The sequence below is a fragment of the Rhodopseudomonas rhenobacensis genome (assembly GCF_014203125.1).
GTDB lineage: Bacteria > Pseudomonadota > Alphaproteobacteria > Rhizobiales > Xanthobacteraceae > Rhodopseudomonas_A > Rhodopseudomonas_A rhenobacensis.
Genome location: NZ_JACHIH010000003.1, coordinates 113,484 through 169,942, shown reverse-complemented (window position 1 = coordinate 169,942; position 56,459 = coordinate 113,484). Strand labels below are relative to the sequence as shown.

Sequence of the window (56,459 nt, the reverse complement as noted above, 5' to 3'; positions counted from 1 at the left end):
CGGATGCGCTGCGCCCTCGTCGAGATGGTCGAGTGCAGATAGGTCAGCGTGTCGCCGTCATCGAGCCAGGCGACCTCGGGCATGAAGCCCTCGACCAGTTGGATAACGCGGTTGGTCCGATCGACGAAGCCGCGCAGCAACTCCCAAGGATCGACGCCGGTCTGGGCGCGGCCCTCGTAGAGCCAGCCCTCGACGCGCGAGGCGTCCTCGGCGGGCGGCAGCCAGACGAAGGTGAGGTAGTAGCGGCTCTCGAAATGCGCGCCGGCTTCCTCGAAGGCGTCCTGCCGCTCGAGATCAACGAGCGCTGACGCCGGATCGGGAAAGATGCTGTGCGGGTAGGTCTGGGCGGCGATCCGCTGCGCCTCGACGAAGATCGCCCAGCCGGAGCCGAGGCGGCGCAGCGCGTTGTTGAGGCGAGCGGTGACGCCGACCAGCTCGGCGGGCGTGGCGCTGTCGAGGTCCGGTCCGCGAAAGCGCGCCGTGCGCTGGAACGAGCCGTCCTTGTTGAGAACGACGCCCTCTTCGACCAGCGCTGCCCAGGGTAGGAAGTCCGCGAGGGTCGCGGGGCGGCTGCGGTATTCAGCGAGGTTGAGCATAGGAGCCTCAGACGCCGAGATGGGCGGGATAACGAAGGTGCCGGCGCACCACGTCGACGAATTGCGGATCGCGCTTCGCCGCCCAGACCGCGGCGGCGTGACCCACCGCCCAGATCAGGGCGCCGGGGATCCAGAGCCGAAGGCCGAGGGCGATCGCCGCCGCGAGCGTGCCGTTGGCGATCGCGACGGTCCGCGGCGCGCCGCCCATCAGGATCGGGTCGGTGAGCGCGCGATGAACCGGCGCGAAGAAGCCGGGCACGTCGGGATCGACGATCGCGGCCATCAGACCAGCGCCCCGCCGGAGAAGGAGAAGAAGGACAGGAAGAAGCTCGACGCGGCGAAGGCGATCGAGAGGCCGAAGACGATCTGGATCAGCCGGCGGAAGCCGCCCGAGGTGTCGCCAAAGGCCAGCGTCAGCCCGGTCACCGTGATGATGATCACCGAGATGATCTTCGCGACGGGCCCCTGCACCGACTCCAGGATGGAGTTGAGCGGGGTCTCCCACGGCATGGAGGAGCCGGAGGCGTAAGCCGCCGGGGCGAAGGCGAGCGTCAGGGTGGCGAGTGTGACCAGTTCGGCCAGGCGGCGGCGCGAAGAATGAGCGACAGCGAGAACGCGGATCATGATGGGTCTCCGAGGGGCAAGGGGTCGCCGCCCGCCCCGGCGGACTGGACGCGGTAATCGCCGGTGGCGGGATCTAGACCGGCGACGAGAGCGAGTTCGGAAAGGCGGCGTTCGCTGCCGCGGCCGCGCAGCACCGCGACGAGATCGATCGTCTCAGCGATCAGCGCCCTGGGGACGGTGACGACGGCTTCCTGGATGAGCTGTTCGAGGCGCCGCAGCGCTCCGAGCGCGGTGCCGGCGTGGATCGTGCCGATGCCGCCGGGATGTCCGGTGCCCCACGCCTTCAAGAGGTCCAGCGCCTCAGCGCCACGCACCTCGCCGATCGGGATGCGGTCGGGCCGCAAGCGCAGCGAGGAGCGGACGAGGTCGGAGAGCGAGGCGACCCCATCCTTGGTGCGTAGTGCGACGAGGTTGAGGGCACGGCACTGCAGCTCCCGGGTATCTTCGATCAGCACCACCCGGTCGGTGGTGCCGGCGATCTCGGCCAGGAGGGCGTTGGTGAGCGTGGTCTTGCCGGTCGAGGTGCCGCCGGCGACGAGGATGTTCTTGCGATCTGCCACAGCGGTGCGGAGCGCCGCGGCCTGGCCGGCCAGCATGATGCCGGCGGCGACATAGTCGTCGAGGGTGAAGACGGCGACGGCGGGCTTGCGGATCGCAAAGGCCGGCGCAGCCACCACTGGGGGCAACAACCCCTCGAACCGCTCTCCCGTCTCGGGCAGCTCGGCCGAGACACGCGGTTTGTCGGCATGGACCTCCGCGCCGACATGGTGCGCCACCAGGCGCACGATCCGCTCGCCGTCGGCGGCGGACATCGTGCGGCCGCTATCCTCCAGGCCTCCCGACAGCCGGTCGATCCAGAGCCGGCCGTCGGGGTTGAGCATCACCTCGACGATCGACGGGTCTTCGAGGAAGGTCGCGATGGCGGGACCGAGCGCGGTGCGCAGCATGCGCGCACCGCGGGAGAAGGCCTCGGAATGGAGTGGTGTGACCGCCACGATCGTCCCCGTCATTGGCCAATCGCGAGACGCGACTAGCAACGGGGACGATTAGAAGAGGTAAGAAATGGGGCGCTTCAACAAGTATTCATTCGGCGTAGTGGCCGAGCGTAAAGCAGAGAAAAAATACTTGCCGGGTGCGAAGCGGCCTCACTGTCGCCGGCGAGCGGCTACGCGGCAAATCGCTCAAGGTGGTTGAGCGCCATGTCCAACGCCAACTCCAGTGGCTGCGAGTCGCGAGCCGTCTTTGACAGGAGAATGCCGCCCTGGATCGCAGCTAATATAGCCACGGACATCGCTTTTGGATTGGCGCTGGCCTTAATTTGTCCTCGTTCCCTCATCCGGCATAAGCCTTTCTCAATGACCGTGCCCCAGGCTGCAAAGCTCTGGTCCAGCTGGTGTCGAGCCTCTTCGGAATGTGCCGCGAGTTCATTGGCGAGCGAGCCTAGCGGACATCCTCGGACACCACCCGCCCGGTTCGCGGCAATCAGCGCGTCGCGCCAGACCCGCAAAGCCTCAAAAGAATCGAGATGCTCCAGATGTCCGGAATTTGCCTCCAGTATGCGGGTGGTCTGAATTTCGATCACCTCGCGCACAAGGGCGTCTTTGTTCGCGAAGTAGTGATAGAGCTGAGACCGACTTGCGCCAGTTGCTTCCATTACCTCGTCGAGACTGACGCGCTCCGCCCCCTTCGCGTAGATCAATTCGGCGGCTGCTTCGACAATCCGCCGCTTGGTCGCCGCCCCCCTCGGGGTCAGCGTGCGTTTCATCGGTCTTGTGTTCGTAGCCATCGGCCCTTGTATCCAAAAATGGACTGGACAGTCCATTTTTGGTATTGCACGTCTGGACTGGTTGGTCCAGACACAAGGAGCCACACATGAGTCAGCATCTGAAGAACGGGCAAATCTTCCCCGACCTCAAAATTCCCGCCCTGGGCGGCGGGGCCCTGAGCCTGCCGGGTGACCTCGCCGGGTCATACGGCGTAATCCTGATCTATCGCGGTCATTGGTGTCCGTTCTGCAACGAGCAGATGGCGGCCTTTGCGAATGCGTCCGACGCCCTTTCGCAAGCGGGCATCAAAGTGGTGGCCTTCTCGGTCGATGATGAAGCGGCGACGGCGGAATTCGTTCGGAAGCATCGTATTCCGTTCAAGATGGGGCATTCCGCCAACGTCGAGACGGTTATCGGTGCGACCGGGGCCTACGACATGCAGGTTCCGACGAGAGGGCATTTTCTGGAGACGACAGGGTTTGTGCTCGCCCCGGATGGAACGATCGTCAATGCGGTTTACTCGAGCCGCGCGATCGGCCGCCTTGTTCCGAGCGATGTGATCCGCCTTGTCGCGTTCATGAAGTCTTCAGTGAAATAACGAAGCCTTTGCGGTAATCTGCTTTCAGGCGTCACCGGGGAGATGATCGCGATCTTGCTGGCGATTATCTCCCGATGATCCTGTTTCTACTTCCTCCGGAATCTCCTGCCTTAGCTTCGGCCCCTGATTGAGCCGGCGTCCGAGGGCGGCGACGAAATTGTCGTAGCGTGTCCCGGCCTGCGCCCGCGCCGCCTTGGCTGCCGGTTCGGGCAAAGGTGGCGTAGTCGTAAGCCAGAAGCGCACAAACACGGCAAGCATCTCGACGGCGATGCCGACATCGCGTTCCAGGCGCGCAAGCCTCCTATCCTGCTGATCTAGTCGTTTGCCGATGGCAGCTTCGCGCCGCTCGTCGCCATCGGGCGACAGGAACGACGCGATAGCGGCTTCGGCGATCAGCGACATCGGTTGCTCCCGGCGCGCGGCATAGACCGACAGTGACCGCATCACGTCCGGATCGAGGTAGACGGAGATCTGAGCTTTCTTCTTGGGCGCCGGCATACCCGCCTCACAGTCCCAGGTCGTCGCCGGGATCGAGGGACGCCTGGCGCGCCAGACCCTGCATGAGGTCGTTCATCCGGCCGATGCGGGGCGCGTCTTCTTCCGCTTCGTCGGTCGGGTCGAGGGCGAATTCGTTGTCGATCGGCTGTTTCTTATCGACCGTCTCCTGGTTCAGTTCAGGCTGGCGACGGCGGTCCGCGTTCTTCGGATCGTCATCGTCGGCTTCCTCGCCGTCACGGACAGCGGGCGCCGGTGGCCGCGGCGGCAGTGGCCGTGAACTCCAGTCGTCAGAACGGCCTTCTTTCGGCCGCGCCGGCGCAGGCGGCGGCAGGATGCGCTCCTGCAAGCGCGCGTCCTCGTAATAGCGCGCCTTCTTTGCGCGGATCGGATGGACGCCGGAGACCATGACGATCTCGTCGGTCGATGGGAGCTGCATGACTTCGCCCGGCGTCAGCAGCGGCCGCGCCGTCTCCGATCGAGAGACCATCAAATGCCCGAGCCACGGCGAAAGGCGGCTGCCGGCATAGTTCTTCATCGCCTTCATCTCGGTCGCCGTGCCCAGCGCATCGCTGACGCGCTTGGCGGTCCGCTCGTCATTGGTCGCGAAGCTGACGCGCACATGGCAGTTGTCGAGGATCGAGTTGTTCGGCCCATAGGCCTTCTCGATCTGGTTCAGCGACTGGGCGATCAGGAAGCTCTTGATGCCGTAGCCGGCCATGAAGGCGAGCGCCGACTCGAAGAAGTCGAGCCGCCCCAGGGCCGGGAACTCGTCGAGCATCAGGAGAAGGCGGCGGCGTCCGGCCTTGGCCTGCAGGTCCTCGGTCAACCGCCGCCCGATCTGATTGAGGATCAGGCGGATCAGCGGCTTGGTGCGGTTGATGTCCGAGGGCGGGACCACAAGGTAGAGCGTTGTCGGATGTTCGCCGGCGACGATGTCACCGATCCGCCAGTCGCAACGCCGCGTCACTTCGGCGACCACCGGATCACGATAGAGGCCGAGGAACGACATCGCCGTGCTCAAGACGCCGGACCGTTCGTTGCCCGACTTGTTCAACAACTCCCTCGCGGCGCTGGCGACGACGGGATGAACGCCTGCCTCGCCGAGATGGGGCGTCCGCATCATGGCCGAGAGCGTGGATTCGATGGGCCGCTTCGGATCGGACAGGAACGACGCGACGCCGGCGAGCGTCTTGTCCTCCTCGGCATAGAGGACGTGCAGGATGGCGCCGACCAGCAGCGCATGGCTGGTTTTCTCCCAGTGATTGCGCTTCTCCAGGCTGCCTTCCGGGTCGACCAGAATGTCGGCGATATTCTGCACATCGCGCACCTCCCACTCGCCGCGCCGGACCTCCAGCAGCGGATTGTAGGCCGACGACTTCGCATTGGTCGGATCGAACAGCAGCACACGGCCGTGCTGCGCACGAAAGCCGGCGGTGAGCTGCCAGTTCTCACCCTTGATGTCGTGGACGATCGCCGAGCCCGGCCAGGTGAGCAGCGAGGGTATGACAAGACCGACGCCCTTGCCGGATCGTGTCGGCGCGAAACACAGCACATGCTCCGGCCCGTCATGGCGCAGATAGCTGCGCTGGTGCCGGCCGAGCACGACACCGTCCGGGCCGAGCAAGCCGGCCTGCTCGATCTCCTTCGGTTGCGCCCATCGCGCCGAGCCGTAGGTCTCGGCATTCTTCGCTTCGCGGGCCCGCCAGACCGACATGCCGATCGCGACGGCAGCGGCGATCAGGCCGCCCGACGCCGCGATGTATGCGCCCTCGACGAAGATGGACGGCGCATAGGCGTCGTAGGCGTACCACCACCAAAAGAAGGCCGGCGGAAGGTAGAACGGGAAATGGAAGAGCTCGAACCATGGCCGCCCCAGCTCCGGCTGGAAGCCGAGGCGCCAGGCCGTCCACTCCGTCGCACTCCAGATCGCCAGCAGGACGATCGCAAAGACGGTGATGACCTGGCCCCAGAGAATCTTGGTCGCGGACATAGAAGACGTCCTTTCCTGAGGTCGATGATTGGAAGGCTCGTTCACAGCCCGAGCCCCCGGTTGCGGCCGAAGCCCCAGTCGATCCCGCCATCTGCGCGCGTGACGCCGGAAACGTGGCGGCCGAGCTGCTTTTCGAGGGAGGGCGTCCAGGGCACGAGCTGGAAGCCAAGGCCGTCGTCGATCATGGCGAAGCGGCCGGAGGCGAGCGCGAAGCGTTGCCGATAGGTCCCGGCGACATACTCGCCGGTCGCCGCGCCGTTGAACGGCTGGCCGGTTTCGGCGGCGAGCCGCTCGCCCAACGCCTCCACCTCCCGCCGTCGAAGCGTTCCGACCAGGCCGGAGGCGAACACGATTCCCCGCGCCTGTCGCTCGGCGAGACCCTGCTCGACAAGCTGGTCTGCTCGCCGGTCCATCGCTTCGCGAACCTCGGCGCCGAAGCCAGCTTGGCCGAGCGCCACCGGATCACGCGCGACCGCCTGCCGGTCGAGCCAGGTGGCCCCGCTGGCCGTCACCTGGTCTTCGATGGCGAGGTCGGAGCGCACCGCAATGGCGGCGCGCCGGCGGCCTTGCGCGTCGTCGAACTTGCGCAGCTCGACGAGCGAGCCTGGTGCGCTGTCGCCGGCGGCGTCGAGATCGGGAAGCTTGATGTGGTGGGTCCGCCCGTCGACACCGTCGACGACAGCGTAGGCCGTGCCCTTCAGCTCATCGTCGAGGCCGCGATCGACCAGGCGGCCGATGATCGGGACATCCAGACTCTCGCCAGCGAGCACATAGCTCGCCGCGGCCCGCTCAATGCCGCGCTCGGTCAGGCCGCGGTGGATGCGCTTGATGATGTCGCCGCGCTCGCCGAGTTCGCGCAGCGTCGTCTCTGCGGCCGCGTCCATGGTCCACTGGCCGGGGCCGATCTGATGCGTGAGGCCGAGGCTCTCCAGATGCCGCAGCCGTCCGACCTTCAGACTATGGAATTCGTCGGGCTGCTGAGCGCCGCCGGGAGCCAGGTCGATGACGCCATGACGATCGGCATCGCGAACCAGTTGCCGATCGAGCTGGGTCCAGCGCTCGGCGTCGACCTGGCGCTCAAGTGCGCGGCGGATGTGGAGATCGCTGCGCAGTCCCAGCTCTTGCGTGACCAGATCCTGGGCGCGGGCGCGCATCCCTTCCTTGATGTAGTCCCGCGAGATGACGAGGTCCTGGCCGTCGTCGGCGACGCCGCGCACGATGATGTGGACGTGCGGGTGCTGCGTATTCCAGTGATCGACGGCGACCCAGTCGAGCTTGGTCCCCAGATCCTTCTCCATCTCGCCGACCAGCTCGCGGGCGAAGCCCTTGAGGTCGGCCATCTCCGGCGCGTCCCCAGGCGAGACGATGAAACGGAAGTGATGCCGGTCCTTCTCGCACCGCTCCGCGAACGCCTTGGGGTCAGCGTCCTCGGTCTCCGGTCCGAACAGCCTGGCCTTCTCCCCGTCCCGGGTGACGCCCTCGCGCCGGAGGTAGCTGAGATGGGCGCCGAGCGGCGCGGACCGCGCGGTGTGACGGACCACGCGCGTCTTGACCGTCACCAGTCGCGAGCGGCCGGTCAGCAGGCGGTTCGCCCGCACGCTGGCGACGCGGCCGCGGCCGAAGGTCGAGCGGCTGCCGCTCCTCAGGAGACCTTGGCGCGAGACGCCGCCACCGGCGCGCTGGGCCGCCGCGAGCGCTTGGGCGATGAAGGGCTTCGCGCGCTGGCTACGGGTCGAGCGGATGCGGCCCGGGCGAGGCTGGAATTCGCGCTCGTCAGCCATCGCCGGCTCCGGCAATGTGCGGAAAAGTTAGCTCCGGCAAAGCATTGTGGGTCCAGCGCACCTTGCGCCCGAGGAGCGCACATTGCCGGAACGTCGAAATATCCCAATAAAAACAACCGACCGACCGAGCCGCACCTTGCGGCCTTTTATCTCGCCCTCGGTCGGTTGGTTTCTGCGTTCCTCCCCTGCCTGCCCTTCCTTCTTCCCGGAAGAACGCTGTGCCGCGCCTGCCTACGAAATCGTACCCGAGAGCTTCGATGAAGCACCTGGAGGCGTCGAAGACCGTCGGGTCGCCAGGGAAAGCGCGAGCTGACCGAGGCGATGTAGCGGCACGTCGACGGGAGAGCGGCGCGATCACGGCTTCGGCCCCGCTGCGGAAACGTGGACGAACAGCCCATCGGATTGCGGTGCGATGGCCGACAGGTCGCGCACCGCGACGGCAGGCGGCGAGTCGCTCGACGGCGGTTTGGCTGTCGCGCGATCGACAGGTTCAGCGCTTGCCGATCGCACGATGAAAAGCGGCGCCTGGGTCCAGGACGACGGATCGGAGGCCGCCACGAGGACAGGCCCATCGGTCGCGCCGTCCCCGACAAAAGGGACAAGCGCCGCGACGTAAGCGACGGTTTCAGGTGGCAGCGGACGATGCCGATCGCGATAATCTTCGTATCGCCCAGGCCCGGCATTATACGCCGCGAGGAATCCTGGCGATCCGTAGCGGTCGTGCATCTCGCGCAGGAAAGCCGCGCCCGCCAGGATGTTGTCGTGCGGGTCGAACGCGTCGCGCCCGAGGCCGTAGCGAGCGCGTAGCGCTGCCCATGTCTCGGGCATGAGCTGCATCAGCCCCATCGCGCCCTTGGGTGAGATGGCGCGCCGATCGCCACGGCTCTCGATCCGCATGATCGCCCGAATCCATGCCGCCGGGATGCCGAAGCGTTGCGCGGCTTCGGCAACGAGAGCGGCGTAGGAATCGCTCGAAGCCTGCACCGCGATGGGCGTCGCCTGAGCGTGAACGGCGACGACGGGCATGCCGAACGCCGTCAAGCTGGCGAGCAGAAGAAGCTCGCGCCGCATGTGATCAGCCCCGATCGCCGCGCTTCGGCGGACGGTTCCAGTTCAGCACCCAGGCCGACTTGTCATCGCCCGACTGGAAGAGGTTCGCGCGAATCGGCTGCGACAACGCCGGATCGTCAATGACGAGCGAGACGTACTCGCCCGCCTTCTCGCCGGTGCGCTTCCAGCCCGCGCCGATCTCCGGGCCGTCGCCATCGCCAAGGTGGATGCGGTAGTCCGGCGCGTTCTCGGCATCGGAGGATTCGGCCGGAACGAGGGAAAGGTCACGGTAGAAGAAGAGCGTCTGGATGCGCCCGGTGAAGCCGGACTTGTCTCGGGTGAACTGACCAATCTGCGCCATGGGAAACCTCCGTTGTTGGCGGGTTGAGAAGCGGGTCAATCGGTGGTGGCACGCCATACGAAGCGGCCGTCACCGGCCTCGTCGGTCCACAAGGGGACCGCGCGGGCGACGATCGCGGTGGTGGGAAGCGGGCCGAAATAGCGTCCGTCCAAGCTGTCCGGGACGGTCGGGTTCATGAGGAAGACTTCGGTGGGGCCGAGCGTGTGGCAGCCGTTCCAGCGCGGCAGCGGGCGGCCAAGGTGATCGCGCTCACGCGCCGCGCCGACATCCACGTGATCGACCGTGATGGAGTCGCCTGCGCGGCACACGGTCTGCCCAGGCAGCGCCATCACATGCTTCAGCAGCGGCACGCCCTTGGGCAGGAAGCCGCCATCGGCGAGGTAGCTGGCGATCGGTTCGGGCGGCCGCACGGCGACCAGTTCGAGCACGTGGAGCTGTCCGGCTGGGCGGAGCGCATAAAACCCGGTCGGCGTGCTCGCCGTGGCGTTCCAGATCAGACGCGGCGCCGGATGGACGAAAGCCAAGCCGATGAAGACGAGCATGGCGAAATACGTCGTCATGACGTAGCCGAAGCGGGTCATAGCGTGACGCTCCTGCGCTTGAGCCAGGCGGCGTGCTGATCGCGCGTGTAGGAGCGCGGCTCATGGCCGGCGGCGAGACGGTTGTGGAGGTGGCGCCAGTATTCCGGCGCGGCGTCGGCGGGATCGATGTCGAGCGCCTCGACGGCGTCGATCGCCTGCAGCACGCGCTCGACCTTCGGCCAGCTATCGACCCGCAGCAGGATCTCGCCGCCGGGACGCACGTAGGGCAGCGTCTGGAAGCGTGCGCCAGGCTCGACCGCGCGCACGATGTCCATGCGCGAGATGACCGTGCCGAAGTCGTTCGACGCCCAGCGCACGAACGCGAAGATGCTGCCTGGCTTGAAGCTCGAGATGCTGCGGCGGCGATCAAGGATCTTCTCCTCGGCGCGGCGGCCGAAGCGCAGCCATTGCTCGATCTTCTTCTCGATCCAGGTCAGCTCGACATGGGTGAGTGCGACGGTGCGCCGATGCGACGGCGGCACGACGCGGGGCGACGGCTCATTGTCGTTCATGAGCTCTCTCCGGGATCGGCGGGGAATTCGCGCGCGAAGAGGTCGCGCAGCATGTCGGCGACGGTGATCCCGCGCTGGAACGCGGCGACCTTGATGCGGCCGCGCAGCGCCGGCGTGACGTCGATCGTCAACCGCGCGGTGAAGGCAGGCGCCTCCTCGCCGTGCCGGCTTGGCGCTTCCGGGGTCTTGATCCAGCTCTCGGCGTCGCCGGGCCGGGCGGCGAAGCCGCGTCGGGTGGCGCGCTCGCTCATAGCGCGATCCTCGCGACTTCGGCGGCGAGCGCGGCGATCTCGCGCGCCGCGGCGCTCTGCTCGGCCAGCTCGAACACGAGGCGGCCGGACTGTGCGGCGTCGGCAAAGATAACGCGCTGGCCGATGGTGCTGGAGAGCACCGGCGGATCGTGATCGGCGAGCGTTTCGGCCGTCTCGCGAGCGATGATCGTGCGGGCCGCGCAGCGGTTCAGCACGAAGCGCGCCGCGATCTGCGGGCGATAGATTCGCGCTTCGCGCAGCAGCTCCAGCATCTCGGCCGAGGCCCAGCCGTCGAAGGGCGACGGCTGTACCGGGATCAGCACGAGGTCGGCGGCTAAGAGCGCCGAGCGCATCAGCCCCGCGACGCGCGGCGGTCCGTCGATGACGACATGATCGGCGGTGAGCGCGATCTCGGGCGCCTCGCGATGGAGCGTGTCTCGCGCGAGGCCGACGACGCCGAATAGCCGCGAGACGTTCTCCCGCGCCCGCTGCTGCGACCAATCGAGCGCCGAGCCTTGGGGGTCGGCATCGATCAGGGTGACGCGCTTGCCGTGCAGCGCCAGCTCGCCGGCGAGATGAAGCGCAAGCGTTGTCTTGCCGACTCCGCCCTTCTGGTTGAGCAGAGCGACGATCATCTCTTCCCTCCCGGCTTGCGGCCGAAGGGCAGCGACGGCTGTCGTGCCGGTGGTTCGGAGGTCTGCGCAGCGGGGGTGGCGCGCTTATCCGCAGATGGAACGGGCCAACTACAAGAGTTAGATTCTGAGTTAGACTCTAAGTTAAGGCCCGGAATCGCAGTTTCCGGCCAAAGCGTTAGCTGCGGTTCGTGCGTGCGAAGTCCCGATAGGACTGCGTGCGGAGTCCCGATACCGTTTGCGTGCGAAGTCCCGAGCGTTTCCACAGCGCCATCCACAGGGACTGTGGACAAGTGGGCCGGCAGGACGCGCAGCAGCTCGCGGCGGCCCTGCCACTCGATGCGTAGGCGATAGCCGGGCAGCGGCTGGCGCGCGGCGATGCGCCGGATCTGGAGCGCGAAATCGGAGACGCGCACCAGGCTTCCGGACTTCTCGTGGAGATGGGGGATCTCGAATAGCCAACCCTTTGGCTGGCGGCCGGCGTGCTTGCGAGCGACGCGATACAGCCAGCGCTCGATGCCGCCGGTCAGCCGGAAGTAGGCGGGATCGATAGCGAGAACGAGCGAGCGGTCGATGACGCCGCGGTAGAACCAATCGGGGAGGACGAACTCCATGCCCTCGACGCGGCCGTCGCGCGTCGTGCATTCCTCCCACTCGTTGATCCAGGAGAACTGATGACGCCGCCAATGTTCGCCGTTGCGGATCGTTGTCCGGATGACGGTCGACTGCAGGCGGGCAAGCGCGCCCTTCAGGAGCTTGTAATCGCGGGAGCCGGTTTGCCGGCCGATCGCGGTCAGGAGCTGGTAGGGTGTGAAGCGGAGGAAACGCGAGGTCTTGAACCCAAGGTTCTCGGCCTCGACGATCTGGCTTGCGGCCCAGATCAGCACGTCGGCGTCCCAAATGGTCGCCATGCCGTGCTCGGGCACGGCGTAGACTTCCACGCGAACATCGCCGGCTTCGTAGTGGATCGGCGCGGTGCGCCTGGCCTTGGCGAGGGAGAAGAACGGCCGCTCCATCAAGTCGCGCTGGTCGCGCGGACTTGCGTCGCCGGTGGCGACGATGAACGGATCGAGCTTGCTCCGTTCGCTGGCTGTGATGAGGCGGCGCGATGACATCGACGAGCGCCGCTTCAACGATGCGCGTGGCCGGCGGCGCGGGCCTCGACGTATCGGGGATCGGATGTCGAGTTGCACGCGGCCTGGTCGGCCCAAGCTTCGAGGTCGTCGATCGCGTAGACGACACGCCCGCCGAGCTTGCGGAAGGTCGGGCCGCTACCGTGGCAGCGGTATTTCTCCAGCGTCCGCGGCGAGATGCCGAGGATGCGCGCCGCTTCATGTGTGCGGACGTAACGCGTGGCGAGTTGCGCGGCCCTGTCGGGCATGATGTGCCTCCGTCTTGCCTCGAAGCGCCGCGGCCAAGTCGCGGCATGTCGGGGTCACGGTGGCGGAGAGTTCAGGCGTTGGGGGTGGACGAAGATTTTCGAGGGGGTGTGTCCCCCCTATCGCGATATTGAGCGTAAGGGGGCGCGCCTTGCGCCTAATCCTGCGCAAGCGGGCGTAGCGTGTGGGAGGGATCGGCGGACGTATCAGCCGCCGCGCAGGAGCTTGAGATAGCCGCGCTCGACGAGAGCGATCGAGTCGTGAATGAGACGGTTGGCGGTGCGCCGGGCGTGTGAATCCTTCCACTCCACTGATGGAAATCGTGCGTGCTCGGAGCGGAGGATGATTTCGGCGACATCGCGTGGGCCGCCCCCAAGTTCATGGATGTCGAAGGCGTGCAGAAGTTGGACGAGCCGGCGCTTCTGCTGGGGCGTTAGGCGAAGCGCGGCGGGGAGAAGTTTGATGCGCTGGCCACGAAGACGGCGCACGAAGCGCAGTGCGACATCAAGCCGGAGTTCAAATGAGATGTCGGGCGGCAGTAGAATGGCTGGGCGCGTGCTGATCTGTTCGCCGGGCAAACGAACGTGGAGTTCGCCGGAGCCGTCGACGACAACAAGTTCACGGCCCTCGTCGTCTACGTCATCGGCGACAACTGATCCTAGCTGCGCGGGATCAAGCGACGTGAGTTGGTCGAACCCGCCCGGCGCTGTTTCGAGGATCAGCGTGCCGGGCGATAGTTCGGGCAGCCAGGTGACTGGGGCGGGCCCAACGGGAAGGCTCGGGTCATGGGCGAAAGCGCAACCCCCATCGTCGAGCGAGACTGACGCGGGCGGTCTCGGCATCGACGGAAGCGTGTGCGATCTGGCGTTGTGTACGGGCGAAGTCGCGGCGGTAGTGGGTGTTGCGGCGCAGGAATTCGACGGCGAAGCCGGGGCGCTCAAGGCGGTTCAGGCGATCAATCGTCTCCGGCGAGCGCCAATACTCCGTGGGCATGGCGTTTCCTCTCGTTTTGTCCCTCCAGGGGGCTTCGACGATCCGGAAAACTCGTCGGCAAAAGTAGTCCTTAAGGTTGCATCGCGTGTGGCTGCGAGCCGTGGGAGTGCGGGGTGCCGGTTCACTGCATCCGGGGTTCAAGCAAGTGCCGATAGCCCGTCTCAGTCATCCAGCGGGCCCGCGCCAGATGGCTGTCATGCACCGTTTTGGCACGGGCGGGGTCCTGGGCCGGATTGAGGCCGAAGATCACCTGGACGACTTCGCGCCAGTCAGCGCCCTCTTCGTCGGCCATCAGCAATCGAAGATAGATCGCCAGATGTTGCTCGTCATAGGCGTTTAAGCGGTCGGTGTGCGGCGGCCGGTCCTGAAAGGGCACCTGAGTCATTGCGATCTACCCCCGTGAGATCAAAGCAATGCGTTAGCCATTCATTTACCGCGAATTTTTGCAAGATTTGCGCCGCGAATACTTACGCCGCGATGCTTGGCGCGCATCACGTTGCTCGCGGAAATGGCAAACTGAGGCCTCCGCAGCGTCGATGAAAAGCAAAGGCATGTACGAATCGGAACGATCATTCCTGGAACGATAGTTCCTATATCGGCTCCTTCATCGCCATGGATCTTAAGGAGGTCATGGCGATCAATCTGCGTCGGTTGCGTCATGCGAAAGGGATGACGCAAGAGGAATTGGCCGAAAGGGCCGGGTTGAGCGCCCGGTACGTCGGAGGGATCGAACGCGCCGACGTCTCGGCGAGCGTGACGGTGCTCGGCCGGATCGCGGAGGCGCTCGAGGTGGAAGCAACCGAACTGGTGCGCGTCGTGCCCGTGAAGGCTCGAAAAAAGGCGGCGGTCGAGCCTTAGTTTCTGTGAAGACTGCGGTTCACGTCTCGCGCCGGAAGAATTCGACGGGGTCCGCTTCAAGGACCTCGGCGAGCTTTTCCAGCATGTCGACGGTCGCGGAGTGCTGTTCGCGCTCCAGCATACCAACATAGTTGCGATTGATGCCCGCACGGTCGGCAAGCTCCTCCTGCGACATGCTTTTGGCATGTCTCAGTCTTCGCAGATTCGTGGCGACGATCTCCCGCAAGCTCATGCGGTGAGATCGCCGTGCCACCTAATATACTGCCACCTAGTAAACTAGGTATTCCGCCCGTTCAAGGTTGGCGGTCGCTCTTGGAGCATAAGGCGATGCCCCGCCCGGACCAGCCGGACGGGGCATTGTAGGCGGGGTCAGTCGCTCCGGCGGCCGTTGGGGCGGGACCAGATCAGGCTGTAGCCTTCGCCCTCTTCGTCGTCGACGAGATTGGCGAAGATCGGGGCGGTGAAGCTCGGATCGTCGAGCTTGAGGGCCAGATAGTCGCGGCCCTCGTTAGAGCGCTTGGCCCAGGCGGCGCCGATCTCGACTCGGCCGACATAGACGCGGTGGCTGGGGCTGTTGTCGCCGGAGCGGGTGGTTTCGGGGACGATCCGGACGTTCTTGGCCTGGACCGAGAGGGTGACGATTTCGCCGGTGAATTCGTTCGAGCCGGTCTTCTTGAAGGTGCCGATGGTCGCCATGGTAGTTCTCCTTGATCTCTGTTTCCGAGCCCGCACCATTGCGGCCTCGATGGTGATCGAAGGGCCGGAGGCGATCGACGGCGCACCCCGAAGGGGCTCGACAGCAAAGGAGGGACTTTCTTGTTTCGCGAGGAATGACGGCGCAGCCGGCAGGGGAAGAAAGTTTTGACGCCGCTGTTGCGCCATAGGCGGTCGAGGCTTTAGCCGGCCTTCGGCCAGATCAGTCCATCGAAGAGGCCGTTCGGTGCGCTCGGCCTGACAGAGCTGACATCAAGGGGAACTTGGCGACTTTCGAGTCACCGCGGAGGCTGGCCAGTGAATTCGGCGGCCATGCGGGACCTGTCCTGGCCACCAAGGGTCTGCTGCTTCCGACACCAAGCTCCGGTTGCACGCCCCGTCACGCGCTTCGTTGGCCGTATGCGTGAGACCTCGCCACCTGGGCCAAGTCCTTCAGCGACCCGCCACGACTCCCGGTACTCGGCGATGATCCGGTGAGCCTCGACGCCAAGCCGCTCTCACTTCGTGTTCGACGACGGGGAAAGCGCGCGCATACGGAAGCCTGATCCAGCCCCGTCCTGTCGACGTGACGGTGTCAGCCCCGCGCCAAGCCCTGTCCGGCTGGTCCGGGCGCGGCCATTCCTGTGAAGCGAACGAACGCCGTGACGCTGACGGCGATTGCGCCGACAACGGCGAAGATGGTCTGCCATGTTGGCGAAGGCATCGCCATCTGCGCGATTCCGTGCGTCGCGCTGTAACCGGCGACGGTCGCGGGCGCGACGTAGAGCAGGATTATCAGGAGTCGAAGCCACGCCCACGGCACGAAGGCGAGCGCGAGCTGGCCAATGCCAAAGGTCACGCCGCCCGCCACGAGGCCCATGGCGATTCCACCGAGCGCACCGGCCCCGGTGTGGAGGGCCCATAGGCCGATCGTCAGACCGACGAAGAACGGCAGCGCGAAGACAGCAAGGGTGAACAGCAGCCAGCAGAAGAAGCCGATGCCGACGATGACAAGCAGAGGTCCAAAGGTGATCATGGCGCTGTACTCCGTGAGATAAAGGTCTGACGGTCGCGCCTTCCACCACCACCACGGCGCGGGTATGAGTATAGCCGCAAACAGGCGCCAGCGGGAGCAGAAATCCCGCCACGGTCGACCGCCTTCATGGTTAAAAGGGGTCGAATTCGTGAACAATGGCGGCCGGATCGCTGTCATACTCACTGGACGGAGTGATAAGATCTACTCATGCGCGAAGAACCTGACATCATCGGAGCTTTTTATGAGCGTGTGAGGCGGCACGTCGCCGATGCGTTGCGCCAATACCAGGACGAACAAAAGGCCGTGTCGCACGAGATGGCGGCGAAGGGGCTCGGGAACAGCGGGCCGCATTTGCGGCGACGCGTAGGGGTCCTACGGAAGTGGATGGTGGCGCTCACGGATCAATGCTTTGAGGACGTGATGCGGTTGCCCGGGACACAGTCAATGCACCGCATGGTGCACGCGGACTTTCTTGCGGATCAGCTGGGCGCGTTCCTCACACAGGCGGAGGGCGATGTCCTGATCTTCGATCCTGGTCCTGCCGCGTCCAATGCGATCAAACAGGAAATCCGACCGATCCGCGAAGGGCTAGAGCATGACCTTCGCGACTTCCAAGCCCAGCTATGGCGTCCGCGTTCTCAAGGAAAGGCTGCGTCAGAGACGAACAACACGGTCAACCTTCACGGCTCAAACGTGGGCTCAATTCAACAAGCCGGTGAAGGTGCGACACAGACGGCTACGGTGCACTTGAACGTGGGCGCGGTGCAGACGGCGCTCGATGAATTCGCGGCCGCGCTGGACGCCTCTAGTGTCTCAGACGAAGTCCGAAGCGCCGCCATGATCGAAGTCGAAACGATCCGGCCTCAACTCAAGAAGCCCGCGCCCAACGTCTCTATCGTCCGCGAAGGACTCCATACGCTTCGCAACATCGTTGAGGGCGTGGCGGCCGGCTTGCTGACAACGAAGCTCGCGGCGCTCTTACTGGCGGCTGGGATTGCGATCTCTTGACGATGTCGAGCGAACCAGACTTTAGCAGGCGATTTCTACATGGCTCGGTTGAGCCTCACGCCGCGATGCTGAACGCACCGGAGCCGAGCCAGCTTCTCTACAAGATCATGCGGCCCGAAGACCTGATCAGGTCCATGGCATTCGGCTATCTCCACTTCAACCGCGTTGATTGCTATCGCGACTTCAAAGACGCGGACTTGCACGACGGCGAGCAATTGCCGGGCGACGTGCGAGGCAACACAGCGACTAAGTTTGAGAAGGCCGAGCACTTCTCCGCAGCCGATTATTACGTCCGGTCGAGATCGCGGACCTATGCGTGCTGCTTCTCGCTCGACAATTCCGAACACATCTGGCGCGAATACGCAGACGGAAGCGCCAACGGCAAAATCGGGCTCGAATTCGAGTTCGGTAAGCTCCGCGCGCGGCTGAACGAGACGCTGCACCCGGACAAGTGCATGCTCCAGGCTGACGGGAAGCCGTGCATTCAAATCTTCTCTGTCAATTACGGCATGGTCGATTACGTCGATTGGGAAACATATCGCGCAAACACGGAGCATCTTCCAAATCCCATCCGCTACACCTACCTCAAAGACGCCTGCTATGCGCCAGAGCGCGAGTTGCGGGTGTCTCTGTCCGCGCTCGGCATGGGCGAGTTTGCTTTTGCGGATGGCTCGACAATGGCGTTCAGCGACAGCCTTCAAGCGCAGTTCGATTTCCGCTCGGCGTTTGCGGATGGCACGATCAAGCAAATTCTCATAGCGCCAGGTTCTAATCTCGATTTCTTGCGCGTGGAGTTTGGGAAGCTCGGGATCGCAGCGATTGAAGGACCGTGCGTCAGAGACGGGGATCCCGCGCCATGCGCGCTAAGACGCACTACCTGACCGAGGGCGGCGAGATTAAGCGGCATGCCAACACAGCGCGATTCATCGGGGTCTATGCCTCGCGTCCCGGCGTTGATGATGTGGCGGCGCAATTGCACGGGGACGGGCGCGAGCGAGCCGTGATCGGCGTAGTGTTCAACTCGGACGCGGCCATCGAGGTGCTACAGAGCGATACGCGAGGTCCACGCTACGGCGAGATACCCGAGACGAAGAATGACGGCTAGACCTTCCGCACTGGCATTTCTGAAAGCGTTCTGGGCCGATTGGGGCGAACGCATGAGCGGACCCGCTAGTGTGCCGCTTATGATAGCCGCGCTATTCATCCCCGATCGTTATGTCGCCATAGGCACCGGCGTTCTTGGTATCGCGTGCGGTATCTTCGCGGCTTATCGCGTATGGTCGAATGAGCGGAACCGCGTCTTGGACCTCGAAAAGATCAGCCGCGTTGATCTCCAGCGCATGCTCAACGGCATGTTTATGGGCAATACGTTCATGCTGGGCGGAGAAATCAATCTCTGTAAGCAATACAAGGGCAAGTTCGCGCTCGACCAGCTTTGTGTGAACTATGACCGTGTTGAAGCGCGAGCGCCGGGCGGCGCGGTCGCGCGCATCCGGTTCAAGCTCAACGCACGTCGCGAATGGTCGGCCAAGGCCCATGTGATCGTGCGCGACGGACTCGGACAGGTCGAGCGCGTCGAGAATATCTATGAGCCTATGTCTATCTTGCTTGGCGACAACGGCGAGTTCTTCGTGAAGCTCGAGCGGGATGAAAGCGTCGTATTCGAGGACGGCACCGAGCTTTGGGTTGATCTTGAGACGTGGACGAAGTGACGGAGGGCCGCAAGGCGCTGCTCACTTATTGCAATGGCATCTGGCGGCGCTCACGCGCCGCCGAACTTCCAGACCGGGATGCCGAGCTTCTTCGCCTTGTCGGCGAGGTTGTCCTGGATGCCGGTGCCGGGGAAGTGCATCACCCCGATCGGCAGGGTCTCCACCATGGCGTCGTTACGCCTAAACGGCGCGGCCTTGGCGTGTTTCGTCCAGTCCGGCTTGAAGGCGATCTGTGGAACGTTGCGGTTGTCTGCCCATTTGGCAGCGATCAGCTCGGCGCCCTTCGGCGAGCCGCCGTGCAACAGCACCATGTCGGGGTGCTTGCCGTGGACCTGGTCGAGCTTGGCCCAGATCAGCCGATGGTCGTTGAAGTCGAGACCGCCGGTCAGCGCCACCTTCGGCCCCGCCGGCAGGAGCACCTGGTTGTCGGCGCGCTTCTTCGCCGCCAGGAAGTCGCGGCTGTCGATCATCGCGGAGGTCAGGTTGCGATGGTTGACCTTCGACCCGTTGCGCGGCCGCCAGGCTGAATGGGTGTGGTGCTCGAAGTGGTCGGCGGCCTGGTCGCGCATCAACTCGAAGGCGTTGCGGCGTTCGATTAGCGTCTGACCTTCCGCCGTCAGTCGTTCCAGCTCGACGGATTTGACCTCGCTGCCGTCCTGTTCCCGTTGCAAGCGCTGCTGGGCCAACTCGTTGTCGTCGAGTTCGCGTTCGATCCGTTCGATGGCCCGATGGAAGACGTTCACCGTCGACCAGAGCAGGTCCTCGAGGTCGGGTTCGAGGCGTGTGTCTGAAAACGCCACCACGAGGGCGTCGAAGATGTCGGAGATGCTGCCCGCGAGGATGTTCGCTTCTGGAAGCGGCCTAGGATCGGGCTCGTCGTTGAAGGGGCGGTAGCCATAGAGCTGGAGTTCGTGGAGGACCTCGTCGGTCGGGGATGAGCTGTGGTGCGGCTCGAATTCGTCGTCATGGTCGGTGGTCATCGCAGCTTTCCTCGTCGGATCGGCCGCGCCCATCGCGGCCTTCATGGCGACGAAGGCGGCGGGCGGAACGGACCTGCACCCGCAGCGCAGCGAAGGGCCGGAGCCTCGGCGGAGGGCCGAAGGGGGCCGACTATTTTGGCTCGCGATGTAAAGGCGGCCTCGGCCGCCGACGGAAAATAGTCGGCCCACAAGGTTGCCGGTCCGGGCCGCTTGCTGCCCGATCGCCCTCTCAGAAGGCCGTGGGAGCGGCCCTCTCCGACGCTGAGGGAAAGCATGGCCGCCGACCCTGTGGCGACGATGCCGGCGAACCGCCCTTCATCCCGTTCCGGCTATGCCGCCAGTTCCATGAAGCGGGCGACGTCCTGCGTCGCGATCTGCACCCGGCTCGCGGCCCGAAGCGCGTCGATTCCGAGCAGGCGGAGATCCTCATTGAAGTCGGCAAGCCGTGGCGAGATCACGATCGGCTCGATCCCGGCCTCCTGCGCTCGCTCGATCAACGTCGCCATCGCGCCGTCGCCGGCGGGATCGTCGTCGCGGGCGATGTAGAGTCGCCGCAGCGTGTCCGGGAACAGGATGGCGGAGAGGTGCGCCGCCGATAGGGCTGCCACCATCGGCAAGGTCGGCAAGGCGCATCGGAGCGACAGCATGGTCTCGATGCCCTCGCCGGCCGCCATGACCTCGCCGCACACGCCAAATCGAACGGCATGACCGAGAAGGTCGCCCATCGCCCGTCGCGGCGTGTCGATCGGCGCCTTGCCGAGCGTCGCCTCGCTGAAACCGCCTGGATCGAGCCAGGTGCGGTGCGCCCCGGTCAGATGTCCTGTGAGATCGGTGACGGCGGCGATCATCGCTGGCCAGGTCTCGGTCGGGCTGTGATCGTCCGGCCGATAGTAGCAGTGCGGGTGGAAGCGCAGGCTTCCGGTTCCGTGCAAAGGCGTAATGTCGCGATTGCGGAGATACGTTTCTACGAGAGTGCGGTCGATCGGCTGCGACATGGCGAAGAGTCGCCGTGCCGCCTCTGGCGATCCGGTTGGAGCGCTGGGCGTTCGCGATCGGGGACGATCAGGCTGAGGCTCGGGGTGCGGCAGGCTGAGGAATGAACGCGCCTCATCGGCGACGTCCTTGAAGTCGATCAGGCCACAGCTTTCCCGGATCACGTCGAGCAGATCGCCATGCTCGCCGGTGGCGGCGTCGGTCCATTTCCCGGCAGGTCCCTTCGTCGACTCCTTGAGACGCACGAACATCGAGCGGCCCGGCGTGTTGCGGACGTCGCCCACGAGCCAGTAGCCGCCTTCGCGGCGGCCTGATGAGAGGTAATGGCGGCACACGACCTCGGCTTGCTGCCCGAGGCGTTGTGCGAGATCACGCACGGTATCGGCCATGATGGTCCTCGAAAAGAAAAGGCCCGCCGTCTCCGGCGGGCCTCGTTGCGCTGGACAGCTACTCGGCTGCAATCATTGGCTCGCCGGTGTCATCATTCTGAGCGGCGGGCTGGTCTTCGTCTTCCGGCAGTTTTTCGCTAGACTGCTCTGGAGTTTGCTCGATCGCAGATTCCGATGTCTGCTGGTCGCCAGAGGCACGACCCGGCGTGCGAAGCGGCTCGGGCAGCCAACCGGTGTCGGCCAGCAGCGTTTCCGCCTCGGCGGCCATGTCGCCCTTCTTCAGATGCTCGATCCGGTCGGCGGCGCGCTGATCTTTCGCCTGAGTCACCGCCTGCAGGATGCGGGCTTTCGTCACCCGGCCGAGGAAGTTATCCACGGTCGGCTTCCACCCAGCGGCCGCCATGTCGAGGTCGACCGCCTGCGCGAGACGATCGGCATGGGCGAACGCCCGCGGGCGCCGGTTCCAGGGCTCGTACATCGCGTTGACCGAGAGGCTGACGATGTGGGCGAAGAGGCCCGCCTGGCTGTCGCCGTCCCACTCCTGGAGCGCGTCCCAGAGGTCGGCAGACTCCTTAGGAAGCGCCTTTGCCCAGCTCTCGTGCCGAGCCCGGATCGCCTCGGCCGATGCGCTGTCGTTTAATCCCGGCGCCTGCGCGCCGAAGCTGACACTCTTCACCTCCAGTTCGAGGCAGCTATCCGAGCCGTAGTGATAGAAGGTCTTCAGCGTGAGGACATGTAGGGCCGCGAGGAAGGCAACGTCCGGCCGCTCGCCGAGCGCATGGCGCAGGCCGAGCGTGCGGTGCGAGGTCAGCTCCGTCATCAGCCGGTCAGAAATGGGCGACAGGCCCTCATCCTCCTCCGGTTCGGCCTCGGGCGCGGCCGCCATGATGGCTTCGTCGCCCTCGTAGCTGGCCACCATCGCGCGGTCCGCCTCTCCGTCCTCAGCCGAAACGAGCTCCGGCTCGATCGGCAGTTCGTCCTCGGGGCGGACGTAGCCGCGTTCGACACGAAGATGCCCGTCGGCGCCGATACTGACGAAGGCGCCGGCGCGGGCGATCTCAGCAGGGTCGAACACGACAGGCCGGGTTTCGAACCCCTCCAGCGCGGTTTCCAGCTCCGACAGGCGCTCGTCCACCTCGTCCGGCAGCTCGTCTGCGTCCTGATACTCGTCGGACAGCCGGTCGAACTCGGCCTGCAGCGCGTCCCGGGTCGCTTCCTCCTCGGCCGTCAGTGCGACGGTCTCGCCGCGAAGCTGGCGCAGGCCGAAGGTGTGGCCGTAGGCGAAGTCGGGCGCGACCTCGATCCACTTCCAGCCTTCGGCGGCGACCGTCTCGGATTCCGCCCTGAGCTTGTCGGCCACCATCTGGTCGACGAGCGGGACATCCTGCAGCCAGCCGCCATCGTCGCCCTGGAACAGGTCGCGCAGCACCGTACCACCCGCCGCCACATAGGCGTCGATGCCGACGAATTGCGCCCGCTTGTCGGAGGCGCGGACAGCGCCCTCGGTGAGCATGCGGCGGATGACGTAGGGCTGCTTGTCGTAGGAGGCCTTCAGGCGCTCGAAGACCTGCTCCTGGCGTTCGTGATCGCCGGACACGGTGAAGGCCATGAGCTGGTCGAGCGTCATGCCGTCCTCGGCATAGACGTCGAGCAGCGCCGGCGAGACCGATGCCAGCTTCAGGCGCTGCTTCACCACGTTGACCGAGACGAAGAACGCTGCAGCGATCTCCTCCTCGGATTGCCCCTTCTCACGCAGCGCCAGGAAGGCCCGGAACTGGTCGAGAGGGTGCAACGGCGCGCGCTGGACGTTCTCGGCGAGCGAGTCCTCCTCGGCGATGCCGCTCTCGCGGACGATGCACGGCACCGGCGCGGTCTTGGCGAGACGCTTCTGCTTCACGAGCAGCTCCAGCGCCCGGTAGCGCCGGCCGCCGGCCGGGATTTCGAACATGCCGGTCTCAACGCCGGCCTGATCGACGACCGCGCGCACGCTCAGGCCCTGCAGCAGGCCACGGCGAGCGATGTCGTCGGCCAGCTCCTCGACCGAGACACCGGCCTTCACGCGCCGGACGTTCGACTGAGAGAGCAAAAGCTTGTTGAAGGGAATGTCGCGCGAGGGCGAGAGGGTGATCTTCTGAACAGTGGAAGCCATCGGGATATACTCCGCGACGAGCGCCGAAAGCCTCTCTCTCGGCATCAACTCGTCACGAAGCGCAGCGCCGCCCTCTTCCTCTGAAGGGCAGCGCCGCGAAACCAACGATCAGGAAGGACGTAAAGGCACGAAGCCGGAGACACGCATTTCCGCATCTCCGGCTTTCCGGGAGTCAGGCTGCCCGATCGAGCAACTTCTTGGCCCGCGCCTCCAAGTCGAGCCGGGCGTCCTGGTGGGTCTTGTCGCGCGCGATCGCCGTGATGCCCTGCACGAAGTCGAACACGCTCTCGGGTTTGCGCCCTTCCTCGGCCAATACGGTCTCGATGATCTTCGCCGTCTCGGTCTTCGAGAAGCCGCGCTTGCGCAGGAACTCGCTGCGGTCATCGTCGGTGCGGGCGACGATCTTTTCCCGGGCCGCCTTTATGCCGTTGACGAAGGGCCTCGGCGAGGAATTGGCGAAGCGGGTCAACGCCGGGGCAGCCTCATGCGCGAAACGTGAGGCGGCGTATTTCGAGTGGCGGATGGTGATCTCCTCAAAATCCTCGACGCCCCAGAGATTCCGATTCTGGCAGACCGCGCGGAGATAGAAGCTCGCCATGCCGAGCGTCTTCGCCCCGACCTCGGAATTCCAGCAATAGAAGCCACGGAAGTAGAGGTCGGGCGACCCATCGGGGAGCCGACCGGCCTCGATCGGATTGAGATCGTCGACCAGGAAGAGGAAGACGTCCCGATCGGAGGCGTAGAGCGTTGTCGTGTCCCGTGTGATGTCGACGCGCGGGTTGTAGATGCCCGTTGACCAGTCGAGCACGCCCGGGACTTTCCATCGCGTATCGCCGGTGCCGTTGCCGGCGATACGCTGCACGGCCGAGACCAGTTCGTGGTCGAAGATACGGCCATAGTCGGGCCCGGTGACGGCGCGCAGTTCAACGCGACCGTCTTCGATCTCGAGCGTCTTCACCTGCTCGGCGCGATGTGACGCCAAGCCGTATTGCAGGTTGATACCGGCCAGCGGCGCCGGAAGCTGCCGCAGATAGGCCGCCGGCGCTCCGACCAGGCCGGCGAGCTGACCGAAGCTCCAATGGGTCGGCGCGATCGGCGCATCCGAGCCGGGCAACATCAGCGCCAGGCGCTCTGCATCGTCGCGGCTCGCCTCCACCCGGATCGCCGCGCTCTCGACGGTTCGGGTGCGGCTACGCTCGGTCCGTCTATGCACAGCGGCATAGATGTCGGACAGGGAAAGGTAGCGCTCGTCAGCGGACCTCGAAAACCATTCGGAGGACACGCGGCCGATCCGCTCGCCGCGGCTCACATCCACCTTGTAGCCGCCGACTTGGTCGCGAGCGGCATCCAGAATCTCCACATGGGTCATGGCTAGTCTCCATGACGGGTGCCGGAGGCCTCTCCTCCAGCCCTTAACCCGTCACGGCGAAGCCGAGCCGCCCTTTCACTCTAAAAGGGGCGCTGCGGGGGATATCCCCGCAGAAGGGGCTGCCTCGGCGACCGCGGCGCCGACCAGGGGGAAGGCTTTCCCCTCCAGGCCTTCCAGATCGCGGCCCAGGCACTTCCAATTAGCGGGCCATTGACTCCCAATCAGCCGGCATCGATAGTTCCAATCTTCCGGATTCGGAGATGGCATGTTCGAGCGGTTTGTGGAGCGACGGGCGGAGGAAGCCCTTTCTGATACGCCGGTGGTCCTGATCGTAGGCCCGCGCCGCGCCGGCAAGACCACGCTCGTCCGAAAAATGGGAGAAGCCGGGCGAACCTATATCACGCTCGATGATCAGACGGTCCTTGAGGCCGCTCAATCCGATCCCGCCGGTTTCATCCGCGGCCTCGACCGGGCCATCATCGACGAAATCCAGCGCGCCCCTGACCTGCTGCTGGCCATCAAGAAGACGGTCGACGAAGACTATCGGCCGGGTCGCTTCCTGCTTACCGGCTCGGCGAACGTCCTGACCTTGCCGCGAGTCGCCGACAGCCTGGCCGGTCGGATGGAGACCATCCAGATGCTGCCGCTCGCAAGGGCTGAGGTCGAAGGCCGGCCGCCGACTTTCTTGGAGCATCTCTTCGCGGGAAAGCTTCGGAGCCAGCGGGAGGCGATCCTGGGCGACGACCTCACCCAGCTTGTCCTGCTCGGCGGTTTCCCCGAAGCGATCAGTCGCGACAGCGAGCGCCGGCGGCAGGACTGGTCGAGATCCTATCTCACATCGGTGCTGACGCGCGATCTGCGGGATATCGCTGACGTCGAGAAGCTGACGGAACTTCCGAAATTCGTAAGGCTGTTGGCCGAGCACTCCGGCCAGTTGGTCAACTATTCTCAGTTCGGCGCCGGCATCAACGTCAGCCACAAGACGGGCCAGCGCTATGTCGGGCTGCTTGAGCAGGTGTTCCTGCTCGCGACGGTGCAACCATGGTTCACCAATGCCCTGAAGCGCATCGTCAAGACGCCGAAGCTGCACTTCCTCGATTCCGGCCTGCTAGCGACTGTGCGCGGTCTTTCCTTCGACAGGGTCAAGGCGGATCGCGGGACGTTCGGCGCGCTGCTCGAAAGCTTCGTGTTCGCAGAGGTTCTGAAGCTGATGACGGCCTCGGACCTGCGGCTAACGCCCTACCACTTTCGGGATCGGGACGGGCGCGAGGTGGACATCGTGCTGGAACGCGACGACGGGATGATCGCAGGCATCGAAGTCAAGGCGAGCGCGACGGTTAAAGCCGGTGATTTCGCGGGGCTACGGGCGTTGGCCGAAGCCTGCGGGGATCGCTTCGCCTTCGGCATCGTCCTCTACGATAGCGCGGACGTTGTCCCGTTTGGCGACAAGCTGGCCGCCGCGCCGCTATCCTGCTTGTGGGGCTAAAGCGTTATGGATTTCATTCAAATTGCAATCTCCGCGCGGCTCGCACATGGCGATCTCGTTGCTGCGGATAAGGCGCTTGAAGCCGGGCCGGAAGATCACGCCATCCGATTGGTCCTATTAAAGCATTTGCTTGTTTCGTGCGCGAATGTCACCGACCTGGAAGGGATAAGCCGGGGACTCTACAAGGATCATCCGGAGCTCAATGAGATCATCTCGACACATCGGCGGGCGTTCGAATTCGCGAAGTACATGCGAAACATTGCGGTCGGCCACGTCAATCCGGCGCTCTGCCGGAAAGCGATCGAATGGCGCCCTGAGCTGAACGCGGTGCTCGCTGCGCACGACGCGGGCGCGGACGCGTTTCTGAGCTACGCTATTCTTGAAACCGCGATTAATACCTTCGTCGATGGCGAGCGACACAAGGTTTTCGAGAGCGACACAGATCTTGCATACCCACCTGATCTAACGCGCTTTCTTAATTATCTCGGCGAAACGGTGCATGCCGGGATCGCCTATTGTTCGGCGCTCTCCGCCATTGCCGTAAGTCGAGCGGAGCTGCCGGACTACCGTGAGAAATGGTTCGAATTGGCGGCCAAAGCTGGGCAAACAGAATTTAGATTCATCACGCGAAAGGGCGAACAGGCTTAGGTCGCGACGGAGTTTGCGCCCCGAACGCTGCGCTTCGCAGCGTTTCTCGCGCGCCTATCCTTCTGCCGCGGGGTGATAGCCTTTTGGCGCTCGAAGCTGGGTGACCGATGAAATCACCGAGTTCGCCCAAATCGTGCTGCATTCCACTTCACCGCCGCGCTCGAACCAATGCGTCGCGCCAGGGATCAGGTCGAACGGAATGGGATGGGAGGCGAGCGGGTTGTGAAAGACCTCCAGTTCCTGGCACCAGCCTTCGCCCCATGGCCATAGTGCGTCGTACTCTTGGCTTCCCACTTCTAGCTCGAAGTCGATCGGTTCCAACGCGCCCGGCGTCCGATCGAACAAGATGCCCCGACGGATCATCGACAGGCCGGGCGGACGCCATCCGGCCAAAAAGCCCATGCGGTTGAATTTCGCCAAGGTGCCGGCGTTGCTGAAGAGAACGGCGGACAAATGCGCGAAGTCCGGGTCTCGAAACAGTCCGGCCGGGATCGCGTTCTTGCCAGTGAGATTGGATATCGCCGTCCCGACAGCGCGTCGCTTCGTGCCGTCGTCTTCGACATCGGCGCGAACGCCGTAGAGATAGGTTGGCAGCGCCTCACGGCTCCACACCATGGAGCCCGAGCTGTGGAAATCGGCGATCGCGATGGCGAACGGATGCCCCCGCACGTGCGACAGGTCGTGATATTCCCGCTGCAACTTTCCTCGCAGCGTCTTGGCGAAGCGTTCAGCCGGGGCGCCGGTGAGCCGCTCCGTTCGATCGGTAGGCGCATGAACCCAATCTCCGATGCCGCCAGCGCGTGGGGTTTCGGAGTTCGCGGTCACCGCCTCCACCCAACATGTCATGCCGTCCTTCTCGATTTGAAAATCGGGCGAGACGTGATCTTGGCGGACCTGCAGGCCTTGCTCACGAAAGCAGGCAAGCAGGTAAAGCTCGAAGAGCCGCGACGCGAAGTTGTTGGTCTGCAAATCGGGGATGAAGTTCCGATCTGGCCGCGGCAGGGCGAGATAGCATTCTCCCACCGCCATCAGCGCCGGCAGATGACTCATGGACTTGATGAGCAAGTCAAACTCCGGGGAGCTTCCACGCGGCCCGACCTCGATCAATAAGGGCCTTCGGCGGACGCCAGGCGCGAGCGGTTCAGGCGGATCACCGCCGCGCATATCGATGCTGAGCGCGTCGAGGGCCTGTTCGGGCGCCGCGAACGGACCGCTTTTTGCGACGCAGGTCCAACAATGATCGACCCGGCGTCGCATAGCGATCGTGCTGAAGGTCCCGGTCTCCTGGTCGAGGAGAATCCCGCCACAGGCGCCGCCGCGGCCGACTTGATATGCGGCGAAAGTGCTTGCGGGGTCGAAGTTCGGGCCACGGTCGAGCGACAGGGCGTACAGCTCGAACTGCCGCACGCTGATGGGCTTGATCAGGAGAGACTCTGTTTCGGCAGGCATTCGCGATCGGACCATTCCGCCCTGAGGGCCTACAAGTAGGGTGCGCCACGCGTAAGAAGGTCGCTCAGCACGTCTGCACGCGGCCGCGGCCCCTTGAGCGCCAGGTCGACCAGGCCGCGGGCTACTCCGCGCGCCAGGCTGCGCGCCATGACGCGCCGCTTGGTCGACACCTTCTGGAGCCCAGCGCGGCCGTGAACGAAGGTGCTGCGCAGGTCGAAGAGATCCTTGTAGTCCTGCACGCTTGTGGCGTCGTTCAAGACAGCCGCGACGCGTGCCGCAACGCGATCCGTGGCTGACGAAACCGCCTTGTGCGGGTCAGGCTTCGGCCGGAGCCATTTCTTGTGGTCCATCTCGAGGCTGACGGCAGCTTCGATGGCCGTCATGTGCGCCATGACCTCGTCCATGCCATCGGCGAGGAAGGCCCGGACGAGAAAATGCGCGATAGGCGTCTCGAACAGGTCCGTTGCCCGTGCCCCCTCGAGCTCTTTCCAAGCATCATCGGTGAAGAGCGCCAGACCCGACGCCGCGTCGTCATCAAGTCGTAAGACGGTCGGACGTTCGAGTTCGATGTCGTCTCCCCACTGATCCTGGACGATCCATGGCTCAAGGGTGAGGCTATCCGCGCTCGGGGGTGGAGACGGGCGAATGAAGAGGTCGTCGTCGACCGTGTAAATCCAAGGCAAGCGAAAGCCTCGCCAATCGACCTCCTGCATCGTGGACCACCGTTCCCACGGCGCCAGCAGGAGAAAGAACAGCACTCGTTCGACCGCCGGCGGAAAGCGACCGAGATGGGGATCGATCTCGCCGAAATCTCGATCGAGCGTCATGTACATGAACGGAGCGGCGCGTGCTTCTGGGCGCGGGTCGAGCGCGATTTCTTCCTCCACAACCAGCCATCGGAACTGCGCCAAGCGCTTAGGATCGAGCGACTCATTATGAAAATTGCGGGCGAGCCGCGGGGCGTTGAACAGCCGCGCCAGATCATCCGCGATGAAGTCCGCGACGCGGGCATTGCCGAAGCTCAACATAGGCATCTCGTCCGCCAGGTCGAGCGGGCATAGATGGCGGCGCAGCGTCGTCCTGCGCCGATATGCGTCGTCTAGCGCGTTCGCGGCGCTTTCGGGATCGAGACTCAATGAGGCCTTGTTGGCAGGGAGATGACACGGCAGCCCCAGTGACCGGAGGGCAGTGCTCAAAGCGAATACCGGTTTGCCACCGCCGTACTCCGCGAGGCACAGCTCGCTCAGCGCGACGAAGGGCGGTGAGGCCAGAAGGTTGTCCGGGCCCGGCCGGGGAAGTCGCCAGACCGCGTCAACGGCGGCGATGAGCGACGCACTCGCCGTCATTAGGCTCGTCCTGTCGTGGTTGGATGGAGGCCGAGGCCCGCGGCCTCCGCGATGTAGTGGCGGTAGGCGAAATTGATGAGGTCGCGGGCCAGTTCAAGGAGACCGCCCGTTGGCAGTCCATCGAACGGATCGCCGTGGGCTAGAGCGTTTCGACGCTCAGCAAGGGTCGGACGTGTGTCGCCGGTCAACTGACCTAATGCCGTTCCTCCACAGCGCACGACCATGGGAATCTGCGCGTCGGTGAGACCGTCGACCTCGACCAGGTATTTGAGGAGCGCCGCAAAGTTTCGCTTGCTCTTCGAGAGGCGGCCGCCATAGCGATCCATCAGCGCCAGCTCCAATGCGATCAGAGCGGCGAGTTCGCCAGCCTTGATGACGCTGAAATCCGCCCAGCCCAGCAGATAGAGCGTCTGCGCACGGGCAAACTTGGCGCGCACGATCTCGGGGATACGCGGATCGATGCCGAGGCTCTCAACGAAGGCGCGCCAGTCCGCCGCCTTCTCGAACTGAATGAAGCCGCCCGCATTGCCTTGCGTCGGCCAGGCGAGCAGCACGGGCTCTTCGCGGTCGCTGAGCGCGATGTGCTGGTGATCGGGCATCGGCATCAGGCACGTCGCAACATCCGCTCGATGCGCATGCGCTGATAGCCGTGCGCATGCACATGCTGACGAAGCTGCCGAATGTCGCGCACGCCAAACGCCACTGACGCCTTCAACGGGCTCGCGAAGGTCGCGTAGTAGGCCCACCGCGCGTCGGTGGGCAGCGGCGCGTTCTGGCGGCGATCCGTGATGACGACGTCGCGCGGGTCGCTGGTATTGCGAAACGCGTGAAACGTAATCCAGTCGGCCCGCCGGTAGCGGGCCGCCTTGCTGAACGGCACGGACTGGACCTTCACATCGGTCTGGTCGAGAACCCAATCGCGCTGTTCTAGAATCTGGCGAACCATATGGCCGACCATCTGCTTGACGCGATCGGCCAGCACGTCCTCGCGAAACGCCTCCAGAAGGTGCTCTTCAATCCCCTCAACGGCCGGCTTGCCGAGCTGCGAGGCCGTTTCCAGTCGGGCGATATTAGCCTCTTCGGTCAGAAACCCCCAGAGGCGTTGGCCCAGGTCGGTCTCATAGAGGGACCCGAATTTATCTGGATTATAGGCAATCATGACTGGGCCTCCTTTACCGGGCAAATATGGCCGGTTATAAGGGAGTGTCAATGGCGATGACGACGGCTCGCGCGTCGTCGCGACGGGGAGGCCAACGTGGACTTCGACGACCTTGTGACGGCGCTTGCGCCGCCGCCGAACCGCGTCGGGAAGCCGGAAGGCGGACATGAGCATCACCTCTACGAGGGTGCCGCTTGTCGTAGGTGCCGCGCACCAGCGATTCAGTCGCAGATGGGCTTGAGAATTTTTCGGTCGGCGTGGTTCCGGGTCTGGGCTCCTCCCGGAATTAGGGGGGTGTTGAGGCGGGCCAGACGTGGACGCCGGAACACCACTGTTGCGCGCGCGAGGCGGTAAATGGCGAGACCCCTGAACAAAAAAATGGACGAAGGCGGGTTCTACACCCGCCGGCCCGAGATCGAGGTCTGCATCGACGAGGCCTTGGCCCAAAGTCCCGAGAGGGTCTTGCGACGGGCGGCGATCCGCAACGTCCGCGACACTGACTACATGCCGATGGAATGCCTGCTCCATCTGATGCGAGAGGCCAGGCTAAAAAAGGACAAGTCGACGGAAAGCAAGCTTTACGTCCACTTCATGTCGCGCTGTGAGGCGCGGCTTAAGCGGGCAATCCCTGATGGCAGCCGGACAGACGCCGGCAGCCTTCGCGACGAGGTGATGTTCAAATTCAACGTGCTGTTCGCGCGCGTCGGCACTAACGGGGACAGCACCGCCCTCGACTATTATGAGGTTAATTTCAATCAGGCGTTCCAGTTTCTTTGGTGGAAGCAGGTCCGCAAGGACAATGCGCGGAAGAAGATCTTCGTCGATATTGGTCAGGAAAAGGATGAGGATGGCCGACCGCTCGACCACGAGAACACGCTCGCAAAACTGTCGGAGGCTGCACGCAGCCCGGCGCAGCAGGACAATTACGTCTACCTGACGCAGGTCGGCAAATTCCTCGCGACCTTATCCCCGGAGGACCGGGAGACCGTCAGACTGGTGCTGATCGAAGGCTACACGATCGAATCGGATGACCCGGACGAAGTAACCGCTGCTAGGATTCTTGGCGTGGGCCGCCGGGCCATCAACAAGCGGCTCGCCAAGGTGGCGGCCAAACTCAAAACATTCCAGCAGGAGAGCTGACCATGATGACCACCGGTACGAAGGACGAGAGTGATGTGCTCTATGCGCTCGCACTCGCCATGCCGACACCCGATCCAAAGACGCTCGACGCGTTCGTTCGCAGACATCCGCAGCACGCCGCAGCTCTGACCGAATTTGCCGTGCAACTCGCGCTGAACTCGGAAACCCTTGGCGACGAGGAAGGCGACGAGGCCGTCGACGAGGTGGTCAGCCCGGCGGTCTCACGCGCGATCAGTCACTTCCAGAACGTCTCGTTCGAACTGGAGAAGAAAGGATTGTCTGAAGCGCCAATCGCATTTGCCAACCCCTTCAGGACTCTCAGCACGGAAGGGTTTCGAGCGTATGCGACGACGCTTGGCGCCAACTCGATATTCGTCATGAAACTTCGAGACGGCAGGATTGATCCCGAAAGCTTATATGCGCGTCCCGGCTTTTGTAGGATCGCGGCCGCCGGCCTCGATATCCCTGTCGAAGCGCTGATGGCGCATGTGCGCTCCGGGCCGACGGTCAACGCCCAGCAACTCCATAAATCCGACAGCAAGCCTGTCGCTCAAAAACGCGAGACGTTCGAGGAAGCAGTCCGAAGCTCGGGCCTAACGCCCGAACAGCAACGGCATCTTTTGGACATGTGAGACGCACGTGGATGCCTTCGAAACCATACGGGTCGTTGCCGCACGGCTGCACGACCAATTCGTGGCCCGCGGCGCCGATGCGCTGAAGCCGCTGACGCTCGTCGATGCCGCGATCAGGCATTACGGCATAGAGTTGGCGTTCCTAGAGCCAGGCAATACGGCGCTCAACGGTGGCCGTGCGGTTTTCGACCAGCAGAGCCGTACGATCTGTGCGGAAAACAAGGGCTCGGACGCGGATCGCGCGCTTCTTGTCGGCCATGAGATCGGCCACGTCGCCGTCCATACGATATCTAGCTGTTGCAGCGCCAGCGATATCGACCCATCGCGTTCGACCGAGTCCGCTCCTGTCGGGCTCCAAAAAGTGGAAGATTACGGCGCGCGCGAGCGGCGTGAACTGGAAGCTAACGTTTTCGCACGCGAGTTTTTGTTTCCGCGCGACCTCGCGCGACACATGCATGTCGAGCAGGCCATGTCGGCGGCCGATATCGCAGCGGCGACCGGCCTGCCGGTTCCGCTCGTGCGGCAGCAAATCCTGGACGCACTGCTCCTGCCGAAGATCGAGCCGACCGCCAGCAAGCCGAAGCCGGTTTTCACGGAGGACCCAGCGCAAGAGGACGCCGCCCGTCATCGCGATACGCCATATCTGCTGCGCGCGGGTCCCGGGACCGGCAAGACCCGCACGCTTGTTCGGCGGGTCGAGACCCTCATTGCGGACCGCGTAGATCCGCCATCCATGCTTGTGCTGACCTTTTCGAACAGGACGGCTGGCGAATTGTCCGAGCGCCTGTCCAAGGCTGTTGGAGAGGACGCGGCCCAAATGTGGGTCGGGACTTTCCACGGTTTCGGTCTCGATCTCGCGAGGCGATTTCATGAGAAGCTCGCGCTGCCGTCGGACCCGACGCTGTTCGACCGCAGCGATGCGATCTCGGTATTGGAGCAAATCCTTCCTACCCTGCCGCTCCGGCACTATCGCAATCTCTGGGACCCGGTCGTCGTATTGCGCGAGATTTTGCAAGTGATCTCCCGCGCTAAGGACGAAGTCGTAACGCCCGCCGAATACCGGCGTCTGGCGGAAGCCATGGCGAAGAATGCTGACCCGATGGACGAAAAGGCTACGGATCTCGCCGCGAAATGCGTTGAGATCGCGTCCGTCTACGAACTTTACGAAGACGCGAAACGCAGCCGCGGCGCAGTGGATTTCGGCGATCTCATCATGTTGCCGGCCTTGCTCATCGAGCAGGACGAAGCTGTGCGCAACGCGGTGCGTCTACGCCACCGACATTTGCTCGTCGATGAATATCAGGACGTCAACCGCGCCAGCGTCCGCCTGGTGAAAGCCGTGGCCGGTGCGGGCGAGAATCTCTGGGCGGTCGGTGACGCTCGCCAGTCCATCTATCGCTTCCGGGGCGCGTCCTCCGCCAACATGGCTTCCTTCGGCACGGACTTCCCCGGCGCAAGACTTGGTCAGCTGGGCTTGAGCTACCGATCGACCCAGAAAGTGCTGGATGCATTCGGCGGCTTCTCTGCAGGCATGCCGTTGCCGCCGGAGCTTGCGAACCTGCCCTTGAAGGCCGAGCGCGGCATCGGTGAGGCGGAACCCGAACTGCGCACGCTCAACGATCCTGCCGATGAGGCCGCCGGCATCGCCGCGAGCGTTCGAGAATTGGAGGCGAGCGGCATCGTCCTTCGCGATCAAGCCGTCCTCTGCCGCACGAACGACAGGCTGAACGAGATCGCCCAGGCGCTCGAAGATCGCGGCATTCCCGTCCTTCATCTCGGCAGCCTGTTCGAGCGCGAGGAGGTGCGCGATCTGCTCAGCGTCCTGAGCCTCGCGGCCGACCGGTTCGGGGCAGGCCTGGTCCGCATCGCCAGTATCGAGCGATATGCTATCCCGGCGCAGGATGTAAAGCGGCTGCTCGATCACCTGCGAGCCAACAAGAAGCCGGCCATCCTCCATCTGGATGAACTCCCATGCATCGAAGGCCTTTCGCCAGCCGGGGTTCAAGGCGTCACGAAACTCGCCGGCGACCTCAAGGGCATGAAGGCTTCGGCGTCGCCTTGGGACATGGCGACGACCTTCCTCCTCGACCGCACCGATCTCGTCCGCAGGATGGCTTCCGGCACGGGCATCGGCGACCGCATGCGGGCGATCGCGGTCTGGCAATTCCTCAATTTCTTGCGCGACCAAAGCCCCGTGGCGACGGGCTCGCCGGTGCAGACGCTCCTCGATCGCGTTCGCAATCTCGTCCTGCTCGCGGAAGAGCGGGATCTGCGTCAGGTGCCGGACGCAGCTTTGCAGATGAACGCCGTGCGCCTCATGACCGTGCATGGCAGCAAAGGCCTCGAGTTCGAAGCGGTTCACATTCCAGGCTTCGTGAAGACCGGCATTCCCGCCAGCTATCGCGGCCTGTCATGTCCTGTGCCGGAGGGCATGATCGAGGGCGCGATCGGCACCGTGCCGCAAGAGGCGGAGCGCGCCCACAAGCAGGAGCAGGAATGTTTGTTCTTTGTCGCGATGTCGCGCGCCCGCACTCATCTGCGCCTCTATGGCTATCGGCAGCAGGCGAACGGCGCCGCGCGCAACCCTTCGGACTATCTGGCGCGGATCGCCGGCAGCCTGCGTTCGATCGCGTCTCCCGCCACGATCCATTTGCCCCCACGTCCGCCGCGCCGCATCGAGATCACCATCGCGGATGAATGGGAGCGGACGCACAGGCATGTTTCGGCATACGAAAGCTGCCCGTTGCGCTTCTTTTACACCCATGTCCTGGGCATCGGCACGGCTCGGCGGACGACGCCATTCGAGCGCACGCACGCCTGCATTTACGAATTCATCGACTGGCTTGCGGAAGCGCGGGTAAGCGCATCACCCGACTTGAAGGCGGCTCAGGACGCGTTCGATGCGATCTGGAAGACCAGCGCCCCGCACGACAGTCCCTATGTCGCCGACTATCGCACGCTCGCGGACACCATCATTGAGGGCCTGATCAGGGCCGGAGCCGGCCGACGATTTCGTGAGGCGTCTCCGCTCGCCATCAACTACCGCAATGGAAAGGTGATCGTCACTCCGGACGAGATCGCGGAGCGGCACGACGGCGTCATCGTCGTGCGCAAGGTGCGCACCGGCAAGCGGGGCAAGACCGAATTCAGTAAGCTCGAATACTCGCTCTACCAACGCGCGGCCGCGCAGAATTTCGGGCCCCGAGCTGTGGTGGAGGCCGTGCATCCGAGCGATAGCGGCGTCGAAGACGTGCCGGCGCCCCAAGCGAAGAAGGCGGGAAACAACGACATCGCCGTTGAGAAAATCCTCGCAGGCATCGCAGCCGGGCTGTTTCCCCCCGACCCCGACACCTTTAGCTGCCCTCGCTGCCCGCACTTCTTCATCTGCGCATCGGCTCCGCAAGGTCCGCTCGCCGTGGCGTAGAATCTTTTTTCCCAGCCCGGTTCCGGTTTCGCACGCGACCCGGAATTAGCCCGGCAGAAGCGACAGGAACGGCAATCGGGCCCGCCCTCTCGCCACCGGAAGGGTTGGGACATGAATATCATCGACATCTACTATCAGGGCGAGGGCGTCGGCGCGCTCGAGCATCTGGAAATCGACGCCGAGGCCACGTTCGCCGTGCTTCAGGCGGCAATCGCCGGTAAACACGCCATCGCGGGCGAGATCATCCTGTTCCTCGAGGATGAGGACGAACCGATCGATGGTAATGCCAAGCTTCGTGACAAGGCTGGTCGCGCCGGGATCAAGGCGCATGTGCATCGTTGCCGCACGATCGAGGTCATCATCCATTTCAAGGACAAGACCGTGCGCCACGAGTTCGCGCCGGGTGCGACGGTCGCCCGCGTCAAGCACTGGGTGACGGTCCGCAAGTTCGGCATGACCGAAGAGGAAGCGAGCCACCACCACCTGCAGATCGCCGGCACGACCGATCAGCCCGATCCGGGCACGCATATCGGCACGCTTGCATCCTGCCCGAAGTGCAAGGTCGAGTTCGACCTCGTCACCACGCCGAAGGTCAACGGCTGGGGTGTTGCATGAGCATGCCGGCTTCGGCAGGGCCCGACGAACGAGCCCTGCGCGCCGATCTCGCCCGACCGGCGTTTCGGCTCGCACAATCGGAAGGCCGCTTCCGGTTGATCTCGATCACCTGGCCCATCGTGCTGCTCGGCGTCTCGGCCATCGATGGCCGGGAATACGTCTTGAGGTTTGATTGCGCCGGCTATCCGGCGATCGCACCGACGGCGCGCCCCTGGGACGCGGAGCGCAGCGTGCCGCTGCCTTTCGACCGATGGCCGCGCGGCAAAGGCGGCCGCGTCGGCGCGGTGTTTCGGCCCGACTGGAAGCAAGGCACCGCCCTGTATCTCCCATGCGACCGCGTCACCCGGGAGGGACACGACAACTGGCGCACCGAAACACCCACGATGATCTGGCGTCCCGAGCGCGGCATCACACAGTATCTGGAGATTGTGCATGAACTTCTCAATTGCGGCGATTATCAACCGGCTGCTCGCGCCGCGGCGTGAGCTGTCATGCTCGTGGTTTCTGTGGCGGCGGTTGACCGCGCGACTGCGCGAGCGTGGGCGGGATGAAAGCCGTGAAAGCGGCGCCTTCCTGCTCGGCTATGCCGACGCGAATGGCGTCGCGCGGATTAGCGATTTCGTCCTCTATGACGATCTGGATCCACATAGTCTCGACACCGGCATCATCCGCTTCGACGGCAAGTATTTCGGGCGGCTTTGGGCGATGTGCCGGGAGCGCGGTCTGACCGTCGTTGCTGATGTGCATGTCCATCCCGGTGATTCCGGGCAGAGCAACTCCGATCGCGCTTATCCCATGGTCTCGCAGGCCGGACATCTCGCCCTGATCCTCCCGCGCTTCGCGCGCAAGCCGATCCAGCACGACGACATCGGCATCTACCGTTACCTCGGCGGCGGCGCATGGCACACGGTGCCGCGTATTCAACGTCGCCAATTCTTCAACATCGGATTTTGAGGATTGCGATGAACAGTTTTACCCCTGCCGACGAGATGCATCGGCTCGCCAAGCGCGCCATGGACAATGGCACGGTCGCAAGCCGGCAAGAGGCAGAGGCTCTGCTGCGCGGCTACCGGATCGCCTTGTCCATAGGACCGGACGAGGCGATCGATCGTCATCATCAGGCCGCGCTGCTGACTGCAGTGGAGCTCGGCCGGCGCGTCTTCCTTGGCGGCGTAACCGTCGAGGGCGACCTTGATGTGCCGCTGAACGTTCCGGTGTCCCCCGGCCCGACGCTCCGGGATGCCGTCGCGGCCGCAGGCGGCACGTCAGGGGCAGCGACCGCGGGCATCCCGCTCATCGCGATCGGCGGTCTGGCTAAGCAAAAGTCAGACGGCTTCTCGATCAGGGCGGTATTCGATGGCTGGCGCGGCGGGATCGTGCCCGGTCACGCTGAAGGTCCCGATTGCGGCGACATCGGTCCGATGGCTTTGGCGCCGATGCTCGCCGCCGCATTGGCGATCAACGAAGCATTCCTCCATCTTTCGGGCGACAGTCCCTTCGCTGGAAAGCGAACCGTCGGACTCAATCTCTGGAACCTGTCGCGGTCGACCGACTGGATGTCGTGCGACGCGAGCGCGCCGGAGCTCTCCTATCTACCGTCTCGCCTCTGGCTCATCGGCCTCGGGCATCTCGGCCAGGCCTATCTCTGGGGACTCGGGCTTTTACCCTACGCGGCCGACGCGAAGGTCGAAGTACTCCTCCAGGACATCGATGTGATCACCCCCTCGACCGAAAGCACCTCGATCCTCTCGGACCGCACGATGCTTGGCGAAAAGAAAACGCGCGTTACCGCCAAATGGGCGGAACGGCGAGGATTCGCCACCGCCATTACCGAGCGGCTGTTCGATGAAACCTGCCGCCGTCACCACAATGAACCGTCGATCGCGCTGTGTGGCCTCGACAATGCCGTAGGACGACGCGCGCTCGACCAGGTCGGCTTCGACTTCGTGGTCGAAGCCGGGCTGGGTCGCGGGCATCAAGATTTCCGTAGCCTGCTGATTCACACACTGCCCGGCGAAATGTCGGCGGGCACGCTGTGGAGAGACGAAGGTGAAGGCAGCCAATCAGCGGTCGATGCGGCGGCCTATCGCAAGATGCTCGACGAGGGCTCCCTCGACCGTTGCGGCGTGACCTTGCTGGCAGGCAAGGCGGTCGGTGCTCCGTTCGTGGGCGCGGTTGCTGCGACGCTCGTGCTCGCTGAGGTGTTGCGTCTCCTGCACGGCGGCGCCCTGCACAGGCTGATTGATATGAACTTGATCGACCTTGCGTACGTTCGAGCTGTGCCTCAGTTGCGCGACTTCTCGACGTTCAACCCCGGCTTCATCACGGCGGATGGCATTCGCTCTTGATACGGCCGATCGGCAAGCGCGGACGTGTTCCAGAAACGGGTCGACGACGGCACGTTTCCTGCTCCGTCGCGCTTCTCCGTCCGCTCGGTGCGGGTTGGGCCACTTTTTAATCAATTCTTCGCCATCGGCTAGCAAGCCTAACTGTCAGCAGGATTGGCCAGAGCTATTTCCTAGGCGGCAAAGCGCTTATCCTCTCCGGACTCGGCCACATCTTCGCTTTCGGCCTTTCTCAGGAACCGTGCGAGCGCCGCCTTTCGGGAATTGCGATCAAGAGCATAGGCCGTCTGCTTGAATTCCTTCCCGTCGAGAAGGCCCTCGATGTAGCCGGCGATCGTATCCGCGGCCATGATGAGGGCGGTGTCGAGCGCGTGAATGTATTTGCTGGTAACGGAGCCCTTCGAATGGCCGACCAGCGCGGCGATCGTCACCTCCGTGAAGCCGAGGTCGTTCCCGACGCTTGCAAAGCTGTGGCGCAAGACGTGGGGTGTAACGTCGGAGAGTGGTGAGTCCTTGAAGATCTGCTCCCAGTGGTTTGGGAAACTCCCGAACGCATTGTCGTCGCCCAGTCCGGGGAAAACATAAGTTCCGGAGGCTGCTTTCCGACGCGCTTCAAAAAACTCAACGACTGGCAGCCCGATGGGACGGACTGAGGTCCCCTCCTTGCTATCGATGAGTCGCAGGCAGCTCCCATCGGTGTCCGCCTCGGCCCACATGAGGCCTATCATCTCGCTGCGGCGGCAGCCGGTCAGCGCGATCTGACGAATGATCTCAACCGTCGTCGCATACTTCTCGTCCGCCTCGGCTGTCCGCAGCATCTCGCCCAGCGTCCGATACTCCGCTTCGGTGAGCCGTCGAGTTCGGACATTGTCCTTCGGCTTTCGCAGTCCGTGGGCTGGATTGACGGTGATGATGCCGGCTTCGACCGCGTAGGTGAGAATGCCCCCAAGGAGTCCAACCGTGCGCGTCGCTGTGCCAGCGCCGCCGCGCACGATGGCCTTCCCACGCAGCTTGTTGGTTTTCACCGACACCGCTGTTTTGCCGGCCATGATGTCCTTAAGCACTTTGTTGATGTCGGCCTTAGTCAGATCCTTCACCCTCCGCGTACCCAGGAGAGGAATGATGTGACGATTGATGCGCCCAATATCGGTGACGATAGTGTGCGGCTTCTTCGGCCGGCCGCCTTTGCCTAGGATGAGGCCAGCGTTTAGGTCGTTAAGGTAGAGCGTGCAGAGCTCCTTGACGGTGATCGCTTTATGATCGAGCTGGCGTTCCTCGGCGGGGTTGTCGCCCTGAGCAACACGGCCCAATTGGACCTTCGCCTCCTGCCGCGCGCTCTCAGCGGTCCAGACGCCATGCAAGCCGATGGTGTAGCGGCGCGAGCGGCCCAATGCCCGATATTGAAGGACATAGCTGCGCTTGCCAGAGGCGAAGACGCGCAGGCCGAAACCTGGTAGTTCGTCGTCCCAGATGACGTAGTCCTTCTCCTGGGATTCGGCGGCATCGACGAGCCGCTTCGTGAGCTTAGCCATGGGAATTCTCCCGTCCAAACTCCCATTCTCGCGTAAGCACCACGTAAGCAACCGGACGCAAGTCGGAGCGTGTCCGAGGGTACGTCAGGCGGGTCTAAATTTCAATTTGTTTAGTAATTACAGTAGCATAGCGCATCGGAGCGAAACCCATCGTGAAGTGTCGAAGGGCAGGTTAAATTGCTCCGAAGGCAAAGGTCACACGTTCGAATCGTGTCGGGTGCGCCACTTATTTGCCAGCATTCAGAACAGAACGGGTCTCCATCTCCGGCTCTCTTGCGCCTGGAGGAGGCGGATCTGTCAATTGAAGAGCGTCAGGGCGTCGAGATCTTCCTGGCTGAGGTCGAGCGCCGAGAAGTCGCTCGGCGAATAGCGGCGCTGCTCCGAAAAGCTCACCACGGAACGGCAGGCGTCCGCCTCGGCGGCGATGGCCTGCAGCAGGCGCTCGATGGTCGCGACCTGATGGCCGGCGCCGAATTCGCAGCGAACGATGAGAGCGCCGGCATCCTGCCAACAGTTGAAGGCCAGGCGATGCGGGCGAACCGCCCGCGCGGCCCGCTCGCGACCCGCGCCGAGCCGGAGCAGCGGCAGCCCGGCATGGCCGAACCGCCCGATCTCGCCGAGGTAGTTGAAGGACAGTTGCGGCCGCGGCCCGGTCAGCGGCACGGCGGCGCACCGCAGCAGACCGTAACCCATCGACCGCCCGGCCGCCGCACGCGCTGTGTCCTTGATGGCCAAAAGCCAGCGCGGCAGGTCGGTCGCGTCCGCCGCCAGCGCGACCGGATAGCGCGTGGTGAACCAGCCGATGCTGCGCGACAGATCGATGTCCGAGTCGCCCGCGTCACGGCCGTGCCCTTCCAACTCGATCTGCACCGCGCCGCCGGTCCAGCCGATCAGCGCGCGGGCGACCAGCGCCAGCGCGCCTTCATGCGGCTGGAGGCCGAAACGTTCGGTCAGATCGGCGAACAGCGGCTGGCACAGCTCGGCGCTCAGTCGCAATTCGCGGCATTGCGCGTCGCCTTCCAAATCCACGCTGTCCGGAGCATCGAGCGGCACCGTCACTGCGACGTCCAACACCGCCTGCCAATACGGGCGATCGACTTCGAAGGCTTCCGCCGACGCCGCCTGATGGCGGCACCACCAGGACCACGCCGTCGGCGGAGCCGCCACCGGCCGCGGCGGGTCGGACAATGCGTTGGCCAGATCGTCCGAAAGAATCGCCCAGGAGACCATGTCGAACACCAGGTGATGCACCGCCACGACGAGGCGCTTCGCGGCGCCGGTTTCGATCAGGCCCGCGGCGAATGGGCGGCCCGCAGCGGGATCCAGCTGCGCCACCAGGCGATCGGCGATCCGATCCTCAGCGGCGGATAACTCGTCGGCGGCAGCTAATTGTTGCTGCAAGGCCGGCGAGAAAGCCGTTGCTTCCACCTGCTGCGCCGGCGGGTCGCCGTCGCAGAGGCGCACGCGCAGCGCGTCGTGACGCTGAACCGCCGCCGCGAGCGCCGTACTAATCGCTTCGGTCGTTGCGCCGAGCGGGAGATCGAACACCGCCGTCAGCGCCCAATGGCCGCGATCGGGCATGTCGATGTCCATGAACCAGTGCTGGATCGGCGTCAGCGGCACCGCCTCCGCGACCGGCCCGCGATCTTCGACAGCCTGTGCCGCGACCGGCTGGATGATTTCGGCCAGCCCCCGCGGCGTCGGCGCGGTGAAAATCTGCGCGGGCGACATCAGCCAGCCGGCCGCGCGGGCCTTGCCGGCAAGCTGGATCGCCATGATGGAATCACCGCCGAGCGCGAAGAAATCATCGTCGGCGCCGATATTCTGCGCCTGGTCGCCAAGGCCGACGAACAGCTCTCGCCACAGCAGCAGAATCGTGCCGAGCACGCCCTCGGCTTGAACCGGCGCTGCGGTGACGACGGCGCGCGGCGCGGCAAACAGCTCCATCAGGGCGCTGCGATCGACCTTGCCGTTGGCGGTGAGTGGCAATGCCTCGACGATCACAAGCCGGGACGGACGATGGGCTTCCGGCAGCTGGTCGATCAGCAGCGTGGCGAGGTTTTCAACGGTCTGGCCGGATGCCACGATGGCACCAAGCAGGCGCGCCGCGCCGTCGTCGTCGCGTTTGACCAGCACCGCCGCGTCCGACACGCCCGGGCAGGCGCGCAGCACCGCCGCCACCCCGTTGGGATCGACCCGATGGCCGCGGATTTTTGCCATGTCGTCGTTGCGGCCGAGGAAGCGGACGAGGCCGTCGGCATCCATGCTGCCGAGATCGCCGGTGAGATAGGCGCGCGCGGCGTCGGCGCGGCGGATGAAGCCGGACGCCGCGTCGGCCGCCGGCGCCAGATAGCCCAGCGCGACGCCCGCGCCGCTGACGCGGATTTCGCCGGTCTCGCCAGCCGCAAGCACCGTGCCGTCGCTGCCGACGATCTCCACGACGGCGCCGTCGAGCGCATAGCCGATCGGCACGCGGCCATCCGCCATCACGCTCGCGAGCGCCGCGGTGACCTCCACCATGGTGCAGCCGATGGTGGTCTCGGTGGGGCCGTAATGATTGAAGATGCGCAAGCCGGGCCGCAGCGCCGCCAGCCGTTGCACCAATGCAAAGGTGAGCACATCGCCGCCGCAGATCAGCGCGCGCCGCGGCAGCAGCGCGGCGGCGTCCGGATGCGTCAGCAGCGCCGCGAGATGGCTGGGGACGATTTTCAGCACGTCGGCCGGGGCCTGCGCCATCCGGGCGATCAAGGCGGCGGGGTCGCGCGCGGTGGCCGCATCCACGACATTGAGAGTGCCGCCGGAAGCCAAAGCGCCGATCACGCTTGTGTAGCCGAGGTCGGCGGCGAACGAGGTGACGATCGAAAACACCAGCGGACCGGGCATCGCCAGCCGGCGCAGCATGGCGTCCGCATAGGTGTGCAGTCCGCCGCAGGACACCATGACGCCCTTCGAGCGCCCGGTGGAGCCGGAGGTGAACAGGATGTAGGCGAGATCCGAAGCTGCGGAAGAAAAGCGCGGCGGCGCCGTCACGGCCGGCGCGTCGCGGCTCCAGCCCAGCGTCGGAATCGCTGCCGTCTCGCCCCGCGTCGATGCATCCGTCACCAGCACCCTGGCGCCGGATTCGGCGAGCAGCGTGGCGCGGTGGGCGGCGGGGTGCTCCGGCTCGAGCGGCACGAAGGCGGCGCCGAGCCGGCTTGCGGCCGCCATCGTCACCAGCGGGCCGGCGCCGCGCTCCAGGCAGAAGCCAACGCGGTCGCCGTGCCCGACACCAAGCGCGGCAAGCCGCGCCGCGAGGTGGTCGCTGGCTTGCGCGAGTTGAGCCCAGCTCAGCGTGCCATCGTTGTCGATCACCGCCGGCGCATCGGGCCGCTGCGCAGCCCATTGCGCCACGTAGTCGGCGATCGTGATAGTGACTGGTAGCGCCGGTGCCCGCGCGGGTTCTCCGACATTGCTGTCTAATAACTCGCGATAGCGGGCGACCCAGCCCTTCACCCGGGCGGCATCGAACAACGCCGTGTTGTAGTTGGCCTCGATGGCGAGCCCTGCCTCGCTGAGTTCGAGATTCCAGTTGAGGTCCCAGCGCACGCTGCCATGAGCGTTGGCGCTGACTTTTGGCGCGAACTCACCGAAGGCCGCGAGAGGCTCCAGGCGATCGAGGTTGAAGGAGACGCTGGCCAGCGGCGGGCGCGACGGATCGCGCCGTGAACCGCTCGCCTTGACGATGGCGGACAGCGGATAGGCCGGATAGGCCATCGCCTGCGCCATCGCCGCGCGGGTCACGCCGAGCGCATCGGCGCCGCCGATGCCGGCGAGCCGCACCGGCACGGTGGAGATGCAATAGCCGCTTAGGCCCGGCTCGCCCAGCATCGGTTGGCCGGCGGCGAAGATCGCCACGACGATATCGTCCTGCCTCGAAAGTTCTGCCAGCAGCCGTCCATAGGCGGCGAGGCACAGCGTGAACAGCGAGCAATTTTGCGCCCGCGCTTGCGTCGCCAGCCGATCCGCCAGCACCGGCGGCAGCAGCGCGGAGATGCGCCCGCCGGCAAACGTCTGCAGCGGCGGTCGCGGCCGGTCGGCGGGAAGATCGAGCGGCGCGGGTAGACGAGCGAAGGTGCTTTTCCAATGCGCCGCGGCGTCCGGGTCGGCGGCAGCCGCGCGGGCAAAGCTAGCAAAGCGCTGATAGCTCACCGGCGCCGGCAGGCTCGCCGGCATCGCTGCGAGGCGAGCCGAATACAGCCGGCCGAGTTCGTTGGCGAGCACCTGCATCGACCAGCCGTCGGTGACGATGTGCGGCTGGATCAGCACCAGCGCGCATTCCGCCGCGCCTATCCGAAGTAGAGCGATCTTAAGTAATCGGCCGCCCGCAAGATCGAATGGCCGTGCCGCCTCGGCCGGCACCCAGGCCGCCGCGGCCTCGGCATCCGGCAGATCGACCTCTTGCAAGGCGATCGTGACGGCGCCGGCGATGTGGGCCTCGCCGCCGCCCTCCGCAAAATTCATCCGCAGGCTGTCGTGCCGGACTATCAAATCGGCCAGCGCGGCCCTGAGCATTTGCGGATCGGGCGGGGCTTCGAAATTCAGCACCAGCGTCTGATTATAGGCGGCGGCGCTTTCGGGACTGAAGGCGGCGAGCGTCCACAGCGCCTGCTGCCCCGGCGAGGTGGCGATGGTCGCGGGCGCGGCCGCGCGAGGCGACGAGCCCATCAGGCCGACCGCCGTCAGCGCGCGGGCGCTATCGCGCACCGCCTGCGCCACCTGGTCGAGATCGGAATCGGTGTGCGCCGTGGAGAGGAAGCAGGTCCGCCCTTCCCAGACATAGACGCCGCGCGAGATCAGCTGGCTGTAGAACAGGTCGCTGGCGCCGGCGAAGCGCAGCACCGAAGAGAAATGCTCCACCCGCAAGGCGCTGCCGTCGTGTTCGAGCGTGGCGTTGAGGTCGCGGCAGAAACGGTCAGTCGTGGCGTTGAGGCGCTGCTGCAGCGCGGGCCCGGAGGCGTCCAGATGCGTGAGGACCGCCGTTGCGGCCGCCATCGCGAGCGGGTTCTTATTAAAAGTGCCGGCGAAGAAGGTCCGCTCGGCCTGCGGACCACCGGCGCCCTGCAGCGGCCAGGTGCCGCCATCGATGCCGTCGAGAAACGCGCGGCCGCCGGCGACGACGCCGATCGGCAGGCCGCCGCCGACGATCTTGCCATAAGTCACAAGATCGGCGCGCACCCCGGCCCAGGCCTGCGCCCCGCCGGACGCCACGCGAAACCCGAGCAGCACCTCGTCGAAGATCAGCGCGGCGCCGGCGCGGCTGGTGAAGCCGCGCAGCCATTGCAGAAAATCGCGCGGCTGCAAGCTCGGGCGCCGGCTCTGCACCGGCTCGACGATCACCGCCGCGAGCCGATCCGACAGCGCCTCAAGGGCGGCCTGGCTGCCCTCGGGATCGGCATAGTCGAGTACGACCACGTCAGCCAACATGCCAAGCGGCGTGCCGCTGGCGAGCGGCAGGCTGCCGCCCTCGGCGGCGCGCGCCAGCGTGCCGTCGAAATGGCCGTGATAGGAGCCGGCGAACATCGCCACCAGCGGGCGGCCCGTAGCGTGGCGGGCGAGCCGCAGCGCCGTCATCACCGCCTCGGTCCCGGTGTTGCAGAACAACACCCGCTCATTGCCGGTGAGCCGGGCGATCAGCGCCGCGGCCTCGCCGGCCTTCTCCGCCTGCGGGCCGAGGAACAGGCCCTGCTCCGACAACTGGCTTCGTATCGCCTCGACCACCATCGGCGGGTTGTGGCCGAACAATTGCACGCCGAACCCCATGGTGAGGTCGACATAGTCGTTGCCGTCGGCGTCGATGATGTGGCTGCCCTGCCCCTTGATGCCGATGATCGGATAGAGCATCGACTTGGTCTCGGGCCGGAAGCCCGCCACCGCGCGACTATCGGCCAGCACGGCGCCAAAAGTTTCTCGCTGCTGGCGCGAGGCCCGCCGTGCCGCGCCATAGCGGGCGGCGAACTCCGCGATGAAGGTTTTCCCCTCCGCGCTGATCGGCTCGGCCTGCGGCGCCGCCGGCGCGATGCGCGCCACAGGCTGCAATGGAGGCGTGGACACAGCTGTTACTTGCGAGATGGCGGAGGGCGCGGCGGCCGTGTCGGGCGCACGGGCCTCCATTTCGCTGACGACGCGCTCCAGCAGCGCGCGTGGCGTCGTCAACGTCTCGAATAATTCGCGGCGTGGGATGGCTACTTTCCAACGCCGCTCGAGCGTGGAAATCGCTTCCATCAAAGCGAGCGAATCCACGCCCAGCGTGAAGAAGCCGGCATCGCCGGCCAGCGCCGCATCGTCCAGTTGCAGGCTGCGCCGCAGGCTCGCCGCGATGCCGGCGCGCACTTCGTCCCGGCTCAGAGCCGGCGTCGCCGCCGGCTGCAGCTCAGGCACCGGCATGGCGACCATGGCGTGCTGCGCGATCGGCCTCCGATCGGGCGAGGCGATCCAATGCTGCTCCCCGGCGAAGGGATAACCGGGCAGGCTGACGCGCGCCGCGCCGCTCATTGGCCAGCGGATATCGAGCCCGGCGGCGAACAGCCGGCAGAGCGCGAGCGCCAAAGTATCAGCCGCCGCGCGGTTGCGGCGCATCGTGGGAATGAAGTGCGTGGCCTTGTCCTGGAAGCCGGGTGCGCGCTGCGCAAAGCCGACCAGGGTCGCGGCGGGGCCGATCTCGACGACCACATCCGCGCCGGAAGCGGCGATGCTGTCGAGGCTGTCGCCAAACCGCACCGGCTGGCGGATCTGCCGCCCCCAATAGGCCGGGTTTTGAAAATCCGCCGCCAGCGTCCCCGTCACATTGGAGACCATCGGCAGCTTCGGCGCCGACAGGCCGGCGTCGCGTACCACCTGCTCGAACGGCGCCACCGCGGCATCCATCAGGTGTGAATGGAAGGCGTGGCTGGTGGCGATACGCTGGCAGCTGATCCCGGCGGCGTCCAGATCCGTAAGTAATGACGCAATCGCCGCCTTGTCGCCCGAAACCACCACCTCGTCCGGAGCATTGAGCGCGGCGATATCGAGGCGCGCGCCGAAACGATCCAGCAGCGGCGCGACGCGCGCGATCGGCGCGAACACCGCCGCCATCTCGCCGTCGCCCGGCAGCGCGCCCATCAGCCGGCCACGCGCGGCCACCACGTCGAGAGCGATCTCGAACGGCAGCATCCCGGCCACACAAGCCGCGGACCATTCGCCAAGGCTGTGCCCGGCGACAATGTCGGGCACCACACCGAAGCAGGCGAGGCGCTCGGCCAGCGCATATTCGAGCACGAACAGCGCCGGCTGCACCTCGGCTGTGTCGGGCGCCCGGCCGCCTGCGACGGAATCGAATCGCAGCGTCGCGGGATCGGTACTAAGCCGACGCGCGGCGGCGTCCAGCCGATCGCGGAAGATCGGGTCGGCGGCATACAAGTCTGCCGCCATGCCGGGCCACTGGCTGCCCTGTCCGGAAAACAGCAAGGCGATCTTCGGCCGTTCGGAGCCGGCTTGGCCGACGGCCCCGGCGAAAGGCTGCTCGCCCTCGGCGATAGCTCGCAGACCCGCGAGCGCTTCGTCGTGGCTGCGCGCCAGGCAGGCGGCGCGATGGGCGAAGCGCCCGCGCCCGGTGGTCAGCGCGGCGGCGACGCCCGCCAGCGGCGTCTCCGGATAAGCGGCGAGATGATCCGCAAGCTCGGCGGCGAGCCGGCGCAGGCCGCCTTCATCGGGCGCGGACAACGCCAAAATGGTCGGCAGAATGTGTTCAGCTGCTCCACCGGCACACGGCGGTGCCTGCTCGACGATCAGATGCGCATTGGTGCCGGAAAAGCCAAAACTGCTCACGCCGGCACGCCGGTGCGTGGCAGTCGGCCAGTCCATCGCCCGGTCGACGACGCGGACGGGCAGATCGCTCCAGGCAATGCGCGGATTGGGCGTGGACTGGTGCAGCGTCGCCGGCAGCCGACCGGCCTGCAGCGCCAGCACCATCTTGATCAGTCCGGCGATGCCGGCCGCGGCTTCCAGATGCCCGATATTGGTCTTGGCCGAGCCGATTAGCAGCGGCGCGCTGCGATCCGCCGCATAGGCGGCGGCGAGCGCCTGCACCTCAATGGGATCGCCGAGCGGCGTGCCGGTGCCGTGGCATTCCACGGCCTGCACATCGCGCGGTGACAGGCCCGCATCGGCGAGTGCTGCGGCGATCACCGCCTGCTGGGCGGCGCCGTTCGGCGCGGTGAGCGCGCTGGAATGGCCGTCATGATTGATCGCGGAGCCGCGGATGACGGCGCGGATGGCATCGCCGTCGCGCGCGGCATCGGCAAGCCGCTTCAGCACCACGAGCCCGCCGCCCTCGCCGCGCACATAGCCATCGGCTGCGGCGTCAAAGCTGCGGCAGGCATGGCCAGGGCCGAGCATCCCGGCGGCGGCGAGCGCCGCGGTGACGTCCGCGTCGAGTACGAGATTGACGCCGCCGGCGAGCGCGAGGTCGCATTCGCCGGCGCGCAGCGCGCGGCAGGCGGCATGAACAGCGACCAGCGACGACGAGCAGGCGGTGTCGATCACCAATGCAGGGCCGGTGATGTCGAGCCAATGGCTGATGCGTCCGGCGGCGATCGATCCCGCATTGCCCAGAATGGCCGCAGGCGACAGGCTGTCGGTGTCGTGAAACCGGGCGTCGTAATCATTGGCGCCAAGGCCGAGGAAAACCCCGGTGGCGCGCGGACGCAGCGCGGCATCTGCGTAGCCGGCGTCTTCCAGCGCGTGCCAGGCCAGCATCAGCGCAAGCCGGTGCTGCGGATCCATGGCGTCGGCTTCGGCCGGCCGCAGTCCGAAGAAGCCGGCGTCGAAACGATCAACGCCATCGAGATAGCCGCCCGGCGGCAGTCCGTCGCGCTCCGGCCGATCCGCAGGCGCAGCGCGAACCGCGTCGCGGCCCTCGAACAGCAATTTGCCATAGGCCTCCGCCGAGGGGGCGTCGGCAAAACGCGCGGCCAGCCCGACGATCGCCAAGGGCTGGCTTCCCCGCGCCGTCTCGGTTCGCAGCGCATCGATGCGGCCTTCGAGCGCCAGCATCAATTCGGTGATCTGCTCCGGACGCAGCCGACCCAACCGCTGGGTCAGGCTCGCGCGCCGCTCCTCAGTGGCCGCCACGGCCGTCTCCCTCGATCATCGACAACAGCTCTTCGAGATCGCCGCCGGAGGCCGGCGACGGATTTGGAGCCGAAGCCGGCGGCGGCGATCTGCACAGATGCGCCACCATGGCGTTGATGGTCGGGTGATCATAAGCCAGCGTCTGCGGCAGCTTGCGGGCGAGATGCGCGCCGAGCGCGACGGCCAGTTCGACGGCATCGACCGAAGTGAGGCCGAGTTCGCCGACGCCGCGATCCACCCGCACCTGCGCCAGCGGCAGTTCGAGCCGCCGCGACAGCCACTCGCACAGCCATCGTTGCAACGCCGCCGCGTCGCCCGGCGGCAGCGTCGCGGCTGTGCTAGATGCGGGCTCGCGAATCTGCGCTCGCGCCACGCGCCATTCGGCGATCACGGCAAGCGCGCCGTCGCGCCAGGCTTGGCGATTGGCGGCGCGCTGAATCTTGCCGCTGGAGGTGCGCAGCACCGCGCCCGGCTCCACCAGCACGATGCGGGATATCTGAAGCTCGAGCGTTTGCCAGACCGCCGTGCTGATCGCGCTGAACAAGGGCGCCGGATCGCTGCGGCGCTGGGTGCGCTCCAGTTCCTGCACCAGCACGACCTGCTCGCCGCCGTGATCGCCCGCAATGCTGAACGCGGCGCCGCTATCGACACGCAGCGCCGGATGGGCGGCTTGTGCCGCCCGCTCGATATCCTGCGGATAGTGATTGGCGCCCGATAGAATAATCAGATCCTTGATGCGGCCGGTGACGCAGAGTTCGCCGTCGATCATCGCGCCGAGATCGCCGGTGCGAAGATATTTCGTTGGATCGTCCTCGTCGGCGATGCGGACCCCGAAGGTCGCAGCACTTTCGTCCGGCCTGCGCCAATAGCCGCGCGCGATGGTGGGACCGCCGAGCCAGATTTCGCCGACCCGGTCAGCAGGCTGACGGCGTCCGGTCTCGGGATCGACGATGGCGATCGTCACGTCGGCCAGCGGCGTGCCGGAGCCGGCAATTGTAGTCCGGCGAGCAACAGCACCATGCAAAGCGATCCGTTCGTCCTCAAGAGCTGCCGCATCGAGCGTGAACAGCCGTGGCGCGACAGCGACGGGGCTCGCGGTCACCGCCAGAGTCGATTCTGCAAGCCCGTAGGCCGGAGCGAAGGTCGTGTCGCCAAAACCATGCGGGCCGAACGCGTCGATGAAGTTTTGCATCACCCGCGGATCGATTGGCTCGGCGGCATTCATCGCCATCACCAGACTGGAGAGATCGAGTCCCTCGCGCTGCTCGGGCGGAATCCGGCGGCAGCAGAGATCGTAGGCGAAGCTGGGCGCCGCGGTGTGAGTGCCGCGGAAACGGCTGATCGCCTCGAGCCACGACACCGGGCGCTGCAGAAAACTGTTCGGCGCCATCTGCACCACCGGACAGCCGGTGAACAGCGTCTGCAACAGGCCGAAGATCAAGCCGAGGTCGTGGAACGCCGGCAGCCACGTCACCATCGTGCTCGACGGCGACAGGCCCCAGGCGTCCTGCATCCGCGCCATATCGGCCATCAGATTGGCGTGGCTCACCTCCACACCCTTGGGCAGCGCGGTCGAGCCGGAGGTGTACTGGATGAAGCAGGTCGCGGCGGGATCGACCTCGCGCAGCGGGCCGGCCAGTGCGGGATCGCTGTCGATCTCGCCGATGTCCTGCCAGCGGATCGCCGCGAGCACCGCGCTGTCGGCCCGCCACAGCGCAGACTCCGCCACGCCGCCGCCGGTCAGCGCCACCGCGGCGCCGCTGTCGGCGGCCACCGCTTGCAGCCGCTGGATCAGCCGATGCCGGCGCGGCGGGTTGATCGGCACGGCGAGACGTCCCGACCACTGGCAGGCGAGGAACGCCACCAGGAAGTCGACCGACGGCTGGAACACCAGCAGCACCGGCGCGCCCGGCGCGGTCTGGCGCTCCAGAAAGCCCGCCACCGCGGCGGCCCGCGCCGCCAGCTCGGCCGCGCCGCAGCGTTCAGCCACCGCGCCTTGGCTGTCGAGGAAGCTGATCGACCAGCGGCTGTCGGACGCCGCGGCGAGCGCGGCGAGGCGGGTGGCAATGCTGCCGGCGGGCGCGTCAGGACTCATTGCGGCTGCGCATGCTGCTGCAATTTCTGCCAGGCGCAGTATTGCGTCATCGCCTCGTGACGCGACGCGAGGGCCGCAATGATGCGTTGCTCGATCGCCGGATCCTCGGCAATCAGCGCCCGCAGCGCCGCGGCATCGATCGTCAGCAGGTGGCAGTCCTTGCGCGTCACCACGCGGGTGAATTCCTCGGCGTTTTCAAGCGCCGCATATTCGCCCACCGCATCCCCCGCCTCGAGCACTTCGACCGCCATGAAGGTGCCGTCCGACAGACGCATGCTTTGCTGTGCCTCGCCCTGGGCAATGAAGATCAGACGGTCCGCCGGCTTGCCGTCCTCGATCAGCACGGTGTCGGGACCGACCGTTTCCACGGTCATGTTGGCGAGCAGGCGCTCGACGAAATCGGCCGGCACGTCCTTGAGGATGGGACGCTTGCGCAGCCGGTCGAGCAGTTGATCGCGCGGCAAGGTGCCGTCGGCGGCCGCGATCACGCTGCGCTGCCACAGATCGGCATAGACGCCGTCGGCGGCGAGCAGCATCTTGTGGGTGCCGCTCTCGACCATGCGGCCGGCCTTGACCACATAGACCAGATCGGCGTGCTCGCACTGCGTGAGGTCGTGGGTCACGGCGACCACGGTGCGGCCGGCCGTGACCTTGCGCAAGGTCGCTTCCACCGCGACGCGGCTTGCCGAATCCAGCGCCGAGGTGGCCTCGTCGAGCAGCATGATCTGCGGATCGTGCAGCAGCGCGCGGGCGATGGCGATGCGCTGGCGTTGCCCGCCGGACAGCTTGTTGCCGGCCTCGCCGACGTTGGTGTCGTAGCCGTCGGGCATCGCCATGATGATGGCGTGGATGTCGGCGGCCCTGGCCGCGGCCTCGACCTCGGCGTTGCTGGCATCGCGCTTGCCCATGCGGATATTCTCGCGCACCGAGGTCTGGAACAGCATGGTGTCCTGCGGCACCAGCGAGATCAGCGAGCGGACCTGCTCCTCGCCCAGCAGCCGCAGATCGACGCCGTTGAAGCGGACGTGGCCGCTGCCCGGCGAGAACTGGTTCTCGATCAGGCGCAGGATGGTCGATTTGCCCGAGCCGGACGGCCCCACCACCATCACCCGCCGCGGGCAGTCGATGGTCATCGACACCTTGTCCAGCACCGGGCTGCTGCCGTCATAGCTGAAGCTGACCTCGTCGAATTGCAGCGAATGCACCAGCCCGCCGATCGACTCCGGCCGCTCCGGATCCGGCGCGGCGTCGGGCTTGGCGAGCAGGTCCTGCACCCGCTCGAGGCCGCCGACGCCCTGAATCAGCAGCGGCAATTGCGCGCCGATGAAGCCGGCCGCGCCGCCGATGGTGATCAGCAGCGTGATGAACGCGACGATCGTGCCGGACGATACCAGCCCGTCCACCGACTGCACGGCGCCAAGCCCGATCACCAGCAGTTGCGCGGCGCTGACGCCGAAGCTGGTCATGCGCCCGACCAGGCCGGACGAGAAATATTGGTCGTTGCTCGCGGTGAAGAGCTGACCGATCTGCCCGGTGAACTGCTTCGACTGCTGGTCGCGCAGGCCGAAGATGCGGATGACCCGCTGCATCAGCAGGGTCTCTTTGACGATATTGGCGAGCTTGGCGTCCTTTGCGCCGCGCTCGTAGTTGAAGCGCACCGCGCGCTTGCTGAAGCCGCGCGGCAGCCAGAACGCGATCACCAGCGAGACCAGGGTGACGGTCGCCAGCTGCCAGTCCAGCGTGAACGCCACCACGACGGAGCCGATCAACATCAGGCCTTTGGAAAACAGCCCGGGCACGGCCCAGATCACGGCCTTTTCCACCACGGTGATGTCATTGGAGAAGTGGGCGATGATTTCGTCAGTATTGGATCTTGCGAGTTCGCGCGCATCGATGTTGTTGATCTTGCGAAACATCCGTTCGCGAAGGTCGTTGAGGATGCGCGGTCCGAGCTTGGCCAGCGTGTAGTCCAGCACCACGCCGAATCCGGACGCGGCCAGAAAGCCCAAGGTGAGGTAGGCCAGATAGAGGCTGATAGCCTCGACATCGCTCGGCTTGATACCCTTGTCGAACAGCGACTGCAGCAGCACCGGCACGATGACGGCGTAGAGAATCTGCACCGCGTTGGCGAGCAGGAACCAGAACAGCAGCACCCTGTGCGCCGCCGCCGCCCGCGCCACCCACATCACCAGATGGACGGGTCCCTTGCGGGCCGGACCGCCGTCCGAGGCCTCTTGCCATTTCAGCTCGAGGGCAGCGCTCGAAATGCCCGCCGCCGCCTGGCTGGCGGGATCCACCGTCCCGGCGACGCCCATCTCGCGGCCGAACTTGATGAAGCCTTTCGGCCCCTGTTCCTTCAGCAGATAGTCGACGAACGCCGCCGCCCGGCGCACGTCCTTCTGGTCGACGTCGGGCAGCAGCAGCCGGCTCGCGAGACCATCGAGATCACGCGCGTCGGCGCGCGGGATCGCGACCGGAACGGGCTTCTTGCCGTCTTCCCGGCCGACCTCCTGAAGCACAGAATGCAGCAGACCAAGCCCCAGCAGGCCCCAGGCGCCGCTCGGCATCGCCAATTTGTAGGTGAACAAATGATGCGCCAGACGTTGCACCGGATCGCGTCGGGCTTCCGCCGGATTGGCCGCCATCGCGGTCGCGATGAAGCTGCTGTCCGGGTTGAGAGCCAGGCGATCGCATGCGAGGCCGTAGAGCCGCTGCAGCTTGTGCTGCACCTCGTCGTCGGTTTCGTTCTTCTTGAACCATTCGAAATGCCGGTTGGACATGGCGACCTCAGGATTTCTGTGCTGACTGGTGAATGGATCGCCCGGCCAACGCCGGTTCGGGTGGCGAGGAAACAGCGCGCGTGGCCGCGATCAGCCCGCTCACAAGGTTGGCGAGAGCGGATGGCGCGGCGGTCCAGGGAAAGTGTCCCGAGTCGAGCGCGCAGAACCGGACCGGGCCTGCGCAGACGTCGCGCCACGCTTGGTATTCCTGGTCGGACACCGACGGATCGGCGAGCAGCCGGATCACCGACAGCGCGCTGCGCAGCGGCTGCGCATCGCCGATCCGGTAGGTCTCGCAAGCCGCGATGTCCGCGCGCAATTCCGCTTCCTGCGTTTCGCCGAGCAGATCGTCGAGGTCCGGCCCGACGGCGCCGAAGCAGTCGCGCAACTCGGCCAACAACACCGCACGGGGCAGTCGGTGCAGCGGTGCGTCGCACGGTGGCCGGCTCGGCGAACGAAATCCCGAGACGACAAGATGCAGCCGCTGGGGGACGGGAGCGTCGAGCCGCTCCAGCGCAACCGCCGTCTCGAAGGCGAGCAAGGCGCCGAAACTGTTTCCCAGCAGCGTCAGCCCGGCATGTCGATCGCCCAATGCCAGCGCGATCTCTTCGGCCAAGGCAGCGGCGATCCGTCTTGGACCCGCAACCGGCCCACCGACCTCTTGTCGCGGCACCGCCACCGTGGCGATGGCCAGATGATCAGGCAGTGCGGCTGCGAGGCCCATGCAGGACAGCACGCTGCCGCCCGCATGCGGAAAGCAGACCACCACCGGTGCGTCCGCGATCGGCCGGATCCAGTGCAGGATCGCGGGCGCGTGGTCGGATTGGATGTTCGGCCTCGACAAAATCGTCGTCACGAGACGGATCGCGGCTGGACAGTGCGCTGCGATGCGCCGCATCTTGCGTGCGTCGTGTTCGATGCCCGCTCGGCAGCACGCCCGGCGCTTCGCTCTGCCGGTGGTCGCCCGCGAGCCGGCACCCCGAACCCGATGTTTTGCCGCGAAAGATTGCAGGAGGTTGCATGCCGAATCCGACCGCGGCTATTGGCGACGACATGATCCAGGCGCTCGACCGCGACGGCGCGATCTGCCTGCGCGGCGCCTTCGCACAGCACTGGGTCGAGCTTGCGGCGGAAGGCATCCGGCGCAATCGCGAGACCCCGAGCCCGATGTTCCAGAGTTTTTCGCCCGAGGGCGAGGGCGCGTTTCAGTCCGACATCTGGTCGCGCCGGATCATCCCGCAGTTCGAAACCTTCGCGCTGGAGTCGCCGGCCGCCGCGATCGCCGCCCGCTGCCTGCGCACCGGCACCGTCCGACTGCTGCAGGACACCTGGTTCTCCAAGAGTCCCGGCACGCAGGCGCGCACGCCCTGGCACCATGACAATGTCGTGCTCGGACCGTTCTGCTCGGTCTGGGTCACGCTCGACCGGATTCCGCGCCAAGCCGCGCTTGAATTCGTGCGCGGCTCGCACCGCTGGAATCAGCTGTTCATGCCGGCCAATTTCTTCGAGAGCGCCGAGAGCGACCTGCCGGCGGTGGAAGAATTCTACGCCCGCTACCATGGGCAGTTCGATATCGCGGCGCGCGAAACGTTCTCCCGCGTGCCCGACATCGAGGCGCGCCGCGAGGACTACGACATCCTGAGCTGGGACATGGAGCCAGGCGATTGCCTGGTCTTCCACGCCAGGACGCTGCATGGCTCCGCGGGCAATAGCCTGACGCACGACAGCCGCCGCATGGTCACGCGCTGGGTCGACGAAACTGCGGTGCTTGCGCCTCACGGCCGTACCGTGGTCGATCGGCTGCTGGCCGAGGGATTCGAGGTGGATCTCGCCGTCGGCGCGCCGATCCGCGGCAATCTGTT

51 protein-coding genes (2 of these 51 cut by a window edge) are annotated in these 56,459 nt (G+C 65.5%); 16 read left to right on the top strand and 35 right to left on the bottom strand.

Annotated elements, in window-relative coordinates:
- From trbE to HNR60_RS04280, 5 genes are all read right to left on the bottom strand, one after another.
- Window positions 1-596 carry the 5' portion of a conjugal transfer protein TrbE gene (gene trbE / locus HNR60_RS04300; protein WP_184254664.1) on the bottom strand. 1,843 nt of this gene lie to the left of the window's left edge, so only the first 596 of its 2,439 coding nucleotides appear in the window; it begins with the start codon at window positions 594-596; its stop codon lies off the left edge, out of view.
- Between the two features lie 7 nt (window positions 597-603).
- Entirely contained in the window at window positions 604-879 is a 276-nt protein-coding gene (locus HNR60_RS04295; protein WP_012554597.1) for a VirB3 family type IV secretion system protein, read from the bottom strand.
- A complete protein-coding gene (locus HNR60_RS04290; RefSeq protein ID WP_184254662.1) occupies window positions 879-1,220 on the bottom strand; it encodes a TrbC/VirB2 family type IV secretion system protein in 342 nt (113 codons plus the stop codon). Before HNR60_RS04290 ends, HNR60_RS04295 begins: the two co-directional genes overlap by 1 nt.
- Complete coding sequence (gene trbB / locus HNR60_RS04285; RefSeq protein ID WP_184254660.1) at window positions 1,217-2,230, bottom strand: P-type conjugative transfer ATPase TrbB; 1,014 nt, start codon at window positions 2,228-2,230, stop codon at window positions 1,217-1,219. The genes HNR60_RS04290 and trbB overlap by 4 nt, the downstream gene beginning before the upstream one ends.
- A gap of 155 nt (window positions 2,231-2,385) precedes the next feature.
- Window positions 2,386-2,985: a TetR/AcrR family transcriptional regulator gene (locus tag HNR60_RS04280; protein ID WP_184254658.1), complete on the bottom strand. Its 600-nt coding sequence runs from the start codon at window positions 2,983-2,985 to the stop codon at window positions 2,386-2,388.
- A gap of 107 nt (window positions 2,986-3,092) precedes the next feature.
- Between HNR60_RS04280 and HNR60_RS04275 the strand changes: the two genes are divergently transcribed.
- The gene (locus HNR60_RS04275; RefSeq protein WP_184254656.1) at window positions 3,093-3,584 is read left to right on the top strand and encodes a peroxiredoxin family protein; all 492 of its coding nucleotides are present in this window, start codon (window positions 3,093-3,095) and stop codon (window positions 3,582-3,584) included.
- Window positions 3,585-3,608: 24 nt separating this feature from the next.
- Here the strand turns inward: HNR60_RS04275 and HNR60_RS04270 are convergent, their stop codons facing one another.
- The 14 genes from HNR60_RS04270 to HNR60_RS04205 all read right to left on the bottom strand — a co-directional run bounded on the left by HNR60_RS04270 (window position 3,609) and on the right by HNR60_RS04205 (window position 13,997).
- On the bottom strand, window positions 3,609-4,082 hold the full coding sequence (locus tag HNR60_RS04270) for a CopG family transcriptional regulator (RefSeq protein ID WP_184254654.1): 474 nt from the start codon (window positions 4,080-4,082) through the stop codon (window positions 3,609-3,611).
- Window positions 4,083-4,089: 7 nt separating this feature from the next.
- A complete protein-coding gene (locus HNR60_RS04265; protein WP_184254652.1) occupies window positions 4,090-6,072 on the bottom strand; it encodes a conjugal transfer protein TraG in 1,983 nt (660 codons plus the stop codon).
- A 41-nt stretch (window positions 6,073-6,113) separates the two neighbouring features.
- Window positions 6,114-7,853 (bottom strand): relaxase/mobilization nuclease domain-containing protein, encoded by a 1,740-nt coding sequence (locus HNR60_RS04260; protein ID WP_184254650.1) that lies wholly within the window; start codon window positions 7,851-7,853, stop codon window positions 6,114-6,116.
- A 354-nt stretch (window positions 7,854-8,207) separates the two neighbouring features.
- Entirely contained in the window at window positions 8,208-8,924 is a 717-nt protein-coding gene (locus HNR60_RS04255; RefSeq protein ID WP_184254648.1) for a lytic transglycosylase domain-containing protein, read from the bottom strand.
- Between the two features lie 4 nt (window positions 8,925-8,928).
- Window positions 8,929-9,264, bottom strand: coding sequence for a DUF736 domain-containing protein (locus tag HNR60_RS04250; RefSeq protein ID WP_184254646.1), 336 nt, complete (start codon window positions 9,262-9,264; stop codon window positions 8,929-8,931).
- Window positions 9,265-9,299: 35 nt separating this feature from the next.
- A complete protein-coding gene (locus HNR60_RS04245) occupies window positions 9,300-9,845 on the bottom strand; it encodes a S26 family signal peptidase (RefSeq protein WP_184254644.1) in 546 nt (181 codons plus the stop codon).
- A complete protein-coding gene (locus tag HNR60_RS04240; protein WP_184254642.1) occupies window positions 9,842-10,357 on the bottom strand; it encodes a DUF2840 domain-containing protein in 516 nt (171 codons plus the stop codon). Before HNR60_RS04240 ends, HNR60_RS04245 begins: the two co-directional genes overlap by 4 nt.
- Complete coding sequence (locus HNR60_RS04235) at window positions 10,354-10,608, bottom strand: hypothetical protein (RefSeq protein WP_184254640.1); 255 nt, start codon at window positions 10,606-10,608, stop codon at window positions 10,354-10,356. Before HNR60_RS04235 ends, HNR60_RS04240 begins: the two co-directional genes overlap by 4 nt.
- Complete coding sequence (gene parA, locus HNR60_RS04230) at window positions 10,605-11,243, bottom strand: ParA family partition ATPase (RefSeq protein ID WP_184254638.1); 639 nt, start codon at window positions 11,241-11,243, stop codon at window positions 10,605-10,607. Before parA ends, HNR60_RS04235 begins: the two co-directional genes overlap by 4 nt.
- Complete coding sequence (locus HNR60_RS04225) at window positions 11,240-12,355, bottom strand: replication initiator protein A (protein ID WP_184254636.1); 1,116 nt, start codon at window positions 12,353-12,355, stop codon at window positions 11,240-11,242. Before HNR60_RS04225 ends, parA begins: the two co-directional genes overlap by 4 nt.
- Window positions 12,356-12,369: 14 nt before the next feature.
- The gene (locus tag HNR60_RS04220) at window positions 12,370-12,621 is read right to left on the bottom strand and encodes a helix-turn-helix transcriptional regulator (RefSeq protein ID WP_184254634.1); all 252 of its coding nucleotides are present in this window, start codon (window positions 12,619-12,621) and stop codon (window positions 12,370-12,372) included.
- A 204-nt stretch (window positions 12,622-12,825) separates the two neighbouring features.
- On the bottom strand, window positions 12,826-13,461 hold the full coding sequence (locus tag HNR60_RS04215) for a DUF2285 domain-containing protein (protein WP_184254632.1): 636 nt from the start codon (window positions 13,459-13,461) through the stop codon (window positions 12,826-12,828).
- Complete coding sequence (locus HNR60_RS04210) at window positions 13,403-13,612, bottom strand: transcriptional regulator domain-containing protein (protein WP_184254630.1); 210 nt, start codon at window positions 13,610-13,612, stop codon at window positions 13,403-13,405. Before HNR60_RS04210 ends, HNR60_RS04215 begins: the two co-directional genes overlap by 59 nt.
- Before the next feature lie 121 nt (window positions 13,613-13,733).
- Window positions 13,734-13,997: a DNA -binding domain-containing protein gene (locus HNR60_RS04205; RefSeq protein WP_184254629.1), complete on the bottom strand. Its 264-nt coding sequence runs from the start codon at window positions 13,995-13,997 to the stop codon at window positions 13,734-13,736.
- Between the two features lie 227 nt (window positions 13,998-14,224).
- Here HNR60_RS04205 and HNR60_RS04200 point away from each other — a divergent pair, with 227 nt between their 5' ends.
- Window positions 14,225-14,470 (top strand): helix-turn-helix domain-containing protein, encoded by a 246-nt coding sequence (locus HNR60_RS04200; protein WP_184254627.1) that lies wholly within the window; start codon window positions 14,225-14,227, stop codon window positions 14,468-14,470.
- 19 nt (window positions 14,471-14,489) lie between these two features.
- Here the strand turns inward: HNR60_RS04200 and HNR60_RS04195 are convergent, their stop codons facing one another.
- The 3 genes from HNR60_RS04195 to HNR60_RS04185 all read right to left on the bottom strand — a co-directional run bounded on the left by HNR60_RS04195 (window position 14,490) and on the right by HNR60_RS04185 (window position 16,199).
- Complete coding sequence (locus tag HNR60_RS04195) at window positions 14,490-14,702, bottom strand: helix-turn-helix domain-containing protein (protein WP_067732649.1); 213 nt, start codon at window positions 14,700-14,702, stop codon at window positions 14,490-14,492.
- 137 nt (window positions 14,703-14,839) lie between these two features.
- Window positions 14,840-15,166: a DUF736 domain-containing protein gene (locus tag HNR60_RS04190; protein WP_184254624.1), complete on the bottom strand. Its 327-nt coding sequence runs from the start codon at window positions 15,164-15,166 to the stop codon at window positions 14,840-14,842.
- A gap of 592 nt (window positions 15,167-15,758) precedes the next feature.
- Window positions 15,759-16,199 carry a hypothetical protein gene (locus HNR60_RS04185; protein WP_184254622.1) on the bottom strand — a complete coding sequence of 147 codons (441 nt, stop codon included), beginning with the start codon at window positions 16,197-16,199 and terminating at the stop codon, window positions 15,759-15,761.
- A 207-nt stretch (window positions 16,200-16,406) separates the two neighbouring features.
- Between HNR60_RS04185 and HNR60_RS04180 the strand changes: the two genes are divergently transcribed.
- Genes HNR60_RS04180 through HNR60_RS04165 form a run of 4 tightly spaced genes read left to right on the top strand, consistent with a single transcriptional unit; the run spans window position 16,407 to window position 18,919 of the window.
- On the top strand, window positions 16,407-17,207 hold the full coding sequence (locus HNR60_RS04180) for a hypothetical protein (RefSeq protein WP_184254620.1): 801 nt from the start codon (window positions 16,407-16,409) through the stop codon (window positions 17,205-17,207).
- Window positions 17,204-18,088 (top strand): hypothetical protein, encoded by an 885-nt coding sequence (locus HNR60_RS04175; protein WP_210313236.1) that lies wholly within the window; start codon window positions 17,204-17,206, stop codon window positions 18,086-18,088. The genes HNR60_RS04180 and HNR60_RS04175 overlap by 4 nt, the downstream gene beginning before the upstream one ends.
- A complete protein-coding gene (locus HNR60_RS04170) occupies window positions 18,064-18,312 on the top strand; it encodes a hypothetical protein (RefSeq protein WP_184254616.1) in 249 nt (82 codons plus the stop codon). The genes HNR60_RS04175 and HNR60_RS04170 overlap by 25 nt, the downstream gene beginning before the upstream one ends.
- Window positions 18,302-18,919 carry a hypothetical protein gene (locus HNR60_RS04165; RefSeq protein WP_184254614.1) on the top strand — a complete coding sequence of 206 codons (618 nt, stop codon included), beginning with the start codon at window positions 18,302-18,304 and terminating at the stop codon, window positions 18,917-18,919. The genes HNR60_RS04170 and HNR60_RS04165 overlap by 11 nt, the downstream gene beginning before the upstream one ends.
- A gap of 50 nt (window positions 18,920-18,969) precedes the next feature.
- Here HNR60_RS04165 and HNR60_RS04160 read toward each other — a convergent pair whose 3' ends face one another.
- The 4 genes from HNR60_RS04160 to HNR60_RS04145 form a co-directional block, all read right to left on the bottom strand.
- Entirely contained in the window at window positions 18,970-19,899 is a 930-nt protein-coding gene (locus HNR60_RS04160; protein WP_184254612.1) for a DUF2493 domain-containing protein, read from the bottom strand.
- A gap of 329 nt (window positions 19,900-20,228) precedes the next feature.
- Window positions 20,229-21,281 carry a DUF7146 domain-containing protein gene (locus tag HNR60_RS04155; protein ID WP_184254611.1) on the bottom strand — a complete coding sequence of 351 codons (1,053 nt, stop codon included), beginning with the start codon at window positions 21,279-21,281 and terminating at the stop codon, window positions 20,229-20,231.
- Window positions 21,282-21,339: 58 nt separating this feature from the next.
- Window positions 21,340-23,430: a ParB/RepB/Spo0J family partition protein gene (locus tag HNR60_RS04150; RefSeq protein WP_184254609.1), complete on the bottom strand. Its 2,091-nt coding sequence runs from the start codon at window positions 23,428-23,430 to the stop codon at window positions 21,340-21,342.
- A gap of 172 nt (window positions 23,431-23,602) precedes the next feature.
- A complete protein-coding gene (locus HNR60_RS04145; RefSeq protein WP_184254607.1) occupies window positions 23,603-24,799 on the bottom strand; it encodes a DUF932 domain-containing protein in 1,197 nt (398 codons plus the stop codon).
- Between the two features lie 265 nt (window positions 24,800-25,064).
- Between HNR60_RS04145 and HNR60_RS04140 the strand changes: the two genes are divergently transcribed.
- Both HNR60_RS04140 and HNR60_RS04135 read left to right on the top strand, forming a co-directional pair.
- Window positions 25,065-26,285, top strand: a complete 1,221-nt coding sequence (locus HNR60_RS04140) for an ATP-binding protein (protein WP_184254605.1) — start codon at window positions 25,065-25,067, stop codon at window positions 26,283-26,285.
- A 6-nt stretch (window positions 26,286-26,291) separates the two neighbouring features.
- Window positions 26,292-26,933: a hypothetical protein gene (locus tag HNR60_RS04135; RefSeq protein ID WP_184254603.1), complete on the top strand. Its 642-nt coding sequence runs from the start codon at window positions 26,292-26,294 to the stop codon at window positions 26,931-26,933.
- Between the two features lie 54 nt (window positions 26,934-26,987).
- On the opposite strand, the gene HNR60_RS04130 is transcribed toward HNR60_RS04135, so the two are convergent.
- Genes HNR60_RS04130 through HNR60_RS04115 form a run of 4 tightly spaced genes read right to left on the bottom strand, consistent with a single transcriptional unit; the run spans window position 26,988 to window position 30,887 of the window.
- Window positions 26,988-28,382, bottom strand: coding sequence for a hypothetical protein (locus tag HNR60_RS04130; RefSeq protein WP_184254602.1), 1,395 nt, complete (start codon window positions 28,380-28,382; stop codon window positions 26,988-26,990).
- 29 nt (window positions 28,383-28,411) lie between these two features.
- Window positions 28,412-29,728 carry a hypothetical protein gene (locus HNR60_RS04125; RefSeq protein WP_184254600.1) on the bottom strand — a complete coding sequence of 439 codons (1,317 nt, stop codon included), beginning with the start codon at window positions 29,726-29,728 and terminating at the stop codon, window positions 28,412-28,414.
- On the bottom strand, window positions 29,728-30,333 hold the full coding sequence (locus HNR60_RS04120; protein WP_210313234.1) for a hypothetical protein: 606 nt from the start codon (window positions 30,331-30,333) through the stop codon (window positions 29,728-29,730). The genes HNR60_RS04125 and HNR60_RS04120 overlap by 1 nt, the downstream gene beginning before the upstream one ends.
- Window positions 30,333-30,887 (bottom strand): hypothetical protein, encoded by a 555-nt coding sequence (locus HNR60_RS04115; RefSeq protein WP_184254598.1) that lies wholly within the window; start codon window positions 30,885-30,887, stop codon window positions 30,333-30,335. Before HNR60_RS04115 ends, HNR60_RS04120 begins: the two co-directional genes overlap by 1 nt.
- A gap of 354 nt (window positions 30,888-31,241) precedes the next feature.
- Between HNR60_RS04115 and HNR60_RS04110 the strand changes: the two genes are divergently transcribed.
- From HNR60_RS04110 to HNR60_RS04080, 7 genes are all read left to right on the top strand, one after another.
- Complete coding sequence (locus tag HNR60_RS04110) at window positions 31,242-32,027, top strand: RNA polymerase sigma factor (RefSeq protein ID WP_184254596.1); 786 nt, start codon at window positions 31,242-31,244, stop codon at window positions 32,025-32,027.
- A gap of 2 nt (window positions 32,028-32,029) precedes the next feature.
- Window positions 32,030-32,659, top strand: a complete 630-nt coding sequence (locus HNR60_RS04105) for a hypothetical protein (RefSeq protein WP_184254594.1) — start codon at window positions 32,030-32,032, stop codon at window positions 32,657-32,659.
- Between the two features lie 7 nt (window positions 32,660-32,666).
- Window positions 32,667-36,083 carry a UvrD-helicase domain-containing protein gene (locus HNR60_RS04100; protein WP_184254592.1) on the top strand — a complete coding sequence of 1,139 codons (3,417 nt, stop codon included), beginning with the start codon at window positions 32,667-32,669 and terminating at the stop codon, window positions 36,081-36,083.
- Between the two features lie 111 nt (window positions 36,084-36,194).
- Window positions 36,195-36,698, top strand: a complete 504-nt coding sequence (locus HNR60_RS04095) for a hypothetical protein (RefSeq protein ID WP_184254590.1) — start codon at window positions 36,195-36,197, stop codon at window positions 36,696-36,698.
- Complete coding sequence (locus HNR60_RS04090; RefSeq protein WP_246432804.1) at window positions 36,695-37,183, top strand: DUF7665 family protein; 489 nt, start codon at window positions 36,695-36,697, stop codon at window positions 37,181-37,183. The genes HNR60_RS04095 and HNR60_RS04090 overlap by 4 nt, the downstream gene beginning before the upstream one ends.
- Window positions 37,131-37,652 (top strand): MPN domain-containing protein, encoded by a 522-nt coding sequence (locus HNR60_RS04085; protein WP_184254588.1) that lies wholly within the window; start codon window positions 37,131-37,133, stop codon window positions 37,650-37,652. The genes HNR60_RS04090 and HNR60_RS04085 overlap by 53 nt, the downstream gene beginning before the upstream one ends.
- An 8-nt stretch (window positions 37,653-37,660) precedes the next feature.
- On the top strand, window positions 37,661-39,046 hold the full coding sequence (locus HNR60_RS04080; RefSeq protein WP_184254586.1) for a thiamine biosynthesis protein ThiF: 1,386 nt from the start codon (window positions 37,661-37,663) through the stop codon (window positions 39,044-39,046).
- A 170-nt stretch (window positions 39,047-39,216) separates the two neighbouring features.
- Here HNR60_RS04080 and HNR60_RS04075 read toward each other — a convergent pair whose 3' ends face one another.
- From HNR60_RS04075 to HNR60_RS04055, 5 genes are all read right to left on the bottom strand, one after another.
- A complete protein-coding gene (locus HNR60_RS04075; protein WP_184254584.1) occupies window positions 39,217-40,575 on the bottom strand; it encodes a tyrosine-type recombinase/integrase in 1,359 nt (452 codons plus the stop codon).
- A gap of 297 nt (window positions 40,576-40,872) precedes the next feature.
- Window positions 40,873-49,722: a type I polyketide synthase gene (locus HNR60_RS04070; protein WP_184254582.1), complete on the bottom strand. Its 8,850-nt coding sequence runs from the start codon at window positions 49,720-49,722 to the stop codon at window positions 40,873-40,875.
- Window positions 49,709-51,817, bottom strand: coding sequence for an AMP-binding protein (locus HNR60_RS04065; protein ID WP_184254580.1), 2,109 nt, complete (start codon window positions 51,815-51,817; stop codon window positions 49,709-49,711). Before HNR60_RS04065 ends, HNR60_RS04070 begins: the two co-directional genes overlap by 14 nt.
- The gene (locus HNR60_RS04060; RefSeq protein ID WP_184254578.1) at window positions 51,814-54,597 is read right to left on the bottom strand and encodes an ATP-binding cassette domain-containing protein; all 2,784 of its coding nucleotides are present in this window, start codon (window positions 54,595-54,597) and stop codon (window positions 51,814-51,816) included. The genes HNR60_RS04065 and HNR60_RS04060 overlap by 4 nt, the downstream gene beginning before the upstream one ends.
- A 7-nt stretch (window positions 54,598-54,604) precedes the next feature.
- Window positions 54,605-55,453, bottom strand: a complete 849-nt coding sequence (locus HNR60_RS04055) for a thioesterase II family protein (RefSeq protein WP_347339304.1) — start codon at window positions 55,451-55,453, stop codon at window positions 54,605-54,607.
- Between the two features lie 164 nt (window positions 55,454-55,617).
- Between HNR60_RS04055 and HNR60_RS04050 the strand changes: the two genes are divergently transcribed.
- Window positions 55,618-56,459, top strand: the 5' portion of a protein-coding gene (locus HNR60_RS04050; RefSeq protein ID WP_184254569.1) for a phytanoyl-CoA dioxygenase family protein. 25 nt of this gene lie beyond the right edge of the window; the window shows 842 of its 867 coding nt (coding positions 1-842); it begins with the start codon at window positions 55,618-55,620; the stop codon falls past the right edge of the window.

Bases quoted from the DNA above. Each gene is read 5' to 3' on its own strand.
- HNR60_RS04290 (WP_184254662.1), bottom strand. From the start codon at position 1,220: ATGATCCGCGTTCTCGCTGTCGCTCATTCTTCGCGCCGCCGCCTGGCC.
- HNR60_RS04195 (WP_067732649.1), bottom strand. From the start codon at position 14,702: ATGAGCTTGCGGGAGATCGTCGCCACGAATCTGCGAAGACTGAGACAT.
- HNR60_RS04260 (WP_184254650.1), bottom strand. From the start codon at position 7,853: ATGGCTGACGAGCGCGAATTCCAGCCTCGCCCGGGCCGCATCCGCTCG.
- HNR60_RS04110 (WP_184254596.1), top strand. From the start codon at position 31,242: ATGGCGAGACCCCTGAACAAAAAAATGGACGAAGGCGGGTTCTACACC.
- HNR60_RS04235 (WP_184254640.1), bottom strand. From the start codon at position 10,608: ATGAGCGAGCGCGCCACCCGACGCGGCTTCGCCGCCCGGCCCGGCGAC.
- trbB (WP_184254660.1), bottom strand. From the start codon at position 2,230: ATGACGGGGACGATCGTGGCGGTCACACCACTCCATTCCGAGGCCTTC.
- HNR60_RS04155 (WP_184254611.1), bottom strand. From the start codon at position 21,281: ATGGCCGATACCGTGCGTGATCTCGCACAACGCCTCGGGCAGCAAGCC.
- HNR60_RS04095 (WP_184254590.1), top strand. From the start codon at position 36,195: ATGAATATCATCGACATCTACTATCAGGGCGAGGGCGTCGGCGCGCTC.
- HNR60_RS04060 (WP_184254578.1), bottom strand. From the start codon at position 54,597: ATGTCCAACCGGCATTTCGAATGGTTCAAGAAGAACGAAACCGACGAC.
- HNR60_RS04170 (WP_184254616.1), top strand. From the start codon at position 18,064: ATGCGCGCTAAGACGCACTACCTGACCGAGGGCGGCGAGATTAAGCGG.
- HNR60_RS04255 (WP_184254648.1), bottom strand. From the start codon at position 8,924: ATGCGGCGCGAGCTTCTTCTGCTCGCCAGCTTGACGGCGTTCGGCATG.
- HNR60_RS04220 (WP_184254634.1), bottom strand. From the start codon at position 12,621: ATGCCCGACAGGGCCGCGCAACTCGCCACGCGTTACGTCCGCACACAT.
- HNR60_RS04240 (WP_184254642.1), bottom strand. From the start codon at position 10,357: ATGAACGACAATGAGCCGTCGCCCCGCGTCGTGCCGCCGTCGCATCGG.
- HNR60_RS04120 (WP_210313234.1), bottom strand. From the start codon at position 30,333: ATGCCGATGCCCGATCACCAGCACATCGCGCTCAGCGACCGCGAAGAG.
- HNR60_RS04150 (WP_184254609.1), bottom strand. From the start codon at position 23,430: ATGGCTTCCACTGTTCAGAAGATCACCCTCTCGCCCTCGCGCGACATT.
- HNR60_RS04115 (WP_184254598.1), bottom strand. From the start codon at position 30,887: ATGATTGCCTATAATCCAGATAAATTCGGGTCCCTCTATGAGACCGAC.
- HNR60_RS04085 (WP_184254588.1), top strand. From the start codon at position 37,131: ATGAACTTCTCAATTGCGGCGATTATCAACCGGCTGCTCGCGCCGCGG.
- HNR60_RS04200 (WP_184254627.1), top strand. From the start codon at position 14,225: ATGGATCTTAAGGAGGTCATGGCGATCAATCTGCGTCGGTTGCGTCAT.
- HNR60_RS04090 (WP_246432804.1), top strand. From the start codon at position 36,695: ATGAGCATGCCGGCTTCGGCAGGGCCCGACGAACGAGCCCTGCGCGCC.
- HNR60_RS04130 (WP_184254602.1), bottom strand. From the start codon at position 28,382: ATGCCTGCCGAAACAGAGTCTCTCCTGATCAAGCCCATCAGCGTGCGG.
- HNR60_RS04080 (WP_184254586.1), top strand. From the start codon at position 37,661: ATGAACAGTTTTACCCCTGCCGACGAGATGCATCGGCTCGCCAAGCGC.
- HNR60_RS04185 (WP_184254622.1), bottom strand. From the start codon at position 16,199: ATGATCACCTTTGGACCTCTGCTTGTCATCGTCGGCATCGGCTTCTTC.
- HNR60_RS04210 (WP_184254630.1), bottom strand. From the start codon at position 13,612: ATGCCCACGGAGTATTGGCGCTCGCCGGAGACGATTGATCGCCTGAAC.
- HNR60_RS04075 (WP_184254584.1), bottom strand. From the start codon at position 40,575: ATGGCTAAGCTCACGAAGCGGCTCGTCGATGCCGCCGAATCCCAGGAG.
- HNR60_RS04065 (WP_184254580.1), bottom strand. From the start codon at position 51,817: ATGAGTCCTGACGCGCCCGCCGGCAGCATTGCCACCCGCCTCGCCGCG.
- HNR60_RS04215 (WP_184254632.1), bottom strand. From the start codon at position 13,461: ATGCCGAGACCGCCCGCGTCAGTCTCGCTCGACGATGGGGGTTGCGCT.
- HNR60_RS04295 (WP_012554597.1), bottom strand. From the start codon at position 879: ATGGCCGCGATCGTCGATCCCGACGTGCCCGGCTTCTTCGCGCCGGTT.
- HNR60_RS04250 (WP_184254646.1), bottom strand. From the start codon at position 9,264: ATGGCGCAGATTGGTCAGTTCACCCGAGACAAGTCCGGCTTCACCGGG.
- HNR60_RS04190 (WP_184254624.1), bottom strand. From the start codon at position 15,166: ATGGCGACCATCGGCACCTTCAAGAAGACCGGCTCGAACGAATTCACC.
- HNR60_RS04205 (WP_184254629.1), bottom strand. From the start codon at position 13,997: ATGACTCAGGTGCCCTTTCAGGACCGGCCGCCGCACACCGACCGCTTA.
- HNR60_RS04225 (WP_184254636.1), bottom strand. From the start codon at position 12,355: ATGTCATCGCGCCGCCTCATCACAGCCAGCGAACGGAGCAAGCTCGAT.
- HNR60_RS04270 (WP_184254654.1), bottom strand. From the start codon at position 4,082: ATGCCGGCGCCCAAGAAGAAAGCTCAGATCTCCGTCTACCTCGATCCG.
- HNR60_RS04180 (WP_184254620.1), top strand. From the start codon at position 16,407: ATGCGCGAAGAACCTGACATCATCGGAGCTTTTTATGAGCGTGTGAGG.
- HNR60_RS04160 (WP_184254612.1), bottom strand. From the start codon at position 19,899: ATGACCACCGACCATGACGACGAATTCGAGCCGCACCACAGCTCATCC.
- HNR60_RS04125 (WP_184254600.1), bottom strand. From the start codon at position 29,728: ATGACGGCGAGTGCGTCGCTCATCGCCGCCGTTGACGCGGTCTGGCGA.
- HNR60_RS04245 (WP_184254644.1), bottom strand. From the start codon at position 9,845: ATGACCCGCTTCGGCTACGTCATGACGACGTATTTCGCCATGCTCGTC.
- HNR60_RS04135 (WP_184254603.1), top strand. From the start codon at position 26,292: ATGGATTTCATTCAAATTGCAATCTCCGCGCGGCTCGCACATGGCGAT.
- HNR60_RS04145 (WP_184254607.1), bottom strand. From the start codon at position 24,799: ATGACCCATGTGGAGATTCTGGATGCCGCTCGCGACCAAGTCGGCGGC.
- HNR60_RS04140 (WP_184254605.1), top strand. From the start codon at position 25,065: ATGTTCGAGCGGTTTGTGGAGCGACGGGCGGAGGAAGCCCTTTCTGAT.
- HNR60_RS04275 (WP_184254656.1), top strand. From the start codon at position 3,093: ATGAGTCAGCATCTGAAGAACGGGCAAATCTTCCCCGACCTCAAAATT.
- HNR60_RS04265 (WP_184254652.1), bottom strand. From the start codon at position 6,072: ATGTCCGCGACCAAGATTCTCTGGGGCCAGGTCATCACCGTCTTTGCG.
- HNR60_RS04165 (WP_184254614.1), top strand. From the start codon at position 18,302: ATGACGGCTAGACCTTCCGCACTGGCATTTCTGAAAGCGTTCTGGGCC.
- parA (WP_184254638.1), bottom strand. From the start codon at position 11,243: ATGATCGTCGCTCTGCTCAACCAGAAGGGCGGAGTCGGCAAGACAACG.
- HNR60_RS04280 (WP_184254658.1), bottom strand. From the start codon at position 2,985: ATGAAACGCACGCTGACCCCGAGGGGGGCGGCGACCAAGCGGCGGATT.
- HNR60_RS04105 (WP_184254594.1), top strand. From the start codon at position 32,030: ATGATGACCACCGGTACGAAGGACGAGAGTGATGTGCTCTATGCGCTC.